Origin of the sequence: Microbacterium sp. CFBP9023, assembly GCF_034045055.1 — a bacterium.
GTDB lineage: Bacteria > Actinomycetota > Actinomycetes > Actinomycetales > Microbacteriaceae > Microbacterium.
On sequence record NZ_JAXCWI010000003.1, the window covers coordinates 225,665 to 282,640 of the forward strand.

55 protein-coding genes and 3 tRNA genes (2 of these 58 only partly in view) are annotated in these 56,976 nt (G+C 67.5%); 48 read left to right on the top strand and 10 right to left on the bottom strand.

The genetic code is table 11. The features are described 5' to 3' along the window. The 5 genes in view from SOM10_RS15770 to SOM10_RS15790 are tightly spaced (at most 14 nt apart) and all read left to right on the top strand, a layout consistent with a single transcriptional unit that may run on beyond the window. A protein-coding gene (locus tag SOM10_RS15770) for a sugar ABC transporter substrate-binding protein (protein ID WP_053098891.1) crosses the window boundary here: on the top strand, nt 1-134 show its end. Its footprint begins 1,159 nt before the window's first position; 134 of the gene's 1,293 nt are visible here — the last part of the coding sequence; its start codon lies beyond the left edge, outside the window; its stop codon occupies nt 132-134. A 14-nt stretch (nt 135-148) separates the two neighbouring features. Beyond that, nucleotides 149-1,126 (top strand): carbohydrate ABC transporter permease, encoded by a 978-nt coding sequence (locus tag SOM10_RS15775; RefSeq protein ID WP_053098892.1) that lies wholly within the window; start codon nt 149-151, stop codon nt 1,124-1,126. Beyond that, nucleotides 1,123-1,956: a carbohydrate ABC transporter permease gene (locus tag SOM10_RS15780; protein WP_053098893.1), complete on the top strand. Its 834-nt coding sequence runs from the start codon at nt 1,123-1,125 to the stop codon at nt 1,954-1,956. Before SOM10_RS15775 ends, SOM10_RS15780 begins: the two co-directional genes overlap by 4 nt. Beyond that, nucleotides 1,953-3,464, top strand: coding sequence for a glycoside hydrolase family 3 N-terminal domain-containing protein (locus SOM10_RS15785; protein ID WP_320491011.1), 1,512 nt, complete (start codon nt 1,953-1,955; stop codon nt 3,462-3,464). The genes SOM10_RS15780 and SOM10_RS15785 overlap by 4 nt, the downstream gene beginning before the upstream one ends. A gap of 14 nt (nt 3,465-3,478) precedes the next feature. Continuing rightward, nucleotides 3,479-4,345: a MurR/RpiR family transcriptional regulator gene (locus SOM10_RS15790; RefSeq protein WP_053098895.1), complete on the top strand. Its 867-nt coding sequence runs from the start codon at nt 3,479-3,481 to the stop codon at nt 4,343-4,345. Between the two features lie 69 nt (nt 4,346-4,414). Here the strand turns inward: SOM10_RS15790 and SOM10_RS15795 are convergent, their stop codons facing one another. After that, nucleotides 4,415-5,335, bottom strand: a complete 921-nt coding sequence (locus tag SOM10_RS15795; protein WP_295103549.1) for a sugar kinase — start codon at nt 5,333-5,335, stop codon at nt 4,415-4,417. A gap of 169 nt (nt 5,336-5,504) precedes the next feature. Between SOM10_RS15795 and SOM10_RS15800 the strand changes: the two genes are divergently transcribed. The 6 genes from SOM10_RS15800 (at nt 5,505) to rpoC (ending at nt 18,699) form a co-directional block, all read left to right on the top strand. Continuing rightward, a complete protein-coding gene (locus SOM10_RS15800) occupies nt 5,505-7,178 on the top strand; it encodes an ABC transporter substrate-binding protein (RefSeq protein WP_053098897.1) in 1,674 nt (557 codons plus the stop codon). An 86-nt stretch (nt 7,179-7,264) separates the two neighbouring features. Next, the gene (locus tag SOM10_RS15805) at nt 7,265-8,269 is read left to right on the top strand and encodes an ABC transporter permease (RefSeq protein ID WP_053098898.1); all 1,005 of its coding nucleotides are present in this window, start codon (nt 7,265-7,267) and stop codon (nt 8,267-8,269) included. Nucleotides 8,270-8,303: 34 nt separating this feature from the next. After that, nucleotides 8,304-9,269, top strand: coding sequence for an ABC transporter permease (locus SOM10_RS15810; RefSeq protein WP_053098899.1), 966 nt, complete (start codon nt 8,304-8,306; stop codon nt 9,267-9,269). After that, on the top strand, nt 9,266-10,966 hold the full coding sequence (locus SOM10_RS15815; protein WP_056277185.1) for an ABC transporter ATP-binding protein: 1,701 nt from the start codon (nt 9,266-9,268) through the stop codon (nt 10,964-10,966). Before SOM10_RS15810 ends, SOM10_RS15815 begins: the two co-directional genes overlap by 4 nt. A gap of 268 nt (nt 10,967-11,234) precedes the next feature. Beyond that, nucleotides 11,235-14,738 carry a DNA-directed RNA polymerase subunit beta gene (locus SOM10_RS15820; RefSeq protein WP_053098901.1) on the top strand — a complete coding sequence of 1,168 codons (3,504 nt, stop codon included), beginning with the start codon at nt 11,235-11,237 and terminating at the stop codon, nt 14,736-14,738. A gap of 85 nt (nt 14,739-14,823) precedes the next feature. Then, nucleotides 14,824-18,699, top strand: a complete 3,876-nt coding sequence (gene rpoC, locus SOM10_RS15825; RefSeq protein ID WP_320491016.1) for a DNA-directed RNA polymerase subunit beta' — start codon at nt 14,824-14,826, stop codon at nt 18,697-18,699. 91 nt (nt 18,700-18,790) lie between these two features. Here rpoC and SOM10_RS15830 read toward each other — a convergent pair whose 3' ends face one another. After that, nucleotides 18,791-19,381: a hypothetical protein gene (locus SOM10_RS15830; protein ID WP_320491018.1), complete on the bottom strand. Its 591-nt coding sequence runs from the start codon at nt 19,379-19,381 to the stop codon at nt 18,791-18,793. A gap of 85 nt (nt 19,382-19,466) precedes the next feature. Here SOM10_RS15830 and SOM10_RS15835 point away from each other — a divergent pair, with 85 nt between their 5' ends. Further along, nucleotides 19,467-20,396: a carbohydrate kinase family protein gene (locus tag SOM10_RS15835; protein WP_320491020.1), complete on the top strand. Its 930-nt coding sequence runs from the start codon at nt 19,467-19,469 to the stop codon at nt 20,394-20,396. Between the two features lie 86 nt (nt 20,397-20,482). After that, nucleotides 20,483-20,567, top strand: a tRNA-Tyr gene (locus SOM10_RS15840). A gap of 559 nt (nt 20,568-21,126) precedes the next feature. On the opposite strand, the gene SOM10_RS15845 is transcribed toward SOM10_RS15840, so the two are convergent. After that, a complete protein-coding gene (locus SOM10_RS15845) occupies nt 21,127-21,720 on the bottom strand; it encodes a fasciclin domain-containing protein (RefSeq protein ID WP_320491022.1) in 594 nt (197 codons plus the stop codon). Between the two features lie 218 nt (nt 21,721-21,938). Here SOM10_RS15845 and SOM10_RS15850 point away from each other — a divergent pair, with 218 nt between their 5' ends. The 3 genes from SOM10_RS15850 to SOM10_RS15860 are packed head-to-tail and all read left to right on the top strand — an operon-like array spanning nt 21,939 to nt 23,581. Further along, nucleotides 21,939-22,205, top strand: coding sequence for a hypothetical protein (locus tag SOM10_RS15850; protein ID WP_053098914.1), 267 nt, complete (start codon nt 21,939-21,941; stop codon nt 22,203-22,205). A 12-nt stretch (nt 22,206-22,217) separates the two neighbouring features. Next, nucleotides 22,218-23,081 (top strand): FHA domain-containing protein, encoded by an 864-nt coding sequence (locus tag SOM10_RS15855; RefSeq protein WP_320491024.1) that lies wholly within the window; start codon nt 22,218-22,220, stop codon nt 23,079-23,081. Nucleotides 23,082-23,107: 26 nt separating this feature from the next. After that, the gene (locus SOM10_RS15860; RefSeq protein WP_072590829.1) at nt 23,108-23,581 is read left to right on the top strand and encodes a heme-binding protein; all 474 of its coding nucleotides are present in this window, start codon (nt 23,108-23,110) and stop codon (nt 23,579-23,581) included. Here the strand turns inward: SOM10_RS15860 and SOM10_RS15865 are convergent. Genes SOM10_RS15865 through SOM10_RS15875 form a run of 3 tightly spaced genes read right to left on the bottom strand, consistent with a single transcriptional unit; the run spans nt 23,571 to nt 26,038 of the window. Further along, complete coding sequence (locus tag SOM10_RS15865) at nt 23,571-24,071, bottom strand: hypothetical protein (protein WP_320491029.1); 501 nt, start codon at nt 24,069-24,071, stop codon at nt 23,571-23,573. The two genes, SOM10_RS15860 and SOM10_RS15865, sit on opposite strands and share 11 nt — an antisense overlap. Nucleotides 24,072-24,102: 31 nt before the next feature. After that, nucleotides 24,103-24,621: a gluconokinase gene (locus SOM10_RS15870; RefSeq protein ID WP_320491030.1), complete on the bottom strand. Its 519-nt coding sequence runs from the start codon at nt 24,619-24,621 to the stop codon at nt 24,103-24,105. Between the two features lie 7 nt (nt 24,622-24,628). Beyond that, nucleotides 24,629-26,038 carry a GntP family permease gene (locus SOM10_RS15875; protein ID WP_372984322.1) on the bottom strand — a complete coding sequence of 470 codons (1,410 nt, stop codon included), beginning with the start codon at nt 26,036-26,038 and terminating at the stop codon, nt 24,629-24,631. A 138-nt stretch (nt 26,039-26,176) separates the two neighbouring features. Here SOM10_RS15875 and SOM10_RS15880 point away from each other — a divergent pair, with 138 nt between their 5' ends. The 10 genes from SOM10_RS15880 to SOM10_RS15925 all read left to right on the top strand — a co-directional run bounded on the left by SOM10_RS15880 (nt 26,177) and on the right by SOM10_RS15925 (nt 35,164). Further along, on the top strand, nt 26,177-26,884 hold the full coding sequence (locus tag SOM10_RS15880; RefSeq protein WP_056277198.1) for a FadR/GntR family transcriptional regulator: 708 nt from the start codon (nt 26,177-26,179) through the stop codon (nt 26,882-26,884). A 120-nt stretch (nt 26,885-27,004) separates the two neighbouring features. After that, on the top strand, nt 27,005-29,647 hold the full coding sequence (locus SOM10_RS15885) for a LuxR C-terminal-related transcriptional regulator (RefSeq protein ID WP_320491032.1): 2,643 nt from the start codon (nt 27,005-27,007) through the stop codon (nt 29,645-29,647). 261 nt (nt 29,648-29,908) lie between these two features. Beyond that, on the top strand, nt 29,909-30,400 hold the full coding sequence (locus SOM10_RS15890) for an FBP domain-containing protein (protein WP_053098921.1): 492 nt from the start codon (nt 29,909-29,911) through the stop codon (nt 30,398-30,400). Nucleotides 30,401-30,445: 45 nt separating this feature from the next. After that, complete coding sequence (locus tag SOM10_RS15895) at nt 30,446-31,240, top strand: enoyl-CoA hydratase/isomerase family protein (protein ID WP_056277204.1); 795 nt, start codon at nt 30,446-30,448, stop codon at nt 31,238-31,240. A gap of 78 nt (nt 31,241-31,318) precedes the next feature. Continuing rightward, on the top strand, nt 31,319-32,338 hold the full coding sequence (locus SOM10_RS15900) for a hypothetical protein (RefSeq protein ID WP_157538099.1): 1,020 nt from the start codon (nt 31,319-31,321) through the stop codon (nt 32,336-32,338). Further along, entirely contained in the window at nt 32,335-33,129 is a 795-nt protein-coding gene (locus SOM10_RS15905; protein ID WP_320491033.1) for an inositol monophosphatase family protein, read from the top strand. The genes SOM10_RS15900 and SOM10_RS15905 overlap by 4 nt, the downstream gene beginning before the upstream one ends. Before the next feature lie 123 nt (nt 33,130-33,252). Beyond that, nucleotides 33,253-34,536 carry a peptidoglycan DD-metalloendopeptidase family protein gene (locus tag SOM10_RS15910; RefSeq protein WP_320491035.1) on the top strand — a complete coding sequence of 428 codons (1,284 nt, stop codon included), beginning with the start codon at nt 33,253-33,255 and terminating at the stop codon, nt 34,534-34,536. Between the two features lie 67 nt (nt 34,537-34,603). Then, a tRNA-Thr gene (locus tag SOM10_RS15915) sits at nt 34,604-34,675 on the top strand. A 34-nt stretch (nt 34,676-34,709) separates the two neighbouring features. Beyond that, nucleotides 34,710-34,783: transfer RNA gene (locus tag SOM10_RS15920), tRNA-Met, on the top strand. Nucleotides 34,784-34,981: 198 nt separating this feature from the next. Next, nucleotides 34,982-35,164, top strand: a complete 183-nt coding sequence (locus SOM10_RS15925) for a hypothetical protein (RefSeq protein ID WP_187250039.1) — start codon at nt 34,982-34,984, stop codon at nt 35,162-35,164. 61 nt (nt 35,165-35,225) lie between these two features. Here the strand turns inward: SOM10_RS15925 and SOM10_RS15930 are convergent, their stop codons facing one another. After that, a complete protein-coding gene (locus SOM10_RS15930; protein WP_187250040.1) occupies nt 35,226-36,905 on the bottom strand; it encodes an MDR family MFS transporter in 1,680 nt (559 codons plus the stop codon). Beyond that, nucleotides 36,906-37,517: a TetR/AcrR family transcriptional regulator gene (locus SOM10_RS15935; RefSeq protein ID WP_187250041.1), complete on the bottom strand. Its 612-nt coding sequence runs from the start codon at nt 37,515-37,517 to the stop codon at nt 36,906-36,908. A gap of 65 nt (nt 37,518-37,582) precedes the next feature. On the opposite strand from SOM10_RS15935, the gene SOM10_RS15940 reads away from it, so the two are divergent. From SOM10_RS15940 to SOM10_RS15965, 6 genes are all read left to right on the top strand, one after another. Continuing rightward, nucleotides 37,583-37,882: a hypothetical protein gene (locus SOM10_RS15940; RefSeq protein WP_320491038.1), complete on the top strand. Its 300-nt coding sequence runs from the start codon at nt 37,583-37,585 to the stop codon at nt 37,880-37,882. Then, nucleotides 37,879-39,072 (top strand): M20 family metallopeptidase, encoded by a 1,194-nt coding sequence (locus SOM10_RS15945; RefSeq protein WP_320491039.1) that lies wholly within the window; start codon nt 37,879-37,881, stop codon nt 39,070-39,072. The genes SOM10_RS15940 and SOM10_RS15945 overlap by 4 nt, the downstream gene beginning before the upstream one ends. A 159-nt stretch (nt 39,073-39,231) precedes the next feature. Further along, complete coding sequence (locus SOM10_RS15950; RefSeq protein WP_320491040.1) at nt 39,232-39,699, top strand: Asp23/Gls24 family envelope stress response protein; 468 nt, start codon at nt 39,232-39,234, stop codon at nt 39,697-39,699. A 123-nt stretch (nt 39,700-39,822) separates the two neighbouring features. Then, a complete protein-coding gene (locus SOM10_RS15955; protein ID WP_056277222.1) occupies nt 39,823-40,389 on the top strand; it encodes an RNA polymerase sigma factor in 567 nt (188 codons plus the stop codon). Continuing rightward, on the top strand, nt 40,386-41,009 hold the full coding sequence (locus tag SOM10_RS15960; RefSeq protein WP_053098932.1) for an Asp23/Gls24 family envelope stress response protein: 624 nt from the start codon (nt 40,386-40,388) through the stop codon (nt 41,007-41,009). The genes SOM10_RS15955 and SOM10_RS15960 overlap by 4 nt, the downstream gene beginning before the upstream one ends. Beyond that, entirely contained in the window at nt 41,006-41,359 is a 354-nt protein-coding gene (locus SOM10_RS15965; RefSeq protein ID WP_053098933.1) for a hypothetical protein, read from the top strand. The genes SOM10_RS15960 and SOM10_RS15965 overlap by 4 nt, the downstream gene beginning before the upstream one ends. 85 nt (nt 41,360-41,444) lie before the next feature. Here SOM10_RS15965 and SOM10_RS15970 read toward each other — a convergent pair whose 3' ends face one another. Further along, nucleotides 41,445-42,290 carry an SDR family oxidoreductase gene (locus SOM10_RS15970; protein ID WP_320491044.1) on the bottom strand — a complete coding sequence of 282 codons (846 nt, stop codon included), beginning with the start codon at nt 42,288-42,290 and terminating at the stop codon, nt 41,445-41,447. Nucleotides 42,291-42,384: 94 nt separating this feature from the next. On the opposite strand from SOM10_RS15970, the gene SOM10_RS15975 reads away from it, so the two are divergent. The 8 genes from SOM10_RS15975 to glmM all read left to right on the top strand — a co-directional run bounded on the left by SOM10_RS15975 (nt 42,385) and on the right by glmM (nt 49,782). Then, nucleotides 42,385-42,759: a helix-turn-helix domain-containing protein gene (locus tag SOM10_RS15975; RefSeq protein ID WP_320491046.1), complete on the top strand. Its 375-nt coding sequence runs from the start codon at nt 42,385-42,387 to the stop codon at nt 42,757-42,759. A 90-nt stretch (nt 42,760-42,849) separates the two neighbouring features. Then, nucleotides 42,850-44,388: an APC family permease gene (locus SOM10_RS15980; protein WP_053098936.1), complete on the top strand. Its 1,539-nt coding sequence runs from the start codon at nt 42,850-42,852 to the stop codon at nt 44,386-44,388. A gap of 55 nt (nt 44,389-44,443) precedes the next feature. After that, complete coding sequence (gene truA / locus SOM10_RS15985; protein WP_320491049.1) at nt 44,444-45,292, top strand: tRNA pseudouridine(38-40) synthase TruA; 849 nt, start codon at nt 44,444-44,446, stop codon at nt 45,290-45,292. 14 nt (nt 45,293-45,306) lie between these two features. Next, complete coding sequence (locus tag SOM10_RS15990; protein ID WP_320491051.1) at nt 45,307-46,584, top strand: hypothetical protein; 1,278 nt, start codon at nt 45,307-45,309, stop codon at nt 46,582-46,584. A 19-nt stretch (nt 46,585-46,603) separates the two neighbouring features. After that, complete coding sequence (locus SOM10_RS15995; protein ID WP_056277241.1) at nt 46,604-47,272, top strand: endonuclease/exonuclease/phosphatase family protein; 669 nt, start codon at nt 46,604-46,606, stop codon at nt 47,270-47,272. A 177-nt stretch (nt 47,273-47,449) separates the two neighbouring features. After that, nucleotides 47,450-47,896, top strand: coding sequence for a 50S ribosomal protein L13 (gene rplM / locus SOM10_RS16000; RefSeq protein ID WP_045253410.1), 447 nt, complete (start codon nt 47,450-47,452; stop codon nt 47,894-47,896). A gap of 27 nt (nt 47,897-47,923) precedes the next feature. Beyond that, nucleotides 47,924-48,409, top strand: a complete 486-nt coding sequence (gene rpsI, locus SOM10_RS16005; protein WP_042539158.1) for a 30S ribosomal protein S9 — start codon at nt 47,924-47,926, stop codon at nt 48,407-48,409. A gap of 14 nt (nt 48,410-48,423) precedes the next feature. Continuing rightward, nucleotides 48,424-49,782 (top strand): phosphoglucosamine mutase, encoded by a 1,359-nt coding sequence (gene glmM / locus SOM10_RS16010; protein ID WP_053098940.1) that lies wholly within the window; start codon nt 48,424-48,426, stop codon nt 49,780-49,782. A 34-nt stretch (nt 49,783-49,816) separates the two neighbouring features. Here glmM and SOM10_RS16015 read toward each other — a convergent pair whose 3' ends face one another. After that, the gene (locus SOM10_RS16015; protein WP_320491060.1) at nt 49,817-50,761 is read right to left on the bottom strand and encodes a Ppx/GppA family phosphatase; all 945 of its coding nucleotides are present in this window, start codon (nt 50,759-50,761) and stop codon (nt 49,817-49,819) included. A gap of 36 nt (nt 50,762-50,797) precedes the next feature. On the opposite strand from SOM10_RS16015, the gene coaA reads away from it, so the two are divergent. The 8 genes from coaA to tsaD all read left to right on the top strand — a co-directional run. After that, nucleotides 50,798-51,742 (top strand): type I pantothenate kinase, encoded by a 945-nt coding sequence (coaA, locus tag SOM10_RS16020; RefSeq protein ID WP_053098942.1) that lies wholly within the window; start codon nt 50,798-50,800, stop codon nt 51,740-51,742. A gap of 56 nt (nt 51,743-51,798) precedes the next feature. After that, on the top strand, nt 51,799-53,646 hold the full coding sequence (glmS, locus tag SOM10_RS16025) for a glutamine--fructose-6-phosphate transaminase (isomerizing) (protein WP_053098943.1): 1,848 nt from the start codon (nt 51,799-51,801) through the stop codon (nt 53,644-53,646). A 111-nt stretch (nt 53,647-53,757) separates the two neighbouring features. Beyond that, nucleotides 53,758-54,117, top strand: a complete 360-nt coding sequence (locus SOM10_RS16030) for a holo-ACP synthase (protein WP_053098944.1) — start codon at nt 53,758-53,760, stop codon at nt 54,115-54,117. Next, nucleotides 54,114-55,220, top strand: a complete 1,107-nt coding sequence (gene alr, locus SOM10_RS16035; protein ID WP_056277250.1) for an alanine racemase — start codon at nt 54,114-54,116, stop codon at nt 55,218-55,220. Before SOM10_RS16030 ends, alr begins: the two co-directional genes overlap by 4 nt. After that, entirely contained in the window at nt 55,217-55,714 is a 498-nt protein-coding gene (gene tsaE, locus SOM10_RS16040; RefSeq protein WP_320491062.1) for a tRNA (adenosine(37)-N6)-threonylcarbamoyltransferase complex ATPase subunit type 1 TsaE, read from the top strand. Before alr ends, tsaE begins: the two co-directional genes overlap by 4 nt. A gap of 20 nt (nt 55,715-55,734) precedes the next feature. After that, nucleotides 55,735-56,358 carry a tRNA (adenosine(37)-N6)-threonylcarbamoyltransferase complex dimerization subunit type 1 TsaB gene (tsaB, locus tag SOM10_RS16045; RefSeq protein ID WP_295104128.1) on the top strand — a complete coding sequence of 208 codons (624 nt, stop codon included), beginning with the start codon at nt 55,735-55,737 and terminating at the stop codon, nt 56,356-56,358. Continuing rightward, the gene (gene rimI / locus SOM10_RS16050; RefSeq protein WP_320491065.1) at nt 56,355-56,861 is read left to right on the top strand and encodes a ribosomal protein S18-alanine N-acetyltransferase; all 507 of its coding nucleotides are present in this window, start codon (nt 56,355-56,357) and stop codon (nt 56,859-56,861) included. Before tsaB ends, rimI begins: the two co-directional genes overlap by 4 nt. After that, nucleotides 56,858-56,976 carry the start of a tRNA (adenosine(37)-N6)-threonylcarbamoyltransferase complex transferase subunit TsaD gene (tsaD, locus tag SOM10_RS16055; RefSeq protein ID WP_320491066.1) on the top strand. It continues 952 nt past the right edge of the window, so only the first 119 of its 1,071 coding nucleotides appear in the window; the start codon lies at nt 56,858-56,860; its stop codon lies off the right edge, out of view. The genes rimI and tsaD overlap by 4 nt, the downstream gene beginning before the upstream one ends.

Sequence of the window (56,976 nt, forward strand, 5' to 3'; positions counted from 1 at the left end):
CCCCGAACTTCGGTGCCGTTCAGGCGAAGAAGACCACCAACTCGATGATCCAGGCGATCCTCAGCGGGCAGAAGGACGTCGCCACGGCGACGAAGGACGCCGCTGCTGAGATGACCGACCTGCTCAACCAGTAAGGCTGTATCCCTTCATGTCGATGGTGCAAGCGCCACTGCCGGTCACGAAGGCGGAGTCCACCTCCGCCTCCGTGGCCGGCGGCCGGCCGCCCAAGCGGGGTTTCTCGCTGATCACGGCCCGCCCCTGGCTTCTTCTCGCCCCCGGGCTGGTCATCCTCGCGGTGCTCATGCTCTGGCCGCTCATCCAGGTCGTCATCTTCTCGCTGCAGGACTACGGTCTTCGCGAGATCAACACCGGCGAGAACAACTGGATCGGCGTCGACAACTACGTCGAGGCGCTCACCAACCCGACCCTGTGGACCGTCGTCCTGCCGAACACCGTCGGCTTCGCCGCCGTCGCCGTGTTCGTCACGGTCGCGGTCGGCACGCTCGTGGCGCTGCTGCTCGCGAAGCTGGGCACGGTGTGGCGCACCATCGTCTCGAGCTGCATCATGGTGGCCTGGGCGATGCCGGCCGTCACCGGAACCTACGTCTGGACGTTCATCTTCGATGCCGACCGCGGCATCTTCAACACCGTCCTGCAGGATCTCGGCCTGATGGACGACCCGGTGAACTGGTTCACCAATCAGTGGTCGTTCTACGCGATCGTGCTGCTGAACGTCGTGCACCACGGCTTCCCGTTCGTCGCCATCACGGTGCTCGCGGGCCTGCTCGGCGTCTCGAAGGAGATGCTCGAGGCGGCCGCGCTCGACGGCGCGAACGCGTGGATGCGGTTCTGGAAGATCATCTTCCCCACTCTCAAGCCCGTCTTCTCGGTCGTGATCATCCTGTCGACGATCTGGGACTTCAAGGTCTTCGCGCAGGTCTACCTGATGCCCGGTGGAGGCGGCGGCAACCGGTCGGTGCTGAACCTCGGCGTCTGGTCGTACGTCGAATCCTTCGGCCAGAACCGCTACGGCTTCGGTGCCGCGCTTGCCGTGCTGCTCACCCTCGTGCTGATCGGCATCACGATCGTGTACATCCGCTCCCTCATGAAGGAGGACGAGCTGTGAACCCCCGCCCGTCTGTCATGTCGCGCGTCGGCACCGGCATCGCGATCGCCGCCGTCCTGATCTTCACGCTGTTCCCCGTCTACTGGATGGTCTCCAGTGCGCTCGACGCCAAGGCGTCCAGCGGAGGGCAGTCGCTGCTGCCTCAGGAGTTCACGTTCGACAACTTCGCCTTCGTCCTCACCGACGGCGGTTTCGGCACCTACCTCCGCAACTCCGCGATCGTGGCTCTCGTCACCGTCCTGGTCAGCGCCCTCGTGTGTCTGCTCGCGGCTGTCGCGGTCGCCCGGTTCCGCTTCAAGTTCCGCACGACCATCCTGATGATGATCCTCGTCGTGCAGATGGTTCCGCTCGAGGCCCTCGTCATCCCGCTCTTCCTGCAGGTCAAGAGCCTCGGCCTGCTCAACAGCATCCTCGGCCTGATGGTCGTGTACGTCGCGCTCTCGCTGGCGTTCGGGATCTGGATGCTGCGCGGGTTCGTCGCCGCCGTGCCCGTCGAGCTCGAGGAGGCCGCGTACATCGACGGCGCCAGCTGGTGGCGGATGTTCCGCTCGATCCTGCTGCCGCTGGTGATGCCCGGTCTCGTCGCGACCAGCATCTTCAGCTTCATCACGGCCTGGAACGAATTCATCTTCGCCATGACGATCCTCGGCAGCGCGACTGACCAGTACACGGTCTCGATCGGACTGAAGTCGTTCTTCGGCCTGCACTCCAACGACTGGGGCAGCATCATGGCCGCGTCGACGATCATCACGATCCCGGTGATGGTGTTCTTCGTGATCGTGCAGCGTCGTCTCTCGGCCGGCATGGTCGCGGGAGCGGTGAAGGGATGACCGACGACCTCGTCCACCTCGCCAACGGGGTGCTCTGGCCGGGGTTCCTCGGCACGGAGGCCCCCGAATGGCTTCTCGACGAGCTGCGCGACGGCCTCGCGGGTGTCGTGTACTTCAGTCAGAACGTCGGCGAGGGACTTCCTTCTCTGAGCGACGAGATCCTGCGGGCCAATCCGGACGCGCTGATCGGGATCGACGAGGAGGGCGGCAACGTCACACGCCTCGAGTCCGCAGCCGGCTCCACGCTTCCGGGGGCTGCTCAGCTGGGCATCGTCGACGACGTCGAGGCGACGCGGGCATCGGGTGCCGAGCTGGCTCGACGAGTGGCCGCGATCGGCGGCAACGTCGTGCTCGGTCCCGTCGCGGATGTGAACACCGATCCGCGGAATCCTGTGATCGGCGTCCGTTCCTTCGGCAGCGACCAGAAGCTCGTCGCTCGACACGTGCAGGCGGCGGTGGAGGGACTGCAGAGCACGGCGGTCGCGGCGTGCGTCAAGCACTTCCCGGGGCACGGTGACACGCACACCGACTCGCACCACGCACTGCCCGAGATCTCGCTGGGGATCGAGGAGTTCGAGCGCGTGCACCTCGAGCCGTTCCGCGCGGCGGTGGCCGCAGGTGTCGACGCCGTCATGACCGCGCACATCGTCGTTCCCGCCTGGGGCGCCGAGCCGGCGACGCTGAATCCCCGAGTGCTCGGGCTGCTCCGCGGCTGGGGCTTCGACGGCGTGATCATCACGGATGCCCTCGACATGGCGGCCATCCGCGAGACCGTCGGCATCGGCGAAGGCGCCGCGCGGGCCCTCGCGGCCGGAGCGGATCTGCTGTGCATCGGCAACCCGACGAACCGCGGTGAGGCCACGCTCCCCGACCAGGACCGTCGAGACTTCCTCGCCGCGCGCGACGGGATCCTCGCGGCAGTGGACGACGGCTCACTCTCTCGCGAACGACTCGCCGAAGCGGCCGGGAGGGTCTCCCGCCTGGGTCAGACCCTGAGCGTCCGTGCCGAGACCGCGACTCCCGTCGAGTACGACGGATCGGACATCGTCCGACGCGCGATCACAGGAGTGACGCGCGATGCCGAGGCGCTCGCCGTCGTCGATGCTCGCCGACGTTCGACGCTCGCGGTCGACAGCGCGTCGGCGTACGTGGCTGAGACTCTGGCGGCAGACGGTCATCGCGTGCGCGTCGACGTCGCACGGACGACGATCGACGAGCAGGATGGGGCTCTCGACGCGGCTGTCGCCGCAGACGGACTGACGGTCGTCCTCCTGGATCGTCCAGACACCGACGACGGGCAGCGTGCGCTCGTCGAGCGCGCCGCTCTGCGCGATCCCGACGCGGTCGTGGTCAACGTCGGACTCGCGGCACGGCATCCTCTGCCCCTCGCGCTCGTGGAGGTCGGATCCGCGAGCCGGATCGGAGCCCAGGCCGCCAGAGATCGACTGATCGGGGGCTCGTCGCGCCGCGCCGATCCGTCGCCCGACAGCGCAGGTGCCGCCGACTGAGGCAGGATGACACCGTGGACGCCGATGTTCTCGCGCTGGTGCGCCGATCCGTTCCCCGACTGAGTGCTGCAGAAGCACGGGTCGCGGAGACGATCCTCGGAGACCCCACGCTCGTCGTCGACCTCGCCATCAACGACCTCGCCCAGCTCTGTCACACATCGCTGTCGACCGTGGCTCGCTTCGCGCAGTCGCTCGGCTTCAGCGGATACCGGGAGCTGCGGGTCGCGGTCGCCCGCACGATCACGCTCGCCCAGGCGCAGCAGGCGCGCTTCGGCCTCGACACCACGGCGATCGATCCCGATGACGAGCCGTCCGCCATCGCCGCGAAGCTCGCGGCACAGGAGATCGACGCGATCGAGAAGACGGCGCTCGGACTGGACGCCGACGCGCTCGACCGCGTCGCCAGGGCCGTCGTGGCGGCGCGCCACGTCGATCTGTTCGGGCAGGCCGCATCGTCGTTGACCGCTCAGGACCTTCAGCAGAAGCTCGCGCGCATCGGGTGCTCGGTCGCGCACTCCGCCGATCCGCACCTCGCCCTCACGACGGCGTCGCTGCGGACCCCGGAGGACGTCGTCATCGCGTTCTCCCACGGGGGCGAGACGCAGGAGGTCGTCCGGGCTGTCGAGATCGCCAGAGATGCGGGCGCCTTGTCGGTGGCCATCACCAGCGCCTCCGACTCGACGCTCGCGCTCGCCGCAGACGTCTCGCTGATCACCTACGCGCAGGAGTCGCCGTTCCGCATGGCCGCGATGTCGAGCCGCATCGCGCAGCTGGCGCTGGTCGACATCCTCTTCGTCCGGGTCGTCCAGCACCGGGGTGAACCCGTGGTCATCCCGCTGCAGCTGACGCACGACGCTGCGGCGCCGCGTCGACGTCGCTAGAGGCAGGCGATGAGATACCCGTCGACGGTCACCGGTGCCCGTGGCGACCGGCAGGAACAGCGCCGCTGATCAGTCGATGTGGTCTCGGGTGCTGACCAGTGCCCTGGTCGCGATCCGGTGCGCGCGAGCGAGGCTGCCGGTGAGCGAGAGTCCCGACAGGACGCCGGCCAGGAATCCGGCGGCGAACGCATCTCCGGCGCCGATGGACTCCACGACGGGGACATCGAGCGACCTGCTGTCGGTGCGCTCGGCGCCGTCGAAGGCCACAGCGCCGTCTGGACTCGTGGCCAGCAGATACCTCGGTTCGGGGAACAGCTCGCGCAGTCGATCGGGCTCGCCGGTGCCGAAGACCGCCTCGGCGTCGGGGCGTGTGCAGAACGCGATGTCGGCGCGGCGGACGTAGTCCGCGATCACCGCGCGCCCCTCGTCCTGTCGCCCGCGCCACAGCGCAGGTCGCCAGTTCACGTCGAAGCTGAGCAGCCGCCCGTCGCGCGGCGCATCGAAGAGGGCGTTCTGCGCTGCGTGGGCGGTGTCCGAGAGAGCAGGCGTGATCCCCGAGGTGTGCACGAGGGCGGCCTGTGACAGCAGCGCGGATGCCGCGTCGGAGTCGAGCGTCGCCGGCGACAGGGCCGCGGCCGCGGAGCCCGAGCGGTAGTAGTGCATGGTCCCGTCGACGGAGCCGTCCGGACGGGGCGACAGCTCCTTGACGTAGAGGCCGGTGGGCGCCTCGGCGTCGATCTCCACGGCGGAGTCGTCGACCTCGTGCCGGCGCAGCTCGGCGGTGAGGAAGCGCCCGAACCCGTCGTCGCCCACGCGGGAGACGACGGCGGTGCGGATGCCGGCCGAGGCCAGTGCGATCGCCGTGTTCCACTCCGCTCCGGCGAGCGAGCGGTGGAACGTCCGCACGTCCTCGAGGGGCGCGGCGATGGCCGGGACGAAGGAGACGAGGCCCTCGCCGACGCAGACGGCGAGGGGAGACGTGTCGGGCACGCTCTGGAGATTACCGGATCGGCCACACCCCCGGACATCCGTAACAGGAATGAAACCTGCAGGTGTTTGGCATCGGTCTGCGCACTGGGTAGTTTCAAGGAATCACCGTTTCCGAAGTCGACGATGTCTTCGGAACGCGCACAGCAGCGCTCGACAGGAAGGTCACACAATGCACCACTCAGTCATGCGTCGGCGAGGTCTCATCGCCGTCACCGGAGCGGCAGTCGCCGCGATGGTCCTCTCAGGATGCGTCGCCAGCGAGCGCGGCGACGACGGCGGAGAGGCGTCCGGCGATGTCGACGGAACCTTCGTGTTCGCGGCGTCCTCCGACCCGGCGAGCCTCGACCCGGCCTTCGCCCAGGACGGCGAGAGCTTCCGCGTCTCGCGTCAGATCTTCGAGGGCCTCGTCGGCACCGAGCCCGGCACGGCCGACCCGGCACCGCTGCTGGCCGAGTCATGGGAATCGTCCGAAGACGGCATGAGCCACACCTTCACGCTGAAGGAGGACGTGACCTTCCACGACGGCACGCCGTTCAACGCCGAAGCCGTATGCGCGAACTTCGACCGCTGGTTCAACTGGACCGGCCTCGCGGCCTCCGAGGCGTTCGGCTACTACTACAACAAGCTCTTCAAGGGCTACGCGGAGAACCCGGCTGACGCCGTCTACAAGTCCTGCACCCCCGACGGCGACTACTCCGTGACGATCGACCTGAACAAGCCGTTCGCAGGGTTCGTGGCGTCGCTGTCGCTGCCGTCCTTCTCCATGCAGAGCCCTTCGGCCCTGCAGGAGTTCGGTGCTGACGAGGTCAGCGGCTCGGCCGAGGCACCCGTCCTCTCGGAGTACGCGATGGGGCACCCGGTCGGCACCGGCCCGTACCAGTTCGACGAGTGGGCGCCGGGCGAGCAGGTCTCACTCAAGGCGTACGACGACTACTGGGGCGAGGCGGGTCAGATCGACGAGATCATCTTCCGCACGATCGACGACCCGACCGCGCGTCGTCAGGCTCTCGAGTCCGGCTCCATCGACGGCTACGACCTCGTCGGTCCGGCCGACACGCAGGCACTCGAGGACGACGGCTTCACCATGGTCTCCCGTCCTCCGTTCACGATCCTGTACCTCGCGTTCAACCAGGCGCTCCCTGAGCTGCAGGACCCGAAGGTCCGCGAGGCGCTCTCGTACGCGGTCGACAAGGATGCCCTGATCAGCCAGGTCCTGCCCGAGGGCACCGAGAAGGCGATCGAGTTCGTGCCCGACACCGTCAACGGCTACAACCCCGATGTCACGACCTACGACTACGACCCCGAGAAGGCCAAGGAGCTGCTGGCAGAGGCCGGCTACGACGAGGCCAACCCGCTGAAGCTGACCTTCAACTACCCGGTCAACGTCTCGCGTCCCTACATGCCGGACCCCGAGCAGATCTTCACGGTCCTCTCGTCGCAGCTCGCCGAGGTCGGCGTCGAGACCACCCCGGTCTCGGAGGAGTGGGTCGAGTACCTCGACCGCACCACCGGCACGTCGGACCACGGCATCCACCTGCTCGGCTGGACCGGTGACTACAACGACACGGACAACTTCGTCGGCGTCTTCTTCGGGCAGCAGAGCTCCGAGTGGGGCTTCGACAACCCGGAGCTGTTCCAGAAGCTCAACGAGGCTCGCGGCGTCTCCAACCTCGAGGACCAGACGGCCCTCTACGAGGAGATCAACGAGATGGTCGCGCAGTTCATCCCCGGTGTCCCGCTCGCGCACCCGGCGCCCACACTGGCGTTCGACCCGCGTGTCGAGAGCTATCCCGCCAGCCCGGTGAACGACGAGGTCTTCACGGACATCGTCCTCACCGAGTAGGTCTGACCGACTGAGTTGCCCACCCGGGTCCCCGCGCTCGCTGCGGGGACCCGGGCCCGGCGTACCTTCTGATCAACGGAGACCTCTTGCTGCGCACCATCGGCAGACGACTGCTTTTCCTCATCCCCACCCTGATCGGCCTCAGCATCCTGCTGTTCGCCTGGGTCAGGGCCCTCCCCGGCGGCCCGGCCGTCGCGCTTCTCGGCGAGAAGGCGACACCCGAGGCCATCGCGAGGGTCAACGAGCTCTACGGCTTCAACAAGCCCATCATCGAGCAGTACTTCATCTGGGTCGGCCGCCTGCTGCAGGGCGACTTCGGCACATCGATCCAGACCAACCGGCCGGTCACGGAGGAGTTCTTCCGCCGATTCCCGGCCACGATCGAGCTGAGCGTCGTCGCGCTCATCTTCGCGGTCGGCGTGGGCATCCCGCTCGGATACTGGGCCGCTCGCCGCCACGGCAAGTTCACCGACCACGCGTCGGTCGTGCTGAGTCTCATCGGCATCACCATCCCGGTGTTCTTCCTCGCTTTCATCCTCAAGTACGTGTTCGCCGTGCAGCTCGGCTGGCTGCCGTCGGACGGCAGGCAGAACCCACGAATAGACGCCACCCATCCGACGGGGTTCTATGTGTGGGACGGCATCATCACCGGCGAGTTCGATGCCTCGTGGGATGCCCTCATGCACCTGGTGCTCCCGGCACTCGCGCTCGGCACCATCCCGCTCGCGATCATCGTCCGCATCACCAGGGCGAGCGTGCTCGAAGTGCAGAACGCGGACTACGTGCGGACGGGGCGGGCGAAGGGCGTCGGCTCGTCGACGCTGCGCAGTCGCTTCATCCTCCGCAACGCGATGCTGCCGGTGATCACGACGATCGGTCTGCAGACCGGGCTCCTGATCTCGGGGGCAGTGCTCACCGAGACCGTCTTCGCGTTCCCCGGCATCGGGTCCTTCCTCGCGAGGGCGATCTTCACACGGGACTTCCCCGTGCTGCAGGGGTTCATCATCTTCATCGCGATCGCCTACGCGCTGATCAACCTGGCCGTCGACGTGTCGTACAGCTTCATCGATCCGAGAGTGCGGGTGCAGTGATGATCCGTCTCGTTCTCCGAAAGGGGGTGGCGTCATGACCATCTCGCTCCCACCCGCGCAGGGTCCGTCCGCGGCGAGCGGCTCGGTCGTCGACACGGTCGCCGTGAATCAGGCCGGCCTCAAAGAGGGGCCCGGGGGGTTCTGGCGCGACGTGTTCCGCCGCCTCCGCCGCAACCCGACGGCCTGGATCGGCGCCGGCATCGTGCTGGTCTTCGTCCTCGTCTCGGTGCTCGCGCCATTGCTCGCCCCGTACCCCGAGACGGCGTTGCCCGGCGCGAAGTACATCACGCCGACGCACATCCCCGGTCCGGGGGAGCTGCCGGAGTTCCCCCTCGGGCTCGACCGCTTCGGTGGCGATGTGCTCTCCAAGCTCATCTGGGGTGCGCAGGCGTCGCTGCTGATCGGTGTGATCTCGACCGCGCTCGGTCTGGTCGGCGGAATGATCCTCGGACTCCTCGCCGGCACGTTCGGCGGATGGGTCGACACCCTCATCATGCGCATCGTCGACATCATCCTGTCGGTGCCGAACCTGCTGCTGGCGGTCTCGATCGCCGCGATCCTGGGCCAGACGCCCTTCGCGGTGATGATCGCCATCGGAGCATCCCAGGTTCCGATCTTCGCCCGCCTCCTGCGGGCGTCGATGCTGCAGCAGCGATCGAGCGACTACGTGCTCTCCGCCCAGACGCTGGGGCTCGGTCGCGGGCAGATCACCATGTCGCACGTGCTGCCGAACGCCATCGGACCTGTCATCGTGCAGGGCACGCTCACGCTCGCGACGGCGGTGATCGATGCGGCGGCGCTGTCGTTCCTCGGTCTCGGCGGCGGTCGCCCCGAGACGGCCGAGTGGGGCCGCATGCTCACCTATGCGCAGGCCGAGCTGGCCATCGCGCCATGGCTGGCATTCCTGCCCGGCATCTGCATCGCGGTCACCGCGCTCGGCTTCACCCTGTTCGGTGAAGCCCTGCGCGAGGCCATGGACCCGAGGACGAGAGCACGATGAACGCTGCGAAAGAGACACGGACCACGGACGCTCCGCTGCTGTCCGTCGAAGGGCTGGCGGTCGACTTCGCCACCATGGACGGCGTCGTGCACGCCGTCGAGGGAGTCGACCTCGAGATCGCGCCGGGCCAGACCGTCGCGATCGTGGGGGAGTCCGGGTCGGGCAAGTCGACCACTGCCATGGCCATCATCGGGCTGCTCGCCGGTGGCGGGCGCGTGGCCGGCGGCAGCATCCGCCTCGACGGCAAGGACATCACCCGCGCTCCCGAGAGCGAGCTGCGCACCATCCGCGGGCGCGACATCGGCCTCGTGCCGCAGGACCCCATGTCGAACCTGAATCCGGTCGCGAAGATCGGCACCCAGGTCGCCGAGACCCTGCTCGCCCACGGACTCGCCACCAGGCAGAACGTGCAGCAGAAGGTCGTCGAGGCGCTGACAGCCGCCGGACTGCCGGATCCCGAGAAGCGCGCGAAGCAGTACCCGCACGAGTTCTCCGGCGGCATGCGCCAGCGCGCGCTGATCGCGATCGGCCTGGCGTGCAAACCGCGCCTGCTGATCGCGGACGAGCCGACGAGCGCGCTCGACGTGACGGTGCAGCAGACGATCCTCGACCAGATCGGCGACATGACGCGCGAGCTCGGCACCGCCGTGCTGCTCATCACGCACGATCTGGGACTCGCGGCCGAGCGTGCCGAGCGCGTCATCGTGATGCACCGCGGCAAGGTGGTCGAGCAGGGGCCGGCGAAGCAGATCCTCGAGAATCCGCAGCACCCCTACACGCAGTCGCTCGTGCAGGCGGCGCCGTCGGTGGCCGCCGCGCGTCTGCGCCCGGAGGCGTTCCACGCCGAGGAGCGTCCGTCCGATCCGAACGCAGCCGAGGACGCCTCGAGCGCGCTCGCCCTGCCGACAGCGGACAACATCGTCGAGATCGAGAACCTCACCAAGGTCTATCCGGTCCGTGGGCAGAAAGAGGACTTCGTCGCCGTGAACGACGTGTCGCTCGCCATCCCGCGCGGCGAGACGGTGGCGATCGTCGGCGAGTCCGGTTCGGGCAAGACGACGACCGCGCGGATGCTGCTGAAGATCATCGAGCCGACGAGCGGTCTCATCCGCTACGAGGGAAAGGACGTCTCCTCGCTCACCCGTGCGGAGACCCGGGACTTCCGGCAGAAGGTGCAGCCGATCTTCCAGGATCCGTACTCGAGCCTGAATCCGATGTTCACCATCGAGCGCCTCATCTCCGAGCCGCTGGACTTCTACAAGCGGGGGAGCGGCGCCGATCGGCGCAAGCGCGTCCGGCAGCTGCTCGACGACGTGGCGCTGCCGCAGTCGATGCTGCGCCGGTATCCGTCCGAGCTGTCCGGCGGTCAGCGTCAGCGTGTCGCGATCGCCCGTGCGCTCGCGCTCTCGCCCGAGCTGATCGTGTGCGACGAACCCGTGTCAGCGCTCGACGTCCTCGTGCAGGATCAGATCCTGAACCTGCTGGGCGACCTGCAGACCGAGTACGGACTCAGCTATCTCTTCATCTCCCACGACCTCGCCGTGGTCCGCCTGATCAGCGACTACGTGTGCGTGATGAAGGACGGCTCGCTCGTTGAGGCGGCATCCTCGGAGGAGATCTTCACGAATCCTCGAGACCCGTACACGCGACGTCTGCTGGCGTCGATCCCGGGGAACGAACTCAACATCGCCTCCTGACGACGACGATGAGTCCCGCCCCGAGCGCGAGCTCCGGGGCGGGCGCACCGGGTCGACGGACGACGCTTCCGGGTGCCATTACCGCAGCATCCGAAGAAGGTCAAGGATTGCGCTTGCCATGTCGCAAGATCGCGCGTATAGTTGGTAGTTGCGCTCGCTTCTCCGTGCCCTCATATGGTGGTCGGCATTTCGTTGAGTCTTTGAGCGCACACTCCACCTGACGACAAAGGAATCGAGAAGCCCTGCGGGGCTCACGGAGGTTATTCCCTTGGCTGCTGCTCGCAACGCATCCACATCCACCACCACCAAGAACGGACGCGGAGCTTCCCGTCTTTCGTTCGCCAAGATCTCCGACACGCTGACGGTCCCTGACCTTCTCGCTCTGCAGACGGAATCCTTCGGATGGCTCGTCGGCAACGACGCCTGGAAGGCTCGAGTCGCAGAGGCCAAGAAGGCCGGCCGCACCGACGTGAACGAGAACAGCGGTCTCGGCGAGATCTTCGAGGAGATCTCTCCGATCGAGGACCTCGGCGAGACGATGCAGCTGTCGTTCACCAACCCTTACCTCGAGCCGGAGAAGTACTCGATCGAGGAGTGCAAGGAGCGCGGCAAGACGTACGCCGCTCCGCTGTACGTCGAGGCCGAGTTCATGAACCACCTCACGGGTGAGATCAAGACCCAGACGGTCTTCATGGGCGACTTCCCGCTGCAGACCGACAAGGGAACGTTCATCATCAACGGCTCCGAGCGCGTCGTCGTCTCGCAGCTCGTGCGTTCGCCCGGTGTGTACTTCGACAAGACCCCCGACAAGACGTCCGACAAGGACATCGTGTCGGCTCGCGTCATCCCGAGCCGTGGTGCATGGCTCGAGTTCGAGATCGACAAGCGCGACCAGGTCGGCGTGCGCGTCGACCGCAAGCGCAAGCAGTCGGTCACCGTGTTCCTCAAGGCGCTGGGCATGACCAGCGAGGAGATCCTCACGGAGTTCGCCGGCTACACCTCGATCGAGGAGACGCTCGCGAAGGACACGATCGTCACGAAGGAAGATGCGCTCCGCGACATCTACCGCAAGCTGCGTCCGGGCGAGCAGGTCGCCGCCGAGGCCGCCCGCGCGCTCCTCGACAACTTCTACTTCAACCCGAAGCGCTACGACCTCGCGAAGGTGGGTCGTTACAAGATCAACCACAAGCTCGGTCTCGACGCTCCGCTGACCGACTCGGTCCTCACGGTTCAGGACATCGTCGCGACGATCAAGTACCTCGTGCGTCTGCACGCAGGCACGGAAGAGACCTTCCCCGGCATCCGCTCGGGCAAGAAGGCCGACATCCGCATCGCGACCGATGACATCGACAACTTCGGCAACCGTCGCATCCGCGCGGTCGGCGAGCTGATCCAGAACCAGGTCCGCACCGGTCTGTCCCGCATGGAGCGCGTCGTCCGCGAGCGCATGACCACGCAGGACATCGAGGCGATCACGCCGCAGACCCTGATCAACGTGCGCCCCGTCGTCGCCGCGATCAAGGAGTTCTTCGGAACCTCGCAGCTGTCGCAGTTCATGGACCAGAACAACCCGCTCGCGGGTCTGACCAACAAGCGCCGCCTCTCGGCTCTCGGCCCCGGTGGTCTGAGCCGTGACCGCGCAGGCGTCGAGGTCCGTGACGTCCACCCGTCGCACTACGGCCGCATGTGCCCCATCGAGACCCCTGAAGGCCCGAACATCGGTCTGATCGGTGCTCTCGCGACGTTCGCGCGCATCAACTCGTTCGGTTTCATCGAGACCCCGTACCGCAAGGTCGAGGGTGGCGTCGTCACCGAGCACATCGATTACCTGACCGCTTCCGAAGAGGTCGACTTCAACATCGCGCAGGCGAACGCCCCGCTCGACAAGAACGGTCGCTTCCGCGAGAGCCACGTCCTCGCGCGCCCCAAGGGCGGTAGCGGTGAGGTGGACCTCTTCCTTCCGGAGGAGATCGGCTACATCGACGTCTCGCCGCGCCAGATGGTGTCGGTCGCGACCTCGCTCGTGCCCTTCCTCGAGCACGACGACGCACAGCGCGCACTCATGGGCGCCAACATGCAGCGTCAGGCTGTGCCGCTGCTCCGCAGCGACTCGCCGCTCGTCGGAACCGGTATGGAGGGCTACACGGCCATCGACGCCGGCGACGTGCTCACGGCTGAGAAGCCGGGTGTCGTCACCGAGGTCTCCGCAGACCGCGTCACCGTCATGCTCGACGAGGGTGGAACGCAGGACTACCACCTGCGCAAGTTCGATCGCTCGAACCAGGGCACGTCGTACAACCAGAAGGTCGTCGTCAACGAGGGCGACCGCGTCGAGGTCGGAGAGGTCATCGCCGATGGCCCCGCCACCGAGAACGGCGAACTGGCACTCGGAAAGAACCTCCTCGTCGCGTTCATGACGTGGGAGGGCTACAACTTCGAGGACGCGATCATCCTGAGCCAGGACCTGGTCAAGGACGACACCCTCTCCTCGATCCACATCGAGGAGTACGAGGTCGACGCGCGCGACACGAAGCTCGGCAAGGAGGAGATCACCCGTGACCTCCCCAACGTCAGCCCCGAGCTCCTGAAGGATCTCGACGAGCGCGGCATCATCCGCATCGGTGCCGAGGTCCGCCCCGGTGACATCCTCGTCGGCAAGGTCACGCCGAAGGGCGAGACCGAGCTGTCGGCGGAAGAGCGTCTGCTCCGCGCGATCTTCAACGAGAAGAGCCGCGAAGTCCGTGACACCTCTCTCAAGGTGCCCCACGGCGAGCAGGGCACGATCATCGCCGTCAAGGAGTTCAACGCCGAGGACGGCGACGACGAGCTCGGCTCCGGTGTCAACCGCCGCGTCGTGGTCTACATCGCCCAGAAGCGCAAGATCACCGAGGGTGACAAGCTCGCCGGTCGTCACGGCAACAAGGGTGTCATCGCCAAGATCCTCCCGATCGAGGACATGCCGTTCCTCGCGGACGGAACCCCGGTCGACATCGTCCTGAACCCGCTGGGCATCCCCGGTCGAATGAACTTCGGCCAGGTGCTCGAGACCCACCTCGGGTGGATCGCGAAGCAGGGCTGGAAGGTCGAAGGCACCCCGGAGTGGGCTGCGCGACTCCCCAAGGACGCGTTCGAGGCTGCCCCCGGCACCAAGGTCGCGACCCCGGTGTTCGACGGTGCGAGCGAGGAGGAGATCTCCGGTCTCCTCGACGCGACCACCCCGACCCGTGACGGCATCCGCCTGATCGACTCGACCGGAAAGACGCAGCTGTTCGACGGCCGCTCCGGTGAGCCGTTCCCGGCGCCGATCTCGGTGGGCTACATGTACATCCTGAAGCTGCACCACCTGGTCGACGACAAGATCCACGCACGTTCGACGGGTCCGTACTCGATGATCACCCAGCAGCCGCTCGGTGGTAAGGCGCAGTTCGGTGGCCAGCGATTCGGTGAGATGGAGGTGTGGGCCCTCGAGGCCTACGGCGCCGCATACGCGCTCCAGGAGCTCCTCACGATCAAGTCCGACGATATCCTCGGCCGCGTCAAGGTGTACGAGGCGATCGTCAAGGGCGAGAACATCCAGGAGCCCGGCATCCCCGAGTCCTTCAAGGTGCTCATGAAGGAGATGCAGTCGCTCTGCCTGAACGTCGAGGTCCTCTCGGCAGACGGCACGCTCGTCAACCTGCGTGACACCGACGACGAGGCCTTCCGCGCTGCGGAGGAACTCGGCATCAACATCTCCAGCCGCTTCGAGGCCGCCTCGATCGACGAGATCTAAGGTCCAGGCCGCCGACCGCGCGTCACGCCCGGTCGGCGGCCCACCTCCCCGATTTCTTCAGAAGAATTCCTACACAGGAGAATTTGTGCTCGAGTCAAACACTTTCGATGAGCTTCGCATCGGCCTGGCCACCGCGGACCACATCCGCGCCTGGTCCTACGGCGAGGTCAAGAAGCCTGAAACCATCAACTACCGCACCCTGAAGCCGGAGAAGGACGGTCTCTTCGGAGAGCAGATCTTCGGCCCGTCCCGCGACTGGGAGTGCGCCTGCGGCAAGTACAAGCGTGTCCGCTTCAAGGGCATCGTCTGCGAGCGCTGCGGCGTCGAGGTCACCAAGTCCTCGGTCCGTCGTGAGCGCATGGGTCACATCGAGCTCGCCGCTCCCGTCACCCACATCTGGTACTTCAAGGGTGTTCCCTCGCGTCTCGGGTACCTGCTCGACATGGCGCCGAAGGACCTCGAGAAGGTCATCTACTTCGCCGCCTACATGGTCATCTCGGTCGACGAGGATGCTCGTCACCGCGACCTGGGCACGCAGGAGAACAACATCCGTCTCGAGCTGAAGACGCTCGGAGACCGTCGCGACGCGAAGATCGCCGAGCGCCTGGCTCGCCTGGAGGAGGAGCTCGCTTCCCTCGAGGCGGAGGGTGCCAAGGCCGACGCGAAGAAGAAGGTCAAGGACGCCGCCGAGAAGGAGATGTCGCTCATCCGCAAGGGTGCCGACGAGGCGATCGCCAAGCTCGAGCGCGTGTGGGAGGACTTCCGCACGCTCGAGGTCGGCGCACTGCGTCCCGAGGACGACGTCTTCCACGAGCTGCAGGACCGCTTCGGTCAGTACTTCGAGGCCTACATGGGCGCCGAGTCGATCCAGCGTCGCCTCGCGGCGTTCGACCTGGCAGCCGAGGCGGAGAGCCTGCACCTGCAGATCTCCGAGGGCAAGGGCCAGCGCAAGATCCGCGCGATCAAGCGTCTGAAGGTCGTCAACTCGTTCCTGGAGACCGGCATGAGCCCGGCCGCCATGGTCCTCGACGTCGTTCCGGTGATCCCGCCGGAGCTGCGCCCGATGGTGCAGCTCGACGGTGGCCGCTTCGCGACCTCCGACCTCAACGACCTCTACCGTCGTGTGATCAACCGCAACAACCGTCTTCGTCGTCTGATCGACCTCGGTGCTCCCGAGATCATCGTCAACAACGAGAAGCGGATGCTGCAGGAGGCCGTCGACGCACTGTTCGACAACGGTCGCCGTGGTCGTCCCGTCACCGGTACCGGCAACCGTGCCCTGAAGTCCCTCAGCGACATGCTGAAGGGTAAGCAGGGTCGTTTCCGCCAGAACCTGCTCGGCAAGCGCGTCGACTACTCGGGCCGTTCGGTCATCATCGTCGGTCCGCAGTTGAAGCTGCACCAGTGCGGTCTGCCCAAGCAGATGGCTCTGGAGCTCTTCAAGCCGTTCGTCATCAAGCGCCTGATCGACCTCGGTCACTCGCAGAACATCAAGGCGGCCAAGCGCGCCGTCGAGCGCACGCGTCCCGAGGTCTGGGACGTGCTCGAGGAGATCATCCGCGAGCGTCCGGTGCTGCTCAACCGTGCGCCCACGCTGCACCGTCTCGGCATCCAGGCCTTCGAGCCTCAGCTCGTCGAGGGCAAGGCCATCCAGCTGCACCCGCTCGTCTGCGCGGCGTTCAACGCCGACTTCGACGGTGACCAGATGGCTGTCCACCTGCCGCTGTCGGTCGAGGCTCAGGCCGAGGCCCGCGTGCTGATGCTCGCGTCGAACAACATCCTGAAGCCGTCCGACGGACGCCCGGTCACCCTGCCTTCGCAGGACATGATCATCGGTCTGCACCACCTGACCACGGTCAAGGCGGGCGCAGCCGGTGAGGGCCGTGCATTCGGTTCGGTGGGCGAGGCGATCCTGGCGAAGGACGAGGGAACCCTCGACCTGCAGGCCAAGGTCCGCATCCGCATCCCGGGTCTCACGTTCCTCGAGGGCGAAGCTCCCGAGGGCTACGAGCGTCACGGTCTCGTCGACGCATCGCTCGGTCAGGCGATCTTCAACGACACGCTGCCCAAGGGATACCCGTTCGTCCGCGAGCAGGCTGACAAGAACAAGCTGTCGCAGATCGTCAACAAGCTGGCCGAGGAGTACCCCAAGGTCGAGACGGCTGCGTCGCTGGACCGCATCAAGGACGCAGGTTTCTACTGGGCCACGCGCTCGGGTGTGACCGTCGCCCTGAGCGACATCCTCACGCCGCCGAACAAGGCTGAGATCGTCGCGGGCTACGAGAAGCAGGCCGCGAAGGTCCAGTCCCAGTACGAGAAGGGCCTCACGACCGACGTCGAGCGTCGTCAGGAGCTCATCAAGATCTGGACCGAGGCGACCGACGAGGTCCAGGCTGCGATGAAGGCCAACTTCCCCGAGGACAACACCATCAACCGCATGGTGTCGTCGGGTGCTCGTGGTAACTGGCTGCAGATCCGGAACATCGCCGGTATGCGTGGTCTGGTGAACAACCCCAAGGGTGAGATCATCCCGCGTCCGATCATCTCCTCGTACCGCGAGGGTCTGTCGGTTGCGGAGTACTTCATCGCGACGCACGGTACCCGTAAGGGTCTCGCCGACACCGCTCTGCGTACCGCCGACTCGGGTTACCTGACCCGTCGTCTGGTGGATGTCTCGCAGGACGTCATCATCCGCGAAGAGGACTGCGGCACGTCGAAGGGCCTCGAGCTCCCGATCGCCGCTCCGAACTCGCAGGGTGAGCTCGTGCGCGACGCGAACGTCGAGAACTCGGTGTTCGCTCGTACGCTGGCCTCCGACGTGGTCGACAGCAAGGGCGAGGTCCTCGCCTCTGCCGGCGACGACGTGGGTGACGTTCTCATCGACAAGCTGGTCGGTCTCGGTGTCGAGAGCATCAAGGTGCGCTCGGTCCTCACCTGCGACTCCGCCGTCGGTGTCTGCGCGCAGTGCTACGGCCGTTCGCTCGCGACGGGTAAGACCGTCGACATCGGCGAGGCCGTCGGCATCATCGCGGCACAGTCGATCGGTGAGCCCGGTACCCAGCTGACGATGCGTACGTTCCACACCGGTGGTTCGGCGTCGGCAGACGACATCACGCAGGGTCTGCCCCGCGTGCAGGAGCTCTTCGAGGCTCGCACCCCGAAGGCCGCATCGCCGATCGCCGAGGCCGACGGCCGCATCACGATCGACGAGACGGACAAGGCCAAGAAGGTCATCCTGACGCCCGACAACGGTGACGAGGAAGTGATCTACCCGGTCCTGAAGCGTGCGACGCTTCTGGTCGAGGACAGTCAGCACGTCACGGTCGGTCAGCCTCTCCTGGTCGGCACGCTCGACCCCAAGGAGGTCATGCGCGTCATGGGTGCCCGCGAGGTGCAGCGTTACCTCGTCGGCGGTGTCCAGGGCGTCTACCGCTCGCAGGGTGTGCCGATCCACGACAAGCACATCGAGGTCATCGTCCGTCAGATGCTCCGCAAGGTCACTGTCGTCGATCACGCCGACACGACCCTGCTCCCGGGTGAGATGGTCGACCTCAAGCGCTACCAGGCGATCAACCGCGAGGCTGTGGCAGAGGGCAAGCGCCCCGCGTCCGGCCGTCCGGAGCTGATGGGTATCACGAAGGCGTCGCTCGCGACCGAGTCGTGGCTGTCGGCCGCTTCCTTCCAGGAGACGACCCGCGTTCTCACGCAGGCCGCCATGGAGGGCAAGCGCGACCCGCTGGTCGGTCTCAAGGAGAACGTCATCATCGGAAAGCTCATCCCCGCCGGAACCGGTCTCTCGAAGTACCGCGACGTCACGGTCGAGGCGACGGAGGAAGCCAAGAGCGAGCGCTACCCGAACCGGATCTTCGCATCCGACGGTGCGTACGCCGACGGCGACTTCGGTTACGTCGACTTCGACGCGTTCTCGACGGACGACATCACGCCGGGTACGTACAACTGATCGAGTGAGTGAGTGAGAAGGCCCCGGGCGATTCGCCCGGGGCCTTCTTCGTGCCCGGATCCGGGGTGCCTGCCGTGGACAGGGCGACGGATCAGTCGAAGAGGTGCGCCACGATGCTCGAGGTGTATCCCTCGGGCGCGAGATTCGAGTACTGGGAGTCGATCAGCACGTCGTCCCGCCAGAAGAGGGTGCGACCGTCGGTGACAGGGTACTGCTCGTTCTGCCAGGTCTTCTCGCAGCGCGTGCCGCCGTCGGGAGTGAAGCACGTGTAGCCCTTGTCGGCCACGAGAGCGTTCAGCATGTCGAGGGCCGGCCCTCGGTTCATCAGGGAGATGGTGGTGACCAGCCGGGTGGTGTCCGCCTTCGGATCCGCCCAGATGCAGGTGAGCTCGCCGTCGTCTCCGACCCCGGACGGTCCGAACGCCGCGTCATTGAGTGGCACTCCCTCGAGCTGTGCGAGCACGTCGTCCGAGAGGATCGCCCTGCAGTCGGTCGGCAGAGCGATCGGAGTCTCTGTCGGTGTGGGGGAGGGCGACGGGCTCTCCGATTCGTCCGGTCCCGGACTCGACGACGGTTCAGCGGAATCGTTCGACGGAGTGGTGCCCGAACCGGTCGGATCGCAGCCGGTGAGCACGGCGAGGAGCAGGAGAGCCGCAGCGCCGGCGGCGATTCGAGCGTTCATGCGCTCACCGTAGCGCTGTGCCCAGCCCGCGCAGGGAGGCTGACCGAACCGCCGAAGAGGCCGCTCTCGCGGTAGTGTCGGCGGAATGAGTGATGATTCCTCCCGTATGCCCGGTGCAGTCGTCGTCGGAGACGCGCTGATCGACGAGATCCACGACGTCGGCGGGGTGCGTGAGCTGGTCGGCGGCGCGGCACTGAACGTCGCCGTCGGTCTTCGCAGGCTCGGCGTGCCGACCACCCTGATCGCGATGGTCGGGGACGACGAAGCGGGGGCGCACATTCGCGAATACCTCGACGATCACGACGTGCGGCTGATCGCCAGCGAGGCGCCGCTGGGCTCGTCCCGGGCGATCGTGCAGCGTGGTCCCGACGGCGAGCCCCTCTACGTGTTCAACGAGGCCGCGCAGCGGCGCAGCATCCGCTATTCCGACGAGGCTGTCCGTGCGATCGCCGATTCGGATCTCGTGGCCGTCAGCTGCTTCCCCTTCGACGTGCCCGGTGAGGTCGACGCCCTGCTCGACGCCGTCGGCGACACTCGTCTCGCTGTCGACCCGAACCCACGGTCGGGGATGCTGAGCGACGGTGCCGAGTTCGTGCAGGGCTTCGAGCGCGCCGCCGCAAGAGCGTCGATCGTCAAGATCGGCGCCGATGATGCGGCTCTCCTCTATGACGGCGATCTCGATGCGCTGAGGGCGCGGCTGCGCGCGCTCGGAGTGAGCGCGGTGCTCGCGACCGCAGGCGCCGATGGTGCAGCCCTCGAGTCGGATGCCGGCATCGTCACGGCGCCCATCTCGACGCTGCCCGGTCGCGTCGTCGACACCGTGGGAGCCGGAGATGCGACTCTCGCGGCCGTGGCGGCCGGCCTTGCTCAGGGGACACCCTCCGATGCGAAAGGCTGGCAGCACCTGCTCGATCGAGCCATGGATGTGGCCGCTGCGACGTGCCGAGCCGAGGGCGGCCTGCTGCGGACTCCGGAGTCGATCGCTGACGCCGATCGCGGCGTGTTCGGCAGCTGAGCGTTCGATTTCTCGCGCTTGCCCTCGGCAGGTATGATTATCTATCGTGCCCCCGGTTGGCTGTCAAAGTCGGACGGGTGCGCTCTGGCGAGTTACCCAAGCGGCCAAAGGGATCTGACTGTAAATCAGACTGCTCAGCATTCGGGGGTTCGAATCCCTCACTCGCCACCATGGGGTATTCCCGGATCTCGAGGATTTTGTTCTCGTATCTCAGAATGCCAGGTCAAACGAGGAAAGCCCCCGGGAATACCGGGGGCTTTCCTCGTTTCGGTGCCAGTTCTGCTTCTTGCGTGAGCTGTCGGCAGGCCGCCCAGAGGTCCCTGGGCTGGCTGGGTCGCACTGTGCGCGACCGTCGGGCAGTGGCAGCTCACCCGATGAGACAACAAGCACGACGAGAGCGTCGCAGGGCGAGCTCAGTCTCGACGTAGCAGGCCCTCAGGTAGGCGATCCCCGGGGGAGAGCCAGAACCTGAGGGCGACGGCGCCGCGGCCGAATCCTGAGTTTGGCCCGCTGGCACCTCAAGCAGGAGTAGGGCAGTCGGGGGTATCCGTGGGAATCGCGAAAGGAACGCGTGGGAAACGCCTAGGAATCGCGGGCCCCGATCCCTGTAAAGGGTAGGACTCGGGGAGATACGGGAAAACCCCACCATCTGTTCGTCGTTCTCGATCACGAGATCCACGAGCCGGAGAAACGCCCCCGTCCTCGGGGGCGTTTCCTTTTCACGGCGTGCTCACATCGCAGGAACCAGGACGCGATCGATCGTGTGGATCACTCCATTGTTCGCGGTGATGTTCACCCGCCACAGCACCAGGGCCGGGTCCCGCAGGGTGGGGCTCTCGTCACGCAAGAAGACGCCGCGCGGCCGGACGACCCCGCCGTTGGCCATGGTGAGCGACTTCGACGTGATGACCTTGATCGGGCCCAGCTTCTTGCCCGCGACGACGTGGTACAGCAGGATGCCGGCGATCTGGTCGGTGGTGAAGGCGGTCGTGAGCGTGGTCAGTGCCGCCGCCTCGGATGCGGGTTCGGTGCCCGTCAGGTCGGACACCAGCCGCAGGAAGGCTCGATCGTTCGGAGCGAAGACGGTGAACGTTCCCGCCGGATCTGCGAGCGTGCTGTCGAGGCCGGTGGCGAGCACCGCCTGGACGAGCAGGTCGTAGTCGTTGGCGTTTCGGTCTGGAGCGCCTCCTCCTGAGGCGGTGACGAGAACATCGACGATGTTCCCCGAGGGGCGTGCTGTCTCTGCGGCCTGTGCGGGCGCGGCGGTCAGGACGAGGGCGAGTGCGGCCACCCCTGCGAGGGAGGCGCGGATCTTTCCAGTCATCGTTCAACTCCATTGTCGATCGGAGTCACGGCGAGGGTCGTGACACAGGGTTATTCCGCTGGTCACCACCGTTTGGATGCACCGGCCGCGAAGTTTCTCTGAGCTGCCTCGGAGAGCGGAAGACAGTTTCTGGACTGTATTCAAAAACATATGGACAGAGTGATCGGGGGCGCGCATAATCGCTTCAACACCACCGGGCACCAGCGAAGGAGCACCCCATGAGTGATGAGAAGGAAACGTCCGAACTGTTCTCCGAGGCCTCGGGGCCGAGTGGAGCATCGATCACGGACTGGACGGATCTCGGCCGAGAGATGTGGGCCTATCTGACCGGTCGCGGAGCGGCGGTCAACTACACGTTCGAGGACATGACCGTGGAAGTCCCTCGGGATATCGGGCCGGATGCGCCTCGCGCGACGTGGAAGTTCAACGGCACGCTGCGCGTGACGACCAGCGACAGCGAGTCCGGCGAGAGCCGGCCGGCCTGACGGCCTGCCACCATGATCCGTCTCGATATCGACCTGAAGGTCGAGCACGTCGCTTCGGACGGCGCATCTCCGACTCGCTTCACGGTGCGTGCCGCGGGTCGGGAGGTCGTCATCTCGTTCGAGTCCACTGCGGGCCTCACCGGCATGGGGCGCCGCGAGCTCACGCAGCTGGCACCTCTCGCCGATGCCTTGTCGCGACGAGGCCTCAGCGTGCGTGTGGAAGGGCCGAAGGGGACTCTGCTCCAGCTCGGCGACGTCAGGTCAGGGCCTGTCGGCCGTGCGATCGCCGGGTCGTCGCGCATCAGGCTCGGACATCTGTCGGCGCTGCTCTCGGAGGTGAAGCACCGGGACGACGGCAGCCGGTTCCGCCTCCCCGCCCCGCCGCCCACTCTCTTCCCCCTCGTTCCCACGTTGGCACGTCGGGTGCCGCGGCGGGTGACGACCACCCACTACCTTCCCGGATCCGGTCGACCACGGCTGATCTTCGCGGTCGGGAACGGCGACTGGAACAGCACCAGGCCGCGTGAGTTCGATCTCCTTCCCGGACGGACGACGATCGGCTCGGGCAAGGACGCCGACCTGCGGCTCGAGGGAGTGGAGGCGCTGCACGCCGAAGTCCGCCACAACGAGGACGACGAGTACGTCCTGTATTCGTACGCCCCCACCGGCGGCGGGCGGCCCAATCTGCCGCACAGCTCGGAGGATGCCCGGATTCTGCGCACCGGATCGCGGATCGAGATCGGATCCTGGCGGCTGGCGTTCTATCGTGAGGAGTTCGCCGATCACGGACGCCCCTTCGGAGGGCGTCAGGGTGGCGAGTACGCCTTCCAGAGGCAGCAGCCGATTCGACCGTACGGATCGGGGGAACTCGGCTGAACAGACGCACACGAGAGGTACCGGACATGAGTGACCAGACACGGATCGCGCAGCTCGAGAAGGAGCACGTCGAACTCGTCCTGCGCCGCTTCGACCGCAGGGACGCATGGGAGCTGGGTCGCTCGATCGCAGAACGGGCATTGGCCGAGGGCCACCCGGTCGCCGTGGACGTGCGCACCCCGTCAGGGGTCCTCTTCCACGCATCTCTGCCGGGCGCGACGGCCGACAACGACGCATGGGCGGCGAAGAAGGCGGCGACCGCTCTCAGGTTCGAGACCAGCACGGCTCTGCTCGAAGCGCGCATCGAGCAGGGCGGCCGGGACATGTACGAGCCGGGATGGCTCGATCCGGTCGTCTACGCGGTCGCGGGTGGGTCGGTGCCGATCCGCGTCGACGGTGTGGGTGTCGTCGCGGTCGCGACGGTGTCGGGACTTCCGTCATCGGACGACCACGACCTGGTCGTCGAGGGGATCGCAGGGCTGGGTCTGCTCACGGAGTAGCGGCGCGGATCTCGATCTCCGCGTATGGATAGTGGCAGTCGCCGGTCGCACCTGATCGCTCGCAATCGAGATCGGGTACGAGCATCAGCATCGGCGTCCCCGTGAGATCGGGCGGCACCTCGACCGACACCGAGGTCGCTCCGACCTCGAGACGTGAACCGGTGCGCAGATCGCCCTCGGGGGAGCGGATGATCACCTCGCCCGCCCAGAGCTCGTCGAGGCACTCGGGGGGATGCACTGACAGGGAGACCGTCTGCCCGGCGGTGGCTGACAGCGGATCGACCGTCAACATCACAGCCACGCCATCGCAGCTGAGAGGGCTCGCACGAGGGGCGTCGCTGACCGAACCGGCGCCAAGGGGCGTCTCAGCAGTCGACGCATCGTTCGCAGGCTGAGTTCCGCCGGAGGAGGGCGAGCAGCCGGTCAGCCCGACGCTGAGCGTCGTCGCCGCGACCAGGATCCGCACAGCGCGCCGCATCGAGTTCTTCATGACTCAAAGTGTCGCGGGCCGAGGAATCGTCTCAGTAGTCCGGGTGCAACCGCAGCCGTGACGCGATCTGAGCGGCCTGCTCAGCCGGCGTCAGAGCGATGTCGATCTCGATGGCCCGCTCGTCCGCCTCCAGGGGTTCGAGCGTCGCGAACTGCGAGTCGAGCAGTGTGGCGGGCATGAAGTGCCCCTGGCGGCGCAGCATCCGCTCGAGGATCAGCTCGCGCTCGCCGGCGAAATGCACGAACGTGACCGCATCCCGGCGAAGCACGTCGCGGTAGCTGCGTCGCAGGGCGGAGCAGGTCACGATGCCGGGCTCGCCGGCGTCGATGCGCTCATCGATCCACTCGGCGATGCGGTCGAGCCAGGGCCAGCGGTCCTCGTTGTTCAGAGCGTGGCCGGCAGCCATCTTGGCGACGTTCGCCTCGGGATGCAGGTCGTCGCCCTCTTCGAACGCCCATCCGAGACGGCCGGCGAGCATCGCTGCCACGGTCGACTTTCCGGTGCTGGCGACGCCCATGAAGACGAGGACAGGTGCGTTGACGGACATCATGGCGCGCTCAGACGAACATGCTCAGGACGAGGACGCCGGCGAGACCGGTGACGGAGATGAGGCATTCGAGTACTGTCCATGACTTCAGAGTCTGCGGGATGCTGAGGCCGAAGTACTCCTTGATGAGCCAGAAACCCGCATCATTGACATGCGACAGGAACACCGAGCCCGAGCCGATCGCGAGCACCAGCAGCGCGACCATGGGGGAGTCGAGGGTCTCGGTGAGCGGCTGCAGGATGCCGGCGGCGGTGATCGTCGCGACGGTCGCGGATCCCGTGGCGATGCGGATGACGACGGCGACCAGCCACGCGAGGATCAGCACGGAGACGGACGACCCGGAGACGAACTGGGCGATCACGTTGCCGATGCCGGTGTCGACCAGCACCTGCTTGAATCCGCCACCCGCGCCGACGATCAGCAGGATGCCGGCGATGGGGCCGAGCGACGAGCCGACGATGTCGTTGATCTTCGTGCGGTCGAATCCGGCGCCGCGGCCGAGGATGAAGAATCCGGCGAGCACGGCGATGAGCAGGGCGATGACCGGCGTGCCGAGGAAGTCGAGCGCGACCTTCCACGGGGCGTCGGAGCCTGCGGCCGAGATGTCGGCGACAGCCTTGGCGAGCATGAGGAACACGGGGAGCAGGATGCTGAAGAGCGTCGCGCCGAACGACGGGCGGCGACGCTGCTCGATGCCCTCGTCCTCGTCCGTCACGAACAGCTCGGGGACCGGGACGTCGACCCAGCGCTCGGCGAAGCGGGCGAACAGCGGCCCAGAGATGATCACGGCGGGGATCGCGACGATCACACCGAAGGCGAGGGTGAGGCCGAGGTTGGCTCCGAGCGCGTCGATCGCGGCGAGCGGGCCCGGGTGCGGCGGCACGAGGCCGTGCATGGCCGAGAGGCCGGCGAGCGTCGGGATCGCGATGCGCATGAGTGGCGCCCCGGAGCGCCGTGCGACGAGGATGATGACCGGCACGAGGAGCACGAGGCCGACCTCGAAGAACATCGGGAGACCGATGACCGCACCGATGAGTCCCATGACCCACGGCAGCGACCGTGCGCTGGCACGGCTGACGAGCGTATCGACGATGCGGTCGGCACCACCCGAGTCGGCGAGGAGCTTTCCGTAGATGGCACCGAGGGCGATCAGGATTCCTACGCCACCCATCGTGGTGCCGAATCCGGTCGAGAAGCTGGTGACCGATGCCGCGATGTCCATGCCGGCGATCGCGCCGGTGGCGAGCGCGCCGATGGTGAGCGACAGGAAGGGATGCAGCTTCACCCACGTGATGAGGACGATGATGATCGCGATCCCGAGCACTGCGGCGGTGATCAGCTGACCGGCGGGGCGGTCGGGGGCTGCCGTGTCGGCGACTGCCGTCATGAGCGCGTCGGCGGCGGGGGTGAAGAGTGCCATGAGCTTCCTTGATCCGGGCGTGGTTTACGATCTTATGCCGTACATAATAAGCACGCATACCACGTCATGCGCAACATAACCGAAACAATCGCCTGAGACGTCCCACGTCAACAACCCTGTGGCGGGCATACTCGACATATGACCGTCGCCGGCCCTGCAAGCCCTGTCCACGACTCGCTCGTCGCCGAGCTCGGTCGCGCGATCGTCGACGGCGAGCACCCCCCGGGGTCGCGGATGCTGACGGTGGAGCTCGCTCAGGAGCGGGGAGTGTCCCGCTCCGCCGCCCGTGAGGCGGTGCGGGTCCTCGAGTCCTTCGGTCTTGTCTGGGTGCGGCGGAAATCGGGTGTCGAGGTGCGGCCGCGCGCCGATTGGAACGTCTACGCGCCCGAGGTGATCGCGTGGCGACTCGCGGGCCCCGGTCGCGATGAGCAGCTTCGGGAGCTCAGCCAGCTCCGTTCCGTGATCGAACCGCTCGCTGCACGACTCGCTGCGGTGAACGCGACGTCGGAACAGAAGGTCGAGCTCGTCTCACTCGTCGTCGCGATGAGCGAGGAGGACCACGAGGCCGACCGAGAGCGCTACCTCGCCGCGGACATCAGGCTTCACCGTCTTCTGCTGGATTCGTCCGGCAATCGGATGCTCGCCGCTCTGGGCGGCATGGTCGAGGCAGTGCTCAGGGGGCGCACGGCGCATGACCTCATGCCGCACGTGGCCAATCAGAGCGCTGTGCAGTGGCATCGGGATGTCGCGTTCGCGGTTGCGGGCGGAGATGCCGATGCCGCCGCGTCAGCGATGCGGAGCATCGTCATGGAGGCCGACGAGGCGATGCAGCGCGCTGCCGAATAGCCGAAGAGCGGCATACTCAGCCGATATCTCGGTATACGTCGGCTTTCGCAGTATTCCGGAATCATTCGCAGACCTACGATCGGATCGCGGAGAGTTTCGCGTTCTCGGGGGAGGCCGGCGATGGAGCAGGGGACAGGCGGACGTGCGCGCGGCGCGCGTCTTCCCCTGCACATGCTCGATCGTCCGCGGCTGACGGAGATCTTCGATCGAGGGCATGCCCTGACGGTCATCAGCGGCCCCGCCGGAGGTGGGAAGTCGGTTCTGCTGAGCCAGTGGGCGACGATGCAGGAAGAACGAGCAGCTGCTGCGGTGCGACTCGGGTTCGACGAGAGCGTCACGAACGAGCACCTCATGCTTCGCGAGATCCTGACCAAGGTCATCGTCCAGGACTTGATCGCTGATCGGAGCACCGCTCGCTCGGCGCTGCGTGGGTTCGACAGCGTCCGGGATCCGGGCGGCGAACTCGGGCGCCTGCTCGGCGACCTGAGTCGACCGTGCGTCCTACTGATCGACAATGCGGAGCGGGCCGATGAGCGGTCGCTTCTCGGGCGGGCTCTCGATCTTCTCGACGCCGCACCGCTCCTGCGGATCGTCGTGGCGACGCGCCGCTCCACGGTGACGCGGACGCTGCAGATGCTCGCGTCCGCGGACGTGTGCGTCGTCGGACCCGCGCATCTCTTCTTCACGTGTGACGAGGCTCGGGCGGTGGTGGAACGCGTATCCGGTCAGGCGCTCCCGCCGCATCCGCTCGGTGAGGAGAGCGCACTGCCCCTCGCAGCCCGGGCGTTGGGCCTTGCTCTCGCGACCCATCGGGACCCGGTCGAGATCGCCGCCGTCGAGGTGCAAGGGCTCGCTGATGCTCTGATGGCCAGCCTGATCGGTCCGGATGCTCCGGCCGACTTCCAGGAGTTCCTGCTTCGGACTTCGGTGCCGGGGAGAGTGACGCGCGAGATCGTCCGGCGTCTCGGCTGGCCGGATGGCGGGGACGAGCACCTCGATCGGGCCGAGCTCTACGGGCTGGGCATGTGGGAACCGGCGGATGACGGTCTCGGGTTCGTCTACACCCCGCTGCTGCGCGAAGCGCTCGCGCGCCGACTCGATCAGCGGCCACTCGACGCCGTGGCACCGATCCGCCGAACAGTCGCGCTGTGGGCTTCCGAGCACGGCCGCCATCTCGAGGCGCTGACCAACGCGATGAGAGCGAGGGACTACGTCCTCGCGGTGCGCCTCGGGCGCAAGTCCTGGTTCATCCTCTCCCGGTCGAGTCCGCGCGAAGTCGAGACGCTGCTGCGTCGCGAGAATCCTCTCGTGCTCGCGCGTCATCTGCTGCTCGGCATGCTGCTGGCTTTGGTCCTGCTGCGTCTCGGTCAACGGCTGCGCGCGTTCGCCTATTTCCAGGGCGCCGCGCTGTCACTCGGCCGCCGGGGCGTCGACGATGACCCCGTCGAGCGGTTCTGGATGCTCAGCGCGAAGGCGCTGGCCGAGCGGTTCGCCGGGCAGTTCCGGCGATCCGGGATGTCCGCCGATCTGGTTGTCCAGGTCTTCCACACGATGGATGCCGAGCAGCGTGCGGAGTGCACCGGATTCGCGGCGCTGCTGCTCAGCAACTGCGGGCTCAGCTTCCTTCAGCTGGGTCGGATCTCGGATGCCATCGAGGTCCTGGAGCTCGGTATGACGATTCAGGTCGCGCATACCGTCATGATCCTCGAAGACGGTGTCGGTCTGCGGATGCCCGATGACGACGGCGGCTGGTATCACTGCGCTGCGACTCTCGCCGGCGTATACGCCCTGCGGGGACGGCTGTCCGATGCGCGGCGGGTCCTCGACGAGATCGACGGCGTCGATCCGCCGCCCGCCTGGCGATCGGAGCAGTTCGGGATACTGGAGCAGATCGCTCACGCCGTCATCGCCATCGCGGCGCTCGATCTCGACGAGGCCAGACGCCGTACGGATTCGATCGCACACCACCTGGGAACGACGGAGCTCTGGCCCTACCTCGTCTGCGTTCAGAGCGAGATCGAGGTGCGCGAGGGGCGCGCGGCCGAGGCATCGCTGGCCATCGCCCATTCGCTCGGGCGGGGCGTGAACTCGGCGGTCTCCGACTACGGATCGTCCCGGCTGACTGTCGCGCAGGCGATGGCGTCGCTGGCGCTCGGCGACCAGACGGCGGCCCGACGGACTGCGGCAGGGCTCCCGGGCGATGATCCGGCTCGGCTCGCCGTCGAGGCGTTCGTCGCGCTCCTCACCGGTGACGACGCGCGTTCCTACGCCGCGGCCGAGGTCGCCCAGGCCGAACGCGACCCGGACCTCGACCGGCTCTGCCTCGCAGCCATCACGTCCTCAGCCGCGGCAGCACGGTTGGGCAGGCGTGAGGCATCTGCCCGCGCGATGTCTCGCGCCGTCGCCGTGATGCGAGAGCAGCGCTCTCAGGCTCCGCTCGCGCTCTTCGCCGGTGACGTGCTGAGCGAGGTGCGCGAACTGTGCGCGCCGACCGAGCAGGAATTCCTCGACTCCTATCTCGCGCGCGCCTCGGACGGATGCCCGTTCCCGGCGCTGCCGCCCCCGGTCAGGCTCACGTCGAGAGAACTCGCGGTGATGCGAGAGCTGCGGACGACGTCGTCCACCGACGCGCTCGCCGCGGCACTCTTCGTCTCACCGAACACGGTGAAGGTCCAACGTCGCAGCGCGTATCGCAAGCTCGGTGCGTCGAACAGGGAGCAGGCTCTTCTGCGCGCCGCAGAGCTGGGGCTGCTCGAGGACTGAGCGACTGACCGGTCGATCGAGGCGCACCCCGAGTTCGGGTGACGCGTGGTGCGCCTCAGAGTCGGGAGCGTGGGAGGGGTGAACCTGGGGGTTCGTGCTCTCGTCGACCTGTGTTCACGATAGGTGCGGGCGCGTCGGGGTCGTGAGGGAGCGCATCGAACACGCGGTATTTCGCCCTGGAACTCACCCTGGCCGCGCCTCGCCGCGATCTCGGACGCCTGGTCGCGACCCCATGCGCACCGGTGTTCATAGACTGGAGCGATGCGAGCGCTCACCGAAGCAGACGTCCGTGCCTCGTTCGTCAATGCGGATGCCGACGAGCTGCGGGTCATGGAGATGCCCCACGACTTCGTCCTGATCGACTGGGACTACCTGGACTTCTTCGCGTGGCGAGACCCGAGTGCGGGTCGGCGCGGCTACGTGCTCACTCAGCACGACGGTGAGGTCTCGGGGTTCGTGCTGCGAGTCTCGGACCCCGGCCGAGGTCGTTCGGGCATGTGCAACATCTGCCACACCATGCAGCCGGGAAACCAGGTGGCGCTGTTCTCAGCACGGCTCGCAGGTGAGGCCGGTGAGCGGGGCGACTCCGTCGGCACCTACATGTGCGCCGATCTCTCCTGTCACGAGAACGTGAGACTCGCCCACCCGCTCGCCCCGAACGAGATCCTCGCCCCCGGACAGGTGGACGTCCGTCTCGACGGCACGAGGCGGCGAATGGAGGCCTTCGTGGGCCGCGTGAGGCAGCAGGCCTGATCACAGTTAGCCTGGTCGCATACGTCTGCGCTCGAAGGAGAAGCCATGAACGATGCCATCCTGTTCACCGTCGATGAGGGGCTGGCCCGGCTCACACTGAACCGTCCGGCACGGCTCAATGCCTTCAACTCCGATCTGGCGCACGCGTGGCGTGACGCGACGGCCGAGGCGACGTCGCGCACGGATGTGAAGGCGATCCTGATCGATGCGGCGGGCCCCGCGTTCTGCGCCGGCGGTGATGTCATCGAGATGGCGACGACGATGGGATCGGGTGACGAGATCACGGCCCTGGCCGAAGTCATCAACGCCGGGATCCGGTCGCTGACCGAGTCTGCGGTGCCGGTCGTCGCCGCAGCCCACGGGACGACCGCCGGCGGCGGGCTCGGCATCCTGCTCAGCAGCGACTACGCCGTGGTCGGCTCACGCTCTCGGCTGGGCAGCCTCTATGCGAACATCGGGCTGACACCCGACCTGTCGGTCTCGGCTCAGCTCGCTCGAGCGGTCGGACAGCGCCGCGCGCTGCAGCTGGTGCTGCAGGACCGCCTCCTGACGGCCGCGGAAGCCGTGGAATGGGGCCTCGTCGCAGAGGCCGTCGACGGGGCCGACTCTGCGGACGAAGCCGGCCGGGTGAGGGCGCGTGCGGAGGAGATCGCCCGCTTCTGGCTCGCCGGTGCGGCTGAAGCGTACGGTCACGCGAAGCGCCTCGTCCGCTCTCAGCCCGAGCGGACGTTCGCCGAGCAGCTGAGCGAGGAGGCGCGCTCGATCGGTGCCTCCCTGGCGACCCCGGACGCTCAGGCCCGGATCGCCGCGTTCGCCGCGGCATCCGCACGCAAGGGCTGATTCCCGCGGGAGCCGGTTCGCCCCGATGTATCCACGGATCATGTCGATGCTCCTGCCTCCGCGCCGGCGCATGCAAGGATGAACGCAACGCCGCTCAACGAGAGGAACGCGATGTCGCAGCCGGAGATCACCCAGCAGCCCCCCGCGCTGGTCGAGAAGAAGAACATGTCCCTTCTCATCAGAGGGGCGATCTGGATCGCCATCGGCGCACTCATCGCCGCGGCGCTCGTCTGCGTCGTGTGGGTTCTGATCGGTGATCAGGACGGGCTGATCGGGCGGGCATTCCTCACGATCCTCCTGCTCGCCGCGTTCGCGGGGATCGCGATCCTCGAGGCGGGACTCGCCCCCAACCGTCCCGACTGGCTCGCGCTGTCGAGCATGGTCAGCTGGATCGTGGCTCTGCTGGTCGGAGCGGTCAAGATCTGGCTGCCCGAGGACGACGCGTTCTTCACCGGTGCAGAGCGCTTCTTCCAGCTGCTGCTCGTGGTGGGAATCCTGCAGCTCGCCCTGCTGCATGTGAGGCTGTTCACTCCGGCCGCGCAGCGTCACGTGACGACGTTCACCCGCATCATCTACATCGCGACGATCGTGTTCCTCGGCGGCCTCGTGGCCATGCTGATCTTCTTCCTCACCTTCCCGCACACCTTCGACTACGGCGAGCTGTACTGGCGAATCGTCGTCGCACTCACGATCCTGGCCGCGGTCGGAACCACGCTGATCCCGCTGCTCAACGCCCTGTTCGCTCCTCGCAAGCCGGCCGGCGCTCGTGCCGCCGCCGCGGCGCAGAGTGTCGCAGCCGCTCCGGCATGGCCGACCTACGCAGACGGTGTGACGCCGCTGCCGGTGCTGCCCGACGGCTCGCCGGACTGGAATGCCTACTACACCGGCCACCCGTCGCCGCAGCCGCAGCAGGCGCTCCCTGTCGCTCCCGCGCCGCAGGGATTTCCCGTCGCGCCGTTCCCGACCGCGCCTGAGCCGTACTCGCAGGGCCCGGCGACGCCTCCGGCTCCGCCCGCGCCCGCGGCTCACGACGCCTATCCGCCGGCTCCCACTGCTCACGACGCCTACCCGCCGGCTCCGCCGCTGCCTCCCCAGTGAGCATCGAACTCGAACTGGCTGACCTCGCCCGCCGGATCGCACGCGAGGCAGGCGACCTGGCGCGGCGCCGTCGCGACGAGGGCGTGCACCTCGCCGCCACGAAGTCGACGCTGGCGGACATCGTCACCGAGGCCGATCGCGAAGTCGAAGCGCTCGTCCGCGACCGGCTGAGGGTCGCTCGACCCGGCGACGGCTTCCTGGGCGAAGAGTCGGAGGCTGAACCCGGCGTGACCGGCATCACCTGGGTCGTCGATCCGATCGACGGCACGGTGAACTACGCATACGGAATCCCCTCCTATGCCGTGAGCATCGCGGCAGTGAGGGGCAGCGCAGTCGCGGGGGAGTGGGAGGCGCTCGCCGCTGCCGTCTACGCGCCCGCAACCGCCGAGATGTTCACCGCCGCTCGAGGTCATGGCGCCTTCCTGGGCGACGTGCGGCTGTCGGTCACGACCGAGACGCCGGCGGGAGCGCTGCTCGCCACCGGATTCGGCTACGACCCCGCGACGCATGACGGCGACCTCGCGACCGTGCGCAGGATCATGCCGATCGCGAGAGACCTCCGCCGCGCAGGCTCTGCCGCCCTCGACCTCGCTTTCGTGGCCTCCGGGCGGCTGGACGGCTACTTCGAGCGTGGCCTGAAGCCGTGGGATCACGCGGCAGGCGCGCTGCTGGTCACCGAGGCGGGGGGCGATGTCTCGCTGATCGACCGTGCCTCCGCGAGACCCATGCTCATCGCGGGTGGCACTGAGGTCCATCAGCGCGTCCTCGATATTCTTCGAGATGAAACGTGAACGATTCATGGCATTCACAGGTGGATCAGGCTAGGGTTTATCCGATCGTTACTTTCATCGGCCCGAATCGGTGAAGGTCGTAAGCGCCCCCGAGCTTGACGTTTGAACCCGAGAGAATCTGATTTGCCCTTCGAGAATCCCCAGGCTGCCTCTGCGCCCACGCGCCGCTCCAGCCGTCCCCGCACTGCGGCCTTCGAGGCCTCCGCGGCAGGAGTGACGGAAGCCGTCTCCGAAGCCGCGCCCGTCTCCGAAGCCGCGCCCGTCCCCTCCGAGGCTCCCCTGTCTCGACGTGCCGCCCGCCAGCGACTGAACACCGCAGAGGTCTTCATCGCCGCGACCGCGGTCGCGGCGGCGTCAGCAGCATCCGACTCCGCCGACGTCGTCGTGAGCGAGACCGCTGAGCCTCCCGCGGACGTCGCCGAGCCGATCGTCATCGAGCCGATCGTCGCCGAGCCGATTGCGATGCCCGCAGCAGCCGAGCACGATCAGCCCGACTCGGAGCGCGCGGACGACGCAAGCCACCGTTCGAGCGACGAGGATGCCTTCGAGACGGCTGCCCGTGCATTCCGTCGCGTGGCACCCGAGGCCGCGGCCGAGCCCGCCGAGGACCCGACGGAGGCCGCCGAGGCTGACGAGACTCCGGTCGAGCATGTCGTGCGCCGTCGCCCGTCTGCACGCAAGTTCCTCGCCGTCGGCGCGACCGTCGGCGTGATGAGCCTCGCCGGTCTCCTCGCCGTCGGCATGACCCTTCCTGCCGAAGCCGTCGCCGCAGTGCAGGGAACGCCGTCGCTCGCGGCGACGTCCCTCGTCGCTGCATCGGGTACGGCGTCGAAGGCTGCATCCGACGACGAGATCCAGGCGTTCGTCACGTCTTCCGACGTGCAGAACGAGCCGCTCGCGCGCTCCGACAGCTTCTCGAGCGTGTCTCTCATCCAGGTGGCATCGGAAGAGGGCATCAACTACTCGAACGAGGTCTTCACCAACGACGCCGAGGCTGCCATCCAGTGGCCGTTCAAGGTCGGCGTGGGTATGAGCTCGGGATACGGCATGCGCTGGGGTCGTCTGCACGAGGGAATCGACTTCGTCCCCGGTGAGGGAGCGCCCATCCAGGCGATCGCCGACGGCGTGGTGCGCATCGCCACCGAGCAGGGCGGCGCCTACGGCGTCACCGTGTACATCGACCACGTGATCGACGGACAGATCGTCACGAGCCACTACTCGCACATGCAGTACGGCTCGCTGCAGGTCAAGCCCGGGCAGACCGTGAAGGTCGGCGACGTCGTCGGCCACACCGGAAACACCGGTCGTTCCTACGGAGCGCACCTGCACTTCGAGATCATCATCAACGGCGGCACGATCGATCCGCTGCCGTGGTTGCGCGAGAACGCGGGTCGTACCTCGTACTGACACCTCGATTTCATGAGGACGCCACAGTGATGGTATTCTCGTGTGGTTGCCCCGCGAGGGGCAGCACGCCCCGATAGCTCAGTGGCAGAGCACTTCCATGGTAAGGAAGGGGTCGTCAGTTCAATCCTGACTCGGGGCTCACAGCGTTCGTATCTGCGATGCGGATGCGGTGTGGCAGGGTAGCTCAGCTGGTCAGAGCGCACGACTCATAATCGTGAGGTCGCGGGTTCAAGCCCCGCTCCTGCTACAGATGAAAACCCCCGGGATTCCCGGGGGTTTTTGCGTACCCGGGCTCAGGATCGATCCGCACGCACTCCGGGCACGATGTTCGCACGGTGCCCACCGGATCGGATGCGGCTCGGCGTGCGCGATGTCAAGGGGATGCCCTGGCGAGGCCTGCGGCGGTCACACTGGTCGTCCAGTACCCGGACGATAGGAGCGACTCATGTCAGACCCCCACGCAGCACCGGACGAAGGCGCCGAGATCGACGCGACCGGCGTGGACGCCGACTTCGTGACGAACGACCCGGACCCCGAGGTCGACCCCGCCACCCCGGGTGAGAGCCAGAAGGCCGACGGCGACAACGCGGATCACCCGGACGAGCTCGAGGTCGGCGACCTCCCCTGACCACGCACGAAAGACGGGCCCGCTCCTCATCTGAGGAGCGGGCCCGTCTTTCGTGAAAAAGTCAGCGACCGGCGGGTGGGATGTCGCGCCGACCGGCTGCGATGCGGTCCTCGTCGCCGGGGGCGGCGTCACTTCGACCGGAGCCGCCGCGCTGCTCCGCCTCGAGACGCTCCGCCTCCTCGCCGCTGATGGCCTCGCCCCGAGCGACGAGCCCCGCCTGATCCGACAGCGGGATCTGCTTGAGGAACAGCGAGAGCACCAGAGCGAGAGCGATGAAGGGCACCAGGTACCAGAAGACCGGTGCGAGGGCATCCGCGTAGGCCGTGACGATGCCGTCCCTGACCTCGTCCGGCAGCGAGTTCAACGTCGCGGGGTCGATCGTCGAGGCCGCCTGCGAGGCGGCATCCGGTGATGCTCCGGCGTCGGCGAAGACGCCGAGCAGGTTCTCGGTCAGGCGGGTCGTGAAGATCGTGCCGAAGACGGCGGTTCCGAGTGATGCACCCACTTCGCGGAAGTAGTTGTTCGTGCTCGTAGCTGTGCCGATCTCGCCGGCGGGGACGGCGTTCTGCACGACCAGCACGACGACCTGCATGATCAGGCCCAGACCGGCGCCGAACACGAAGAGGAAGGCGCAGATCAGCCAGATCGGCGTCTCGGCCGAGAGGGTGGTCATCGAGATCATCGCGATGCCCGTCAGGATCGTTCCGACGATCGGGTAGATCTTGTACTTGCCCGTCTTCGAGATCGCGATGCCCGAGAAGATCGACGTTCCGATCAGTCCCACCATCATCGGGATCATCAGCAGACCGGATGCGGCGGCCGACGTGCCCGACGACATCTGCAGGAACGTCGGGACGAACCCGATCGCCGCGAACATCCCGATGCCGAGCACGAGACCGATCGCGGTCGCGTTGACGAAGATCGGATTGCGGAAGAGGCTCAGCGGGATGATCGGGTCCTGCACCTTGGCCTCGGTGATGACGAATGCGGTCGCGGCCACGATGAGCCCGGCTCCCCAGGCCCATGTGGCGAGCGAATCCCAGCCGAACTCCTTGTCGCCGCCGAAGTCGGTGAAGAAGATCAGACAGGTCGTCGCTATCGAGAGGAAGATGACGCCGAAGATGTCGATCGGCTTCTGGGCCTTCTTGCTGGGCAGCTTCAACGCGACGAGGGCGATGATGAAGGCGGCGATTCCGACCGGGATGTTGATGTAGAACGCCCACTGCCAGGTGAGGTGGTCGACGAAGAACCCGCCGAGCAGGGGGCCGGCGACGGCCGACAGACCGAAGACGGCGCCCAGGGGACCCATGTACTTGCCGCGCTCGTTCGCGGGGACGATGTCGGCGATGATCGCCTGCGACAGGATCATCAGACCGCCGCCGCCGAGGCCCTGCAGTGCGCGGAAGATCACGAACATCCAGAAGTCGGTGGCGAAGGCGCAGCCGACGGACGCGAGCGTGAACAGCGCGATCGCGACGAGGAAGAGGTTGCGTCGGCCCAGGACGTCACCGAACTTGCCGTAGATGGGCATGACGATGGTGGTCGCGAGCAGATAGGCCGTGGTGATCCAGACCTGGTGGTCGACGCCGCCGAGCTGTCCGACGATGGTCGGCATGGCGGTCGAGACGATCGTCTGGTCGAGGCTCGAGAGCAGCATGCCCGCTATCAGGGCGCTGAAGATGATCCAGATGCGGCGCTTCGTGAGCAGGAAGGGCGCATCCTTGGTGGCGGTGGCGGACATTCAGTGGGCTTTCTGTGATGGTGCGAACACGGTGCGAGCGATCTCGAGGCGTCGGCTGACGAGGTCGCTGAAGGAGTCGGTCGAGTGGTGGTGCAGCAACTGGTCCATGCACAGGCGCACCAGGGCGCCGACAGTGTGGACCATGACCTCGGCGCGCAGCTCGGCATCGTCGCCTCCACCGCTTCGCTGAACGACGAGCTCGCCGTCGCGCCTCTCGTTCTTCGCCAGCTGCTCGAATGCGGCCTTGAGCAGTCGAGGCTCCTGCTCGATCACCGCGAACAGGGCCGGCGCGTCGTCGAGGGGATTGAAGAGCTCGAATCGCGCGATCGTCAACCCGATGAAGTCGTCGAGCAGCTCGCCGTCCTGCGCGACGAAGGCGGCCTCGAGCGCTTCCTGTCGCGAGTCGATCGCGGCGAACCCGAAGACGGCGTTCTCCTTGCTCTCGAAGTAGTTGAAGAACGTACGCCGCGAGACACCGACCGCAGAGCAGAGCTCCTCGACGGTGAAGCCGGCGAAACCGTGCTCGGTCGTCAGTCGGCGAGCCTCGTCGGTGAGTGCGCGGGACGTCTCCCTCTTGCGCTGCTCTCGCAATGAATCTGCACTCTCGCTCATGAAGTGCAATCTTGCACTCTGAACCTAAGAGTGCACTGTGAGCTCCGTGCTCCGATCGTGTCGGTATGGGCTTCCTCCTCGGAGCTCTCCCCGCGCTCGTCGCCGAACTGGCCCCGAGCGATTCGACCGGGATCGCGGCCGGGGTCTACAACTCGCTGCGCACCCTCGGAGGGTCGGCTGCCGGCGCGGTGTTCGCCGTGCTGCTCGCGGGCTTCACCGCATCCGGATCCCTCAGCTCGTCGATCGGCGGCTACATCACCATCTGGAGCGTCTGCGCCGGCGCGTTCATCATCTCCGCCCTCGCGCTCGCATTCATGCGGATGCCGCGCCTCACCGACCCCTCCGCACGAAAGGCCCACTCTTGAGCGCCCCCGGGTTCGCGGCCGATGCCGTCGCGATCCTGCCCGACCTGGTCGCCCTGCGACGAGCTCTGCACGCCGACCCCGAGCTCGGACTCGACCTGCCGCGCACGCAGCAGAAGGTTCTCGACGCGCTCGAAGGACTGCCCCTCGAGATCACCACCGGCACGCGCACCACCTCGGTCGTGGCGGTTCTGCGCGGAGGGAGGCCGGGGCCCGCGGTGCTGCTGCGCGGTGACATGGACGCCCTGCCGATCGAGGAGACGACCGGTCTGGAGTTCGCCTCCACCAACGGCACCATGCACGCGTGCGGGCACGACCTGCACACCGCGGGCCTCGTGGGCGCGGCGAGGCTTCTCTCGGAGAGACGCGACGAGCTGCACGGCTCGGTGATCTTCATGTTCCAGCCGGGGGAGGAGGGACACGGGGGCGCGAAGGTCATGATCGAGGAGGGGCTGCTCGACGCGGCCGGTGAACGTCCGGTCGCCGCGTACGCGATCCATGTCGCACCGGGTCCGCGCGGCCTCTTCGCGACGAGGAGCGGAGCGGTGGCCGCCGGATCCAACCAGCTCTTCGTCACGGTCGACGGCAGGGGAGGGCACGGTTCGCAGCCTCATCAGACGCTCGATCCGGTGCCCGCCGCGGCCGAGATCGTGCTGGCGCTCCAGAGCTTCGTGACGCGGCGGTTCGATGCCTTCGATCCCGTGGTGCTGTCGGTCACCCGGCTCTCGACGGGTGAGGGAGCGGTCAACGTCATCCCCGAGCAGGTCGAGCTCGCTGCGACCGTCCGCAACATGTCGCCCGCGTCGCTCGCGACCCTCCAGGAGGGGCTGCCTCGGGTGATCGAGGGGGTGGCGGCCGCGCACGGCCTCACCGCCGACGTGCGCTTCGACACGATGTATCCGGTGACCGTGAACGACCCCGCAGAGACGGCCGAGACCGTCGACGTGCTGCAGGGTGTCTTCGGCGAGCAGCGCGTCGTCATCATGCCGACGCCGATGATGGGATCAGAGGACTTCGCCTTCGTCCTCGACGAGGTGCCCGGCACGTTCATCGCGCTGATGACCTCGCCGCCCGACGCGGACCCGAGCACGATCGAGTGGAACCACTCGCCGAGGGTGCTGTTCGACGACGCGGTGCTCGGCGACCAGGCTGCAGCGCTGGCATCCGTCGCATTCGCCCGCACGGCTCGCTGACGTCCCCTCTCAGCGGAGGCCGCTCCCCGTCGGGGAGCGGCCTCCGTCATGAATGACGACCAATTTGTGACGAATCGTTCGTAGCATCCGTCTTAGTGGTGTCGCTGCACTGCGGCCCTCCCCGCAGGGGATCGGAACACACTGACGAAGGAGCACATGATGGCGAACGTCTCGAACGCACAGCAGCCCAAGGTCCAGGTCGCCCCGGCAGGTTCGACCATCGCCTCGACGGGTGCGACGATCATCGAGAACGGCGTGGTCGCGAAGATCGCCGGCATCGCGGCTCGAGAGGTTCCCGGCGTGTACGCGCTCGGTGGCGGAGCCGCTCGCGCCGTCGGAGCCATCCGTGATGCTCTCAACTCCACCGACCTGACCCAGGGTGTCAGCGTCGAAGTGGGCGAGACGCAGGTCGCGGTCGACGTGACGATCGTCGCCGAGTACCCGGCATCGTTGCAGAAGGTCGCGGACGATGTCCGCGCGGCGATCTCCGTCGCGATGAGCGAGTTCGTCGGCAAGCAGGCGGTCGAGGTCAACGTCACCATCAACGACGTCCACATCCCCTCCGATGACGCGTCGGACGACGTCGCCGCCGCCGCCGACGACGCCGTGGAGACGCGTGTCCTGTGATCCATCGAGATGCGAACGAGTGATCGGATCAGCATCTCGTGACCTCGTGATCGGGTCGATGATCCGATCCGATCACGGGTCCGCTCCGAATCTATTCGGGGGAATGGAAAAGGGAGTCGACGCATGGCTGGGGAACGCTTTCGCTCTGCACTCGAGCAGGCCGACGACCGGATCGTCGCCGGTCGGGCGATGGATGGGGACGTCGCCGCATTCGCGGTGCTGGTGCGCAGGTACACGCCGATGATGCGCGCGTACACGCAGCGGATGCTGAACGCCTCGGCCGATGTCGACGACATCGTCCAGGAGACGTTCGTGACCGCGTGGCAGCGGTTCTCCGAACTGGACGACCCCGCGAAGGTCAAGAGCTGGCTGATGCGCATCGTGAGCCGCAAGGCGGTGGATCGCATCCGCGCACTGCGACCGATGATCGACGTCGACGACGTGGAGCAGGCCGCGCCGCCGCAGGGTGCTCCGGCGCGCGTCGTCGAGGCCCGCGCGGGGATCGAGGCGCTGGGGGCGGCGTTGCAGGAGCTGCCGGCCGCCCAGCGAGAGTGCTGGGTACTCAGGGAGATGGGCGGGTACTCGTACGACGAGATCGCCGCCGAGCTCGACATATCGGTGTCGACGGCGCGTGGCCTTCTCGCCAGAGCCCGCAAATTCATGATCGTGCGAATGGAGGCCTGGCGATGAGCGATGATCAGGCGACCCCCGACGTCCGTCAGCTCGGTCTCGAACCGGGCGATCTCGACGGGCACACGCTCGAAGAGCTGAGCGACTATCTCGAAGCAGGGAGGGTTCCCCTCGACCCGTCGATCGAGGGCTCGCCGGGATGCCAGCTCGCTCTCGACGCACTCGAGCGGCTGCACGGCCTCGGCGGTCAGCTGATCGACGCCGATGCCGCCGCCATGCCCGAGGTCGATGACAGCTGGGTCGATCGCATCCTCTCGGGCATCGCCCTGGACGCCCGCGCCGGGCGTCGGATCCCGTTCGCAGAGACCGACCCCGCGGTCGACTTCGGAATCACCGAGGGGGCAGTCCGGGGCCTCATCCGCTCGGCGGAGAACGCTGTGCCCGGCATTCTGGTCGGGCGGTCGACACTCGACGGCGACGTCACCGCCGTGGGCGAGCCGATCCGCATCGCGATCGAGGTCAACGCCGTCTACGGCGAGTCGATCCCGCAGGCGGTGGACCGGCTCCGCGAAGAGGTCGCCGAGCGTCTGCGGCGGCAGACGTCCCTCACGGTGACCGCGATCGACGTCACCGTGCGGGACATCCAGAGAATCAGCAGCGCGGCGGAGGAGACACCATGAGCGTTACCGATCCCACGGGACTCGCTGAGAGGATCGAGGCGGCCGTGCTGGCCACCCCGGGTGTGCGCAGCGTCTACCGGGCGGGCTCACTGGTGTCGAATCTCGTCGGAGAAGGTGCGGTCGCGATCGGCATCAGCCGGGTCGACGAGCCGCTCGTGGCGGTTCGCGTCGCCGACGAGGGCGTCGTGGTCGAGGCATCGCTCGGCATCGAGTACTCGGCGAGTGCCGTCGAGCTGCTGCAGGACGTCCGCGGGGCCTTGGAGAAGGTCCTGGCGGAGGACGGGCTGGGGTCCGTCGAGATCGTGCTCACGATCGCGTATGTCCATCCTCGGGAGGCATCGTCGGACTGAGTCCGCGTGAGCGCGCTGAGGCGCCGGTCCTGGGTGAGGATCGGCGCCTCCTGGTGGGGCGGTCGGCCTGATGCCGAACGGCGGATCAGGCGATGGCGCGCAGGCCCTCGACGAGAGGCGTCGTGGGGCGGCCGATGAGGCGCGCGAGCGTGCCGTCCGACTCGGAGAGCGCGCCCGACGCGATGCCGGCATCCAGAGCGACGACGAAGCCCGCCGTGCCCTCGTCGAGACCGGCCGCCTGGAGTCCGGCGAGCTGCTCGTCGGCCGTGAGCGGCTGATAGGTCACGTCGCGGCCGGAGACCTCCGCGATCGCGGCTGCGAGCTCGGTGTAGTCCCACGCGACGTCGCCGCCGAGTTCATACACCTGCCCGATGTGACCGTCTTCGAGCAGCACGACGGCTGCGGCCTCGGCGAAGTCCTTGCGGCTGGCCGACGCGACGCGGCCGTCGCCGGCTCCGGAGGCGAGCACTCCGGTCTCGGCTGCACGGGCGAGGTCAGCGGCGTAGTTCTCGGTGTACCAGTTGTTGCGCAGGATGACTGCCGGCAGACCGGACGCCGTGATGAGCTCCTCGGTGGCCTTGTGTTCGGGGGCGAGCACGAGATCGCTCGTGGTGGCCTTCGGAGCGCTGGTGTAGACGAACTTCGTGACACCGGCGGACCGGGCGGCGTCGATGACTGCCTGGTGCTGCGCGACGCGCTGCCCGACCTCGGAACCCGAGATCAGCAGGACGCTGTCCACGCCCTCGAGGGCGGAGGTGACGGAGGAGGGGTCGGTGTAGTCGAGCCGCGCGACCCGCACGCCGAGATCCTCGGCCTTCGCGACATCGCGGGCGCCGGCGATGATCGACTGCGGGTCGGCGCCGCGCTCGAGGAGGCTGGCGATGACGAGGCGTCCGAGGTTGCCGGTCGCACCGGTGACGAGGATGGTCATGGGGTGTCCTTTCGTAGGTGACAGAGGCGATAACCTGGCCACCGTGTCGGAACATTCCATACTGTGGGTACCCACTTTGAAGTAAGGTACATACATGACGGTTAGTTATGCACAGATCCGCGAGTCGGCTCCGCAGATCTTCGAGCCCGGATGCAGCACCCGCGTCATCCTCGACCACGTGATGAGCAAGTGGGGCGTGCTCGTGCTCTCGTCCCTCTCCGACGGCACCCATCGCTGGGGCGAACTGCGCCGCGAGGTCGGCGGCATCAGCGAGAAGATGCTCGCCTCGACCCTGCGAACCCTCGCCGACGACGGGCTGGTGCGTCGGGAGTCCTTCCCGACGGTGCCTCCGCACGTCGAGTACAGCCTGACTCCTCTCGGGCGGGATCTCATGGGGCGGATGCTGCCGCTCGTCGAGTGGGTCGCCGACCACGCCGACGGAATGATCGTTCGTGACTCACTCGACTGATTCCGTCGCTCAGTAGCGCAGACGCCCACGGAATCCGTCGGTATAAGAAAAGGATTGACGCGATATACGCGGTACCCGTATGTTCTGAGCATGTCAGCTACGACGCCGATCCATCTCGAACGCCCCGACGGCAAGGGCCTGGCCGCCGGCACCCTCGGTCTGTGGGGCTCGACCGTCATCGGCCTGGCCTCGACGGCCCCCGTCTACTCACTCGTCGCGACGCTCGGCTATGTGGTGCTGGCCGTCGGAGCTCAGGCACCGATCGCGTTCATCATCGCGTTCGTGCCGATGCTGCTGATCGCCTTCGCCTACCGTGAGCTGAACAACGCCGTCCCCGACTGCGGCACCACGTTCACGTGGGGGACGAAGGCGTTCGGTCCCTGGGTCGGCTGGATGGGCGGCTGGGGTGTCGCAGTCGCCGGCATGGTGGTGCTCGCCAACCTCGCCCAGATCGCATCGGTCTACTTCTGGTCCCTGATCGGGTTCGATCTCGAGAACAACGACTGGCGGATCGTCCTCGTCGCTGTGCTGTTCATCGCCGCGATGACCTGGGTCAGCTGGCGCGGCGTCGAGATCGGTGAGCGCATCCAGAACGTTCTGCTGGGCATCCAGTACCTCGCCCTGGCGATCTTCGTCGTCGCCGCTCTCTGGCAGTTCTTCGCGGGTACCGCCCCGAACCCGACGCCGTTCGAGATGGAATGGCTGAACCCGTTCGCGTTCACCAGCTGGCCCGGATTCACCGAGTCGATCCTGCTCGCTCTCTTCATCTACTGGGGCTGGGACACGTGCCTCGCGCTCAACGAGGAGACCAAGGATCCCAAGAAGATCCCCGGTCGCGCGGCGCTGCTGACGACCGTCATCCTCCTCGTCACCTACGTCGGCGTCACGATCGCCGCGATGATGTACGCCGGTCTCGGGTCGGAGGGCACCGGGCTCGGCAACGAGGCCAACGCCGACGACTTCTTCCTGGCGATCAAGGACGGCCTGCTCGGCCCGTTCGGCTGGGTGCTCGTGGTCGCCGTCGTGCTCTCGGCCATCTCGTCAACGCAGACCACGATCCTCCCCACCGCCCGCGGCACCCTCGCGATGGGCGTGTACCGCGCTCTGCCGGCGAAGTTCAAGGACGTGCACCCGACCTACAAGACTCCGTCCTTCTCGACCATCGTCATGGGGGTCGTGGCCATCGCGTACTACATCGGCATGACCCTGATCAGTGACGACATCCTCCAGGACTCGATCCTGTCGCTCGGTCTGGCGATCGCGTTCTACTACGCCATCACCGGGTTCGCCTGCGCCTGGTACTTCCGCAAGGACCTCACCCGCTCGGCGCGCGACTTCCTCTTCAAGGGGCTGTTCCCGGTGCTGGGCGCGGCCATGCTCACCTGGGCCTTCGTGCAGTCGGCGATCGACATGTGGGACGTGGACTACGGCTACACGGTGCTCTTCGGCATCGGCGGCACCTTCGTGATCGGCATCGGAGCGCTCGCGTTCGGCCTCGTGCTCATGTTCGTCTGGTACCTGTTCCCGCGGTCGAAGAGGTTCTTCCGCGGCGAGAGCCTCAACCGCGACACCCAGGTGATGGTGCCCGACGAGCCGGGCCTGATCCGCTCGATCGACGGCGGCATCTGAGCTGCGGCATCCTGTCCGAGCCGGATCGCGCGCGGGTACGCCCTAGGCTTTATCCGTGCGCATCCGGCTCGACATCGCCTACGACGGCACCCACTTCCGCGGGTGGGCCAAGCAGCCCACCCTGCGCACAGTGCAGGGGACTCTCGAGGCCGCGCTTGCTCGCATCGTCGGCTCCGAGGTGCAGTTCGTCGTCGCAGGACGGACGGATGCCGGGGTCCACGCCCTGGGTCAGGTCGCGCACGTCGACCTCGACGAGGAGCAGTGGGCCCGCATCGAGTCGCGTCAGGGTCGTGCGCCGCAGGACCCTGCGGCGTCGATCGCGCGACGGATGAGGGGAGTGCTCGGCGCCTACCCCGATGCGACCGTCACGCGCTCGTCCATCGCTCCCGATGGATTCGACGCCCGATTCTCTGCGGTCTGGCGGCGTTACCGCTACCGTCTCGCCGACTCGACGGCGGGGTACGACCCTCTTCGACGCCACGACACGACCGCGCACCGCGGCGTTCTCGACGACCAGGCGATGGATGCCGCGGCGCGGACGCTCATCGGACTCCACGATTTCGCGGCCTACTGCAAACCTCGCGAGGAGGCCACGACGATCCGGACGCTCCTCGACTACCGCTGGTCGAGGGACGCCGAGGGTGTGCTGGTCGCCGAGGTGAAGGCCGACGCGTTCTGCCACAGCATGGTGCGGGCCCTCGTGGGCGCGTGTGTCGCCGTGGGGGAAGGGCGTCTCGACATCGACGATCTGGTCGTGCTGCGCGACGCGCTCACCCGCACCAGCGAGTTCAAGGTCCTGGCGGCGCGGGGACTCACGCTCACCGAGGTCGGCTATCCCGCCGACGATCTGCTGTCGATCAGGGCGGAGCAGACGCGCGCCCGTCGTGACGGCACGAGCGCATGAGTCGGTGGGCTGCGATGTTCGTCGAAGTAACCTCCCCGGGCTGGGCGTTCTGGCGAGCGCTGGTCGACACCTGCATCGGGCTGATCGTCGGCACGCTCTACACGTTCGTCGGCATCATCGTGGTCGGCATCGTGGGGGAGGAGGCGCTGTCGTCCCTGTACTGGCAGATCGACCTCGACCCTCTATTCCGAGCGAGCATGGGCGTCTTCCTGCTCGCGGCTGCGCTGCTGGCAGCTCTCGTCCCCGTCGTCGTGGTCGCCGAACGCTTCGCGGCACTGCGCGCCGTCGAAGCCGCTGCGCTCGAGAACCCGGATGCCGTGCCGCAGCACTCCCTGCGCCAGACGCTGCAGGCGTCACCGGCCGCACTCCTGCAGAAGACCGGCACGGTGATGTTCTGGTGCGTGGTGGGACTCGGCGCCCTCTTGGCGCTGGGGGTGCTCTTCACGGAAGATCTCCGTGAGGATGCGGTGAGCTGGGTCGCGCTCCTCGTCATCGCCGTGCTGGCCGCCGGCGCCGCGGCGGTGCGACGACTCGGGCGACGAGCCGTCGAGCGCGTTGGGCCGCGGATGAGCACGCAGTGGAGCCGGTGGAAGCGGCTGGTGCCGCTCGCGGAAAGGCGCGACGCCGACCGCAGGGACGCGGCGATGCGCACCGTCGTGCCCCGCTGGCTCGCGGTGCCGAGCGCGCGGACGGTCGGCCGGATCGCGAAGATCCTGCTGACGGCGACGCTCCTCTCGCTCGCGGCCTTCATGCTGTCGGTGTTCATGCGACAGCAGTGCCGCACCTGCGACCCGGTCTACTGGGACGAGCCCATCGAGAACGGCATCGATGTGCTGAGCCTGACCAGCGGCGCAGCGATCGCGATGTGCGCCGCCCTCGGCATCGTCGCCTGGCTCGGGGGAGTCGTCCTGCAGTTCTCGCGCGAGCGCGCGCTGGTGCGGTGGGTCTCTGACGGCGTGCCGCGTCGCGTCGACACGAGCCTGGTCGAGTCCCTGCTCGCGGGCAATCGGTCGATGGTCCGGCTGCAGATCGGTCTGTCCGTGGTCGGGGCGGGTGCTCTCATCGTGGGCACCGGCGCGATCTGGGCGGACTGGACGGCGATGGACGCACGGTGGCCCCTCGTCGCCGCCGTCGTGCTGATCGCCTCGGGCTTCGTCATCGGCTGGGCGGATTCGCGCCGACGTCGCAGAGAGCGCCAGCTCGCGCGGGATGCACTGTTCCCCGGCGACGTCGGACGCCGCGGCGACGCGACGACGCGAGGGCGGGCGATTGCCACCGGAATCCAAGACTGACGCACTACCGTGAAGTGCGATGAAGGTCATCTCGTACAACTTGCAGAAGCACCGCGCCGCAGGAGAGCTCGCGGCGCTGGTCTCGACGCACGATCCTGACATCCTGTGCCTGCAGGAGTGCGATGTCGCGGACCTGCCGGAGACCATCGGAGACCTCACCCTCGCAGATGCGACACAGGGCAACCGGCTGGGACTCGCGATGTTCTATCGCGCGAGCGAGTTCCACCTGCAGGGCATCCGCACGATCGAGCTGAAGAAGTCGCTGCACGACCGCATCGCCAAGCCCGCGCACGAGCGGGTCCTGGGCGCACGGCTGCGGGACATCGACGCGGGGCGCGAGTTCATCGCCGCGTCGTTCCATGCGGCGCCGCTCACGGCCCTGAACTCCCTGCGGCGGCATCAGATCCGGGCGGCGCTCACCGAGCTGGCGACGCTCGGCGAGGGACTGCCGCAGCTGATGGTCGGCGACTACAACTACCCCGTGTTCAAGGAGAACCTCGGTCAGACGATCCGCGAACACGGATACGCGCTGACACTGAGCGACGATCACACCTACACCCGGTACCGCGTGTTCCGCGGCCACTACGACTTCGCCACCTCTGTCGGCTTCGAGATCCAGCGGGTCACCACGCTCCCGCAGGGGATGAGCGACCACCGTCCGATCCTGGTGACCACCCGCTTCGACTGACCGCCGACCGGCCCGGTTTGGGAGAACGCTCGGAATGACGTAAGCTGTCACTTTGGTACTCGACTGCCGAGTGCCACGAACGTGAGCCCTCCACTGGCGTGTTCCTCCCTGTAGGGAAGAACCACCCCGGAGTGGGATTCACGAACTTCTCCGTTCGAACAAGAAAGCAGCACTATCGTGACGCGCACTTACACCCCGAAGGCCGGCGAGGTCCAGCGTGACTGGGTCGTCATCGACGCCACTGACGTCGTTCTTGGCCGTCTGGCCTCGCACGCCGCTACGCTCCTGCGTGGCAAGCACAAGCCCACCTTCGCCAACCACATCGACTCGGGTGACTTCGTCATCATCGTGAACGCCGACAAGGTCGCGCTCACCGGTCAGAAGCTCCAGAAGAAGCTGGCCTACCGCCACTCGGGTTACCCGGGCGGCCTGAAGTCGGTCACCTACGCCGAGCTCATGGAGAAGAACCCGGTCCGTGCTGTCGAGAAGGCCATCCGTGGCATGCTCCCCAAGAACAGCATCGGCCGTCAGCAGCTGTCGAAGCTCAAGGTCTACGTCGGTGGAGAGCACCCACACGCCGCTCAGCAGCCGAAGACGTACACCCTCGACCAGGTCGCCCAGTAAGCGCCGTAAAGACTTAAGGACATACTCGTGGCTGACATCCAGGACACCACCGAAAACCCCCAGAACTTCTCGACGTCGACTCCCGAGACCGACGCAGTCGAGGCGGCTCCCCGCCCCGTGCTGAGCGTCCCGGGTGCCGCTGTCGGCCGTCGCAAGCAGGCCATCGCCCGCGTGCGTCTCGTCCCCGGCTCGGGAACGATCACGGTCAACGGCCGCACGCTCGAGGACTACTTCCCGAACAAGCTGCACCAGCAGCTGATCAACGACCCGTTCACCATCCTCAACCTCGCCGGCGGCTACGACGTCATCGCGCGCATCTCGGGCGGTGGCCCCTCGGGCCAGGCCGGTGCACTGCGTCTCGGCATCGCTCGTTCGCTCAACGGCATCGACGAGGAGAACAACCGTCCGACCCTGAAGAAGGCCGGCTTCCTGTCGCGCGACGCTCGCGTCAAGGAGCGCAAGAAGGCTGGACTCAAGAAGGCCCGCAAGGCGCCTCAGTACTCGAAGCGTTAAGGTCCACCGCTCCGATGCCGATCTTTGGCACGGACGGCGTGCGAGGGCTTGCCAATGGCATCCTCACCGCCGACCTCGCGCTCACCCTGGCCCAGGCGACTGCTGTCGTCCTGGGCCAGGGCCGTACTGCGGAGGCTCGTAAAGCCGAAGGCAAGCGACTCACTGCAGTCGTGGCCCGCGACCCCCGCGTATCCGGTCACTTCCTGACCGCTGCCGTCTCCGCAGGACTCGCATCCTCCGGCGTCGACGTGCTCGAGGCCGGAGTGATCCCGACGCCGGCTCTCGCGTTCCTCGTCGCCGACCGCGACGCCGACTTCGGTGTGATGATCTCGGCCTCGCACAACGCGGCACCCGACAACGGGATCAAGATCTTCGCCCGCGGCGGCGTGAAACTGCCCGATGTCGTCGAGCAGCGGATCGAAGAGGCCATGGCCGGCGAGAAGCTGCGTCCGACCGGTGCCGGCGTGGGCAGGATCATCCGATTCTCCGACGCCGAAGACCGCTACGTCGTCCACCTGCTCGGCTCGCTGCCGAACCGGCTCAACGGCATCAAGGTCGTGCTCGACTGCGCCCACGGCGCCGCATCCGGCGTCTCGCCGGAGACCTTCCGCGATGCCGGGGCCGATGTCACCGTGATCGGTGCCGATCCGGACGGCTGGAACATCAACGACGGCGTCGGTTCGACGCACCTCGACCAGCTCGCCGAGGCTGTCGTCCGTCTCGGTGCCGACATCGGGATCGCGCATGACGGCGATGCCGATCGATGCCTGGCTGTCGACGCTCAGGGCAACGTCATCGACGGCGATCAGATCATGGCGATCCTCGCGGTCGCGATGAAGGAACGCGGTCACCTCACCGACGACACCCTCGTCGCCACCGTGATGAGCAATCTCGGTCTGCACATCGCCATGCGCGAGCAGGGGATCACGGTTCGACAGACCGCGGTGGGCGACCGCTACGTTCTCGAGGACATGAACCGGGGCGGCTACGCCTTGGGCGGAGAGCAGTCCGGACACGTCATCATGAGCGAGTTCGCGACCACCGGTGACGGTCTGCTCACAGGGCTCCACCTCGTCGCCGAGATGGCGCGCCAGAACAAGACGATCGCCGAGCTCGCGAGCGTGATGACCGTCTACCCGCAGGTGCTGATCAACGTCCGCGACGTCGACAAGGACGCGCTCGAGTCCGATGCCGTCGTGCAGCAGGCCGTTCGCGAGGTCGCAGCCGAACTCGGCGAGACGGGCCGGGTGCTCCTGCGCAAGTCGGGCACCGAGGCGCTCGTCCGAGTCATGGTCGAGGCACCGGATGCGGAATCCGCGCAGTCGTACGCGGACCGCCTCGTCGATGTGGTGCGGGAGCGCCTCTCCCTCTGAACCGTCGAGCGCGCCGTGCGGCACCGACCCCTGGTCAGTCGCGCGGCGCGCTCCAGTTCAACTGCTCGATGTATCTCAGCAGCACGCCCTCGCGCAGAGCCCACGGCGACACTTCGAGCTCATCGACGTCGAGCGCCGTCATGGCCGTGTGCAGCGATACGGCGGCGGCGACGATCTGGAACGTGCGATCCGCCGTGATCCCGGGCAGCTCCTGCCGCGCGGATGCGGGCAGGCGAGCGAGTCGAGGGATCCACGATCCCAGCGCTGCTCGCGGCAGCACCATGCGCTGGATCCCCGACCAGCCGGGAACCGGATAGCCGGCCAGTCGAGCCAGAGATCGGATCGCCTTCGAGGAGCCGACGACGTGATCGGACCGCGGGAGCGCGGTGAATCGGGGAAGCACCTCGGCAAGGGTGGCGCTCGCGTGCTCGCGAAGCCGCTCGACGTCGTCTTCGCCCGGCGGGTCCTGCGGAAGGAACTGCACGGTCATCCGACCGGCTCCGAGTGGGACGGATGCCGCGGCGTCGGGAAGCTCGTCACCGCCCGCCGCGACCTCGAGCGATCCGCCGCCGATGTCGAGGAGAAGGAGCTGGCCGGCCGACCAGCCGAACCAGCGCCGAACGGCGAGGAAGGTGAGTTCGGCCTCGGTCTCTCCATCGAGCACCTGCAGAGGCTGGCCGAGGGCGGCTTCGATGCGGGCGATCACGTCGGCACCGTTCCGGGCGTCGCGCACCGCACTCGTCGCGGTGGCGAGCAGCTCATCGACCCGCTCGGCTTCCGCGACCGCGCGCGCCTGGGCCACGGCCGCTTCGAGTGCGCGCACCCCCTCTTCCGAGATCGATCCGTCATCCGTGAGGTAGCGCATCAGGCGCAGGACGGTGCGGTCGCTGGTGGTCGCCAGCGGCCTGCCGCCGGGCCGGACATCGGCGGCGAGCATGTGGACGGTGTTGGAACCGATGTCGAGTACTCCCAGGCGCACGGATAGAGACTACTCGTGCGCCGTTACGATGTATCCGTGACCACCGCCGACCCCACGCTGCCGCTGTCTCCGTATCGCGAGATCGGGCGCGATGAATGGGCGCGGTTGGCGGCGGGGCTCGACCAGCCGCTCACCGAGACCGAGGTCGTCGAACTCCGGGGCATCGGCGACCGGCTCGACCTCGCCGAGGTGCGCGAGGTCTATCTGCCGCTCAGTCGACTGCTGAGCCTCTACGCGACGGCCACCAAGCGTCTGGGCGCCGCGACCAGCTCGTTCCTTCAGGAGGACGATTCCACGACCCCGTTCGTGGTCGGAGTCGCCGGCTCCGTCGCCGTCGGAAAGTCGACGATCGCCCGTCTGCTGCGCGAGCTGATGAGCCGCTGGCCGGGCACCCCTCGTGTCGAGCTCGTGACGACGGACGGGTTCCTGTATTCGAATGCCGAGCTCGAGCGCAGGGGGCTGATGGAGCGCAAGGGTTTTCCGGAGTCCTACGACCGGAGGGCGCTGCTCGAGTTCCTCACCGAGGTGAAGAGCGGTGCGGCAGAGGTGCGGGCGCCGTTCTACTCGCACATGCGCTACGACATCGTCCCCGACGCCCATGTGGTCGTCCGTCGCCCCGACGTCGTGATCGTCGAGGGCCTGAACGTCCTCCAGCCGCCGCCCGCCCCCAATGACGTGGCCGTCAGCGACCTCTTCGACTTCTCGATCTTCGTCGACGCCGACACCTCGCACATCGAGAAGTGGTACGTCGATCGGTTCCTCGCACTGCGCCAGGGCGCGTTCTCGAATCCCTCGTCCTACTTCAACGTCTTCGCCCACCTGACCGATGACGAGGCGATCACGACGGCTCTCGGCTATTGGAACGAGATCAACATGCCGAACCTGGTCGAGAACGTGATGCCGACCAAGCATCGCGCGCGTCTCGTGCTCAACAAGGGCGTCGACCACAGCGTCGAGAGCGTGCTCCTGCGGAAGCTCTGACCGGTCGGCTATTTCGTTCGGAACCTTCGCAAAAAGCCCGCCTTACTCTTGACGACATGTGTGGAATCGTCGGATACGTGGGCCCGCGGCCCAGCCAGGACATCCTGCTCGCAGGCCTCGCCCGTCTCGAGTACCGCGGGTATGACTCCGCGGGTGTCGCCGTCATCGACGGCGACGGTTCCCTCGGGATGCGCAAGAAGGCGGGAAAGCTCGCCATGCTGCGCGATTCGCTGAAGGATGCCGAGCTGTCGGACGGCAACACGGGCATCGGGCACACCCGCTGGGCCACCCACGGTGGGCCCACCGACGAGAATGCGCACCCGCATCTCGCCGATGACGACAAGCTCGCCGTGATCCACAACGGCATCATCGAGAACTTCGCCTCGCTCCGCGACGAGCTGCTCGCCGATGGCGTCAGCTTCCGCAGCGAGACCGACACCGAGGTCGCTGCCGCGCTGCTCGGCCGCGAGTACCGCAACAACGGCGGAGACCTGCAGGGCGCGTTCCGCGCCGTCGTCAACCGCCTCGAGGGCGCTTTCACCCTGCTCGCGATGCATCAGGACCACCCGGGCCTGGTCGTGGGTGCTCGCCGCAACTCGCCCCTGGTGATCGGCCTCGGCGAGGGTGAGAACTTCCTCGGTTCCGACGTCGCCGCGTTCATCGAGCACACCCGCAAGGCACTGGCCATCGGCCAGGACCAGATCGTCTCGATCACCCCGGACGCCGTCACCGTCACCGACTTCGCCGGCACGCCTGTCGAGGCCGAGCCGTTCGACGTCTCGTGGGACGCCGCCGCCGCCGAGAAGGGCGGCTGGTCGAGCTTCATGGCCAAGGAGGTCGCCGAGCAGCCCGAGGCGGTCGCCAACACGATCCGTGGCCGCATCCAGGGCGACCAGGTCGTGATCCCCGAGCTCGACGGGCTCGACGACCTGTTCCTCGGCATCAACCGCATCATCATCACCGCCTGCGGTACGGCCGCGTACTCGGCGCTCGTCGGCAAGTACGCGATCGAGCAGTGGGCGCGGGTCCCCGTCGACGTCGAGCTGGCGCACGAGTTCCGCTACCGCGACCCGGTGATCGGCGACGACACCCTCGTGATCTCGATCAGCCAGTCCGGCGAGACGATGGACACGTTGATGGCCGTCAAGTACGCGAGGGAGCGCGGCGCGCGCACCCTCTCCATCTGCAACACGCAGGGTGCGACGATCCCTCGCGAGTCCGATGCGGTGGTCTACACCCACGCCGGGCCCGAGGTCGCAGTGGCGTCGACGAAAGCCTTCTCGGCGCAGATCACCGCTCTGCTGCTGCTCGGCCTGCACGTGGGGCGCGTGCGCGGCTCCGTCCAGGATGCGTCGGTCGACGTCGCCGAGCTCACCGCACTTCCCGAGAAGATCGCCAAGGTCCTCGAGAGCGAGCAGGAGCATGTCACCCAGCTCGCGAGCTGGATGGCCGACACTCGTTCGGTGCTGTTCCTCGGTCGCCACGTGGGCTTCCCGATCGCACTCGAAGGCGCGCTGAAGCTCAAGGAGATCTCGTACATCCACGCGGAGGGCTTCGCCGCCGGCGAGCTGAAGCACGGCCCGATCGCACTGATCGAGCCCGGACAGCCCGTCTTCGTGCTGGTGCCTTCGCCTCGACACTCGGCTGTGGTCCACTCCAAGGTCGTCTCGAACATCCAGGAGATCCGTGCTCGCGGAGCTCGGGTGATCGTGGTGGCGGAAGAGGGCGATGCGGCCGTGCTGCCGTTCGCCGACGAAGTCATCCGCATCCCGCTCGCCGGCGCGATGTTCGAGCCGCTGCTCGCTGTCGTCCCGCTGCAGATCTTCGCGATGGCGCTCGCCACGGCCAAGGGGCTCGACGTCGACCAGCCGCGCAACCTCGCCAAGTCCGTCACCGTCGAGTAAGCGTCGTCGGCCTCCGGAGGCGGCTCGTCGAGACACGTCACCCGTCCGGGGCACGGGCGGCGTGCAGAGGCTGGGCCGACCGATTCGGGATGCCGCGACTAGGCTGAACTGGTGATCATCGGGACCGGCATCGACCTCGTGGACATCCCGCGGTTCGAGCGGACGATGGAGCGCACGCCGCGGCTTCGGGAGCGGCTGTTCGCGCCGGGGGAGCGGGGTCTCAGACTGCCGTCGCTCGCCGCGCGCTATGCCGCGAAGGAAGCCCTGATCAAGACGCTCGGCGGCTCTGACGGCGTGCACTGGATCGAGATCGAGATCGCCTCCGAGGCATCCGGCCGCCCGCATTTCGTGCTCTCCGGTTCCACCGCCGACGTCGTCGCAGAGCGCGGGATCACCCGACTGCACCTGACCCTCACCCATGACGCGGGGCTCGCCGCAGCGTTCGTGGTCGCCGAAGGAGAGCCGCTGTGACCGTTCCGTTCCGCGAAGCCCGCATCGAGCTGGATGCCATCAGCGACAACGTCCGCCATTTCCGCAGACTCACCGGCGTGCAGGTCATCGCCGTCGTGAAGGCGAACGCCTACGGCCACGGGGCTGCCGCGACTGCCGTCGCCGCCCTCGCCGGGGGTGCCACTCGTCTGGGGGTCGCCGAGATCCCTGAGGCGCTCGAACTTCGTCGTCAGGGCATCACCGCTCCGATCGTCGCCTGGCTGCACGCGCCGGGCGAGCGTTTCGACCAGGCTGCGGCGCACGACATCGAGGTGGGAATCTCGTCGTTCGACCAGCTCGAAGCGGCGGGAGCGGTCGCCTCGGTCGACCGCCCGGTCGGCGTGCACCTCAAGTTCGAGACCGGGCTGTCGCGCAACGGCATCGCCCCGGCGGACTGGCGTCGTGTGCTCGCCGAAGCCGCGCGCCTCGAACGCATCGGGCGGCTGCGCATCGTCGGGCTCTTCAGCCACCTCTCGAACACGTCGCCTCAGGACGACCGTGAGGCACTCGCGAAGTTCGAGGAGGCGGTCACGGCGGCGGCGTCGTTCGGCATCCATCCCGAGATCCGGCACATCGCGGCGACAGCGGCCGCGATCGACCTGCCGGAGATGCGTCTGGATGCCGTGCGCATCGGCATCGGTATCTACGGCCTCTCGCCGTTCGATGACCGCTCTTCTGCGGAGCTGGGGCTTCGCCCGGCCATGACGCTGCGGGGGGCGATCGCCGCCGTCCGCCGCGTGCCGGCCGGCGCCGGGGTGTCGTACGGATACGACCACCGCACCTCCCGCGACACGACGCTGGTGCTCGTCCCGCTGGGATACGCCGACGGCGTGCCGCGCCACGCATCCGGGCGCCTGCCCGTATCGATCGCCGGGCGCCGATACACGAACGTCGGCCGCATCGCCATGGACCAGTTCGTCGTGGACGTCGGGGACGCGCCGGTGTCGATCGGCGACGAGGTCGTGCTGTTCGGCGACCCGACGCTCGGCGTGCCCTCGGCATCGGAGTGGGCGAACGCCGCATCGACCATCGACTACGAGATCGTGACGCGCATCGGCGCCCGTGTTCCCCGGCGGTCGGCATGAGCGTCGACCCGTCCTTCCTGGGGCGCCGCGAGATCGAGACCTCGGACGCGATGGAGCAGCTCGGCTTCCGCATCGGCGAGCAGCTCGAAGCGGGCGACCTGCTGATCCTCACCGGCCCGCTCGGCGCAGGCAAGACGACGTTCACCCGCGGACTCGCGGACGGTCTGGGCGTACGCGGCCCCGTGCAGAGCCCCACCTTCGTGATCGCCCGCACGCACCCCTCGCTCGTCGGACGCGCGCCGCTCGTGCACGTCGACGCCTACCGGCTCGGCTCAGGGGCAGAGCTCGACGATCTCGACCTCGACCTCGCACGATCGGTCGTGGTGATCGAGTGGGGACGCGGGATGGCCGAGGACCTTGCCGAGACCTGGTGGGACATCGAGCTGGAGCGTCCCGTCGGCGGTGACGACGAGCTCGACCCCTCGGAGCTCGACGCCGACGCACCGCGGCACGTGTCGATCACGCGTGGCGGACGCTCAGCGATCACCGGCTGAACGACGACTACCCTGGAGAGGTGATCCTCGCCGTCGACACCTCCCTGGGCACCGCCGTCGCCCTCATCGACGACGACGGCACGCGTCTGTCAGATGCCTCGGCCGCCGATCCGCTCCGTCACGCGGAGGTCATCGGCGAGCTTCTCGTGCGGGCCCTCGACGCGCCCGGATCAGGCCCGATCGATCATGTGGTGGCCGGTATGGGCCCGGGGCCGTTCACCGGACTCCGCATCGGCATCGCGACGGCACGCACGTTCGCGCTGGGGCGTGGCATCCCCGTCGTCCCCGTGCCGAGCCACTTCGCCGCAGCGCTCACGGCCGTCGAGCATCACGCCGTGACCGGGCCGTTCGCCATCGTGACGGACGCCCGCCGCCGAGAGGTCGCCATCACCGTCTTCGACGGAACGGATGCCGACGGCATCCCGCACGTCATCACCGACACCGTGCTGGTCGCACGCGTCGACGCCGACGAGCACCTCCAGGGGATCCGCCGTATCGATGTGGAGACGCTGTCGGGCGTCGATCTGGCTCGCGTGGGCGCGAGGGCGTTGGCTGCCGGGCGCACACTCGCGGGCACCGAGCCGATCTATCTGCGTCAGCCCGACGTCACCGTGCCGGGAGCGCCCAAGAAGGTGGGGTCATGACGCTGCGCGACGCGACGCCAAACGATCTCGACGCCATCATGGCGATAGAGCACCGCTCGTTCCCCACCGACGCGTGGAGCTCGGAGGCGATGGCCCTGGAGCTCGCGAGCCCGCACGGACGCTATCTGGTCGACGAGCAGGACGGCGCGATCATCGGCTACGGCGGAGTCCGTGCACTGCAGGGGTCGAGTGACGCCGACATCCAGACCATCGCGTTCGACGTCGAGCACCGCGGTCGCGGCCGCGGCCGGGCGCTTCTGCGGTCCCTTCTCGATGCCGCGGTGGAACGCGGAGCCAGAGAGGTCTTCCTCGAGGTGCGGGCAGACAACCCCGGTGCCGAGGGGCTGTACCGCTCGGAGGGGTTCGAGGAGATCGGACGTCGCCCCCGCTACTACCAGCCCGACGACGTCGACGCGATCGTGATGCGCCTCGCCCTGCAGCATCCGCGCTCCGAGCATCGAGATGAGACGGCGTCGGATGCCGCGAAGGAGGCGACCTCATGACCGAGCCGCTGGTGCTGGGCATCGAGACGAGCTGCGACGAGACCGGCATCGGGATCGTCCGCGGACGCACGCTGCTCTCGAACACGATCGCGTCGAGCATGGACGAGCACGCCCG

Coding starts and splice junctions, on each gene's coding strand:
- SOM10_RS15775 (WP_053098892.1), top strand. CDS start 149: ATGTCGATGGTGCAAGCGCCACTGCCGGTCACGAAGGCGGAGTCCACC.
- SOM10_RS15785 (WP_320491011.1), top strand. CDS start 1,953: ATGACCGACGACCTCGTCCACCTCGCCAACGGGGTGCTCTGGCCGGGG.
- SOM10_RS15800 (WP_053098897.1), top strand. CDS start 5,505: ATGCACCACTCAGTCATGCGTCGGCGAGGTCTCATCGCCGTCACCGGA.
- SOM10_RS15810 (WP_053098899.1), top strand. CDS start 8,304: ATGACCATCTCGCTCCCACCCGCGCAGGGTCCGTCCGCGGCGAGCGGC.
- SOM10_RS15815 (WP_056277185.1), top strand. CDS start 9,266: ATGAACGCTGCGAAAGAGACACGGACCACGGACGCTCCGCTGCTGTCC.
- SOM10_RS15830 (WP_320491018.1), bottom strand. CDS start 19,381: ATGAACGCTCGAATCGCCGCCGGCGCTGCGGCTCTCCTGCTCCTCGCC.
- SOM10_RS15835 (WP_320491020.1), top strand. CDS start 19,467: ATGAGTGATGATTCCTCCCGTATGCCCGGTGCAGTCGTCGTCGGAGAC.
- SOM10_RS15845 (WP_320491022.1), bottom strand. CDS start 21,720: ATGACTGGAAAGATCCGCGCCTCCCTCGCAGGGGTGGCCGCACTCGCC.
- SOM10_RS15850 (WP_053098914.1), top strand. CDS start 21,939: ATGAGTGATGAGAAGGAAACGTCCGAACTGTTCTCCGAGGCCTCGGGG.
- SOM10_RS15855 (WP_320491024.1), top strand. CDS start 22,218: ATGATCCGTCTCGATATCGACCTGAAGGTCGAGCACGTCGCTTCGGAC.
- SOM10_RS15860 (WP_072590829.1), top strand. CDS start 23,108: ATGAGTGACCAGACACGGATCGCGCAGCTCGAGAAGGAGCACGTCGAA.
- SOM10_RS15865 (WP_320491029.1), bottom strand. CDS start 24,071: ATGAAGAACTCGATGCGGCGCGCTGTGCGGATCCTGGTCGCGGCGACG.
- SOM10_RS15870 (WP_320491030.1), bottom strand. CDS start 24,621: ATGATGTCCGTCAACGCACCTGTCCTCGTCTTCATGGGCGTCGCCAGC.
- SOM10_RS15875 (WP_372984322.1), bottom strand. CDS start 26,038: ATGGCACTCTTCACCCCCGCCGCCGACGCGCTCATGACGGCAGTCGCC.
- SOM10_RS15880 (WP_056277198.1), top strand. CDS start 26,177: ATGACCGTCGCCGGCCCTGCAAGCCCTGTCCACGACTCGCTCGTCGCC.
- SOM10_RS15885 (WP_320491032.1), top strand. CDS start 27,005: ATGGAGCAGGGGACAGGCGGACGTGCGCGCGGCGCGCGTCTTCCCCTG.
- SOM10_RS15890 (WP_053098921.1), top strand. CDS start 29,909: ATGCGAGCGCTCACCGAAGCAGACGTCCGTGCCTCGTTCGTCAATGCG.
- SOM10_RS15895 (WP_056277204.1), top strand. CDS start 30,446: ATGAACGATGCCATCCTGTTCACCGTCGATGAGGGGCTGGCCCGGCTC.
- SOM10_RS15900 (WP_157538099.1), top strand. CDS start 31,319: ATGAACGCAACGCCGCTCAACGAGAGGAACGCGATGTCGCAGCCGGAG.
- SOM10_RS15925 (WP_187250039.1), top strand. CDS start 34,982: ATGTCAGACCCCCACGCAGCACCGGACGAAGGCGCCGAGATCGACGCG.
- SOM10_RS15930 (WP_187250040.1), bottom strand. CDS start 36,905: ATGTCCGCCACCGCCACCAAGGATGCGCCCTTCCTGCTCACGAAGCGC.
- SOM10_RS15935 (WP_187250041.1), bottom strand. CDS start 37,517: ATGAGCGAGAGTGCAGATTCATTGCGAGAGCAGCGCAAGAGGGAGACG.
- SOM10_RS15940 (WP_320491038.1), top strand. CDS start 37,583: ATGGGCTTCCTCCTCGGAGCTCTCCCCGCGCTCGTCGCCGAACTGGCC.
- SOM10_RS15950 (WP_320491040.1), top strand. CDS start 39,232: ATGGCGAACGTCTCGAACGCACAGCAGCCCAAGGTCCAGGTCGCCCCG.
- SOM10_RS15955 (WP_056277222.1), top strand. CDS start 39,823: ATGGCTGGGGAACGCTTTCGCTCTGCACTCGAGCAGGCCGACGACCGG.
- SOM10_RS15960 (WP_053098932.1), top strand. CDS start 40,386: ATGAGCGATGATCAGGCGACCCCCGACGTCCGTCAGCTCGGTCTCGAA.
- SOM10_RS15965 (WP_053098933.1), top strand. CDS start 41,006: ATGAGCGTTACCGATCCCACGGGACTCGCTGAGAGGATCGAGGCGGCC.
- SOM10_RS15970 (WP_320491044.1), bottom strand. CDS start 42,290: ATGACCATCCTCGTCACCGGTGCGACCGGCAACCTCGGACGCCTCGTC.
- SOM10_RS15975 (WP_320491046.1), top strand. CDS start 42,385: ATGACGGTTAGTTATGCACAGATCCGCGAGTCGGCTCCGCAGATCTTC.
- SOM10_RS15980 (WP_053098936.1), top strand. CDS start 42,850: ATGTCAGCTACGACGCCGATCCATCTCGAACGCCCCGACGGCAAGGGC.
- SOM10_RS15990 (WP_320491051.1), top strand. CDS start 45,307: ATGTTCGTCGAAGTAACCTCCCCGGGCTGGGCGTTCTGGCGAGCGCTG.
- SOM10_RS15995 (WP_056277241.1), top strand. CDS start 46,604: ATGAAGGTCATCTCGTACAACTTGCAGAAGCACCGCGCCGCAGGAGAG.
- glmM (WP_053098940.1), top strand. CDS start 48,424: ATGCCGATCTTTGGCACGGACGGCGTGCGAGGGCTTGCCAATGGCATC.
- glmS (WP_053098943.1), top strand. CDS start 51,799: ATGTGTGGAATCGTCGGATACGTGGGCCCGCGGCCCAGCCAGGACATC.
- tsaE (WP_320491062.1), top strand. CDS start 55,217: ATGAGCGTCGACCCGTCCTTCCTGGGGCGCCGCGAGATCGAGACCTCG.
- rimI (WP_320491065.1), top strand. CDS start 56,355: ATGACGCTGCGCGACGCGACGCCAAACGATCTCGACGCCATCATGGCG.